At 60.2% G+C, this 55,964-nt stretch carries 53 protein-coding genes and 3 pseudogenes (1 of these 56 running past the window's edge); 22 read left to right on the top strand and 34 right to left on the bottom strand.

Translation table 11 applies throughout. The annotated features are described in order from the left end of the window. The 3 genes and pseudogenes from cybH to AWT75_RS11815 form a co-directional block, all read right to left on the bottom strand. On the bottom strand, window positions 1-575 hold the 5' portion of the coding sequence (gene cybH / locus AWT75_RS11825) for a Ni/Fe-hydrogenase, b-type cytochrome subunit (protein WP_045845125.1). 133 nt of this gene lie to the left of the window's left edge; only the first 575 of its 708 coding nucleotides appear in the window; it begins with the start codon at window positions 573-575; the stop codon falls past the left edge of the window. Window positions 576-770: 195 nt separating this feature from the next. Beyond that, window positions 771-2,561 (bottom strand): nickel-dependent hydrogenase large subunit, encoded by a 1,791-nt coding sequence (locus AWT75_RS11820; protein ID WP_062789272.1) that lies wholly within the window; start codon window positions 2,559-2,561, stop codon window positions 771-773. After that, window positions 2,561-3,660 (bottom strand): annotated as a pseudogene (locus tag AWT75_RS11815) (hydrogenase small subunit). The gene AWT75_RS11820 and the pseudogene AWT75_RS11815 overlap by 1 nt, the downstream one beginning before the upstream one ends. Window positions 3,661-3,679: 19 nt before the next feature. On the opposite strand from AWT75_RS11815, the gene AWT75_RS21295 reads away from it, so the two are divergent. From AWT75_RS21295 to AWT75_RS11805, 3 genes and pseudogenes are all read left to right on the top strand, one after another. After that, a complete protein-coding gene (locus tag AWT75_RS21295; protein WP_131359387.1) occupies window positions 3,680-3,997 on the top strand; it encodes a hypothetical protein in 318 nt (105 codons plus the stop codon). A gap of 28 nt (window positions 3,998-4,025) precedes the next feature. Continuing rightward, window positions 4,026-6,526, top strand: a pseudogene (locus tag AWT75_RS11810) (EAL domain-containing protein). 54 nt (window positions 6,527-6,580) lie between these two features. Next, window positions 6,581-7,435, top strand: a complete 855-nt coding sequence (locus tag AWT75_RS11805) for a helix-turn-helix transcriptional regulator (RefSeq protein ID WP_062789270.1) — start codon at window positions 6,581-6,583, stop codon at window positions 7,433-7,435. 1 nt (window position 7,436) lies between these two features. Here AWT75_RS11805 and AWT75_RS11800 read toward each other — a convergent pair whose 3' ends face one another. The 9 genes from AWT75_RS11800 to AWT75_RS23505 all read right to left on the bottom strand — a co-directional run bounded on the left by AWT75_RS11800 (window position 7,437) and on the right by AWT75_RS23505 (window position 12,546). Further along, on the bottom strand, window positions 7,437-8,018 hold the full coding sequence (locus AWT75_RS11800) for a LysE family translocator (protein ID WP_045845121.1): 582 nt from the start codon (window positions 8,016-8,018) through the stop codon (window positions 7,437-7,439). 157 nt (window positions 8,019-8,175) lie between these two features. After that, entirely contained in the window at window positions 8,176-8,958 is a 783-nt protein-coding gene (locus AWT75_RS11795) for a peptidylprolyl isomerase (RefSeq protein ID WP_045845120.1), read from the bottom strand. A gap of 32 nt (window positions 8,959-8,990) precedes the next feature. Further along, entirely contained in the window at window positions 8,991-9,779 is a 789-nt protein-coding gene (locus AWT75_RS11790; RefSeq protein WP_062789268.1) for a peptidylprolyl isomerase, read from the bottom strand. A 19-nt stretch (window positions 9,780-9,798) separates the two neighbouring features. Continuing rightward, window positions 9,799-10,065, bottom strand: coding sequence for a BolA family protein (locus tag AWT75_RS11785; protein ID WP_062789266.1), 267 nt, complete (start codon window positions 10,063-10,065; stop codon window positions 9,799-9,801). Next, window positions 10,062-10,364, bottom strand: coding sequence for a YciI family protein (locus AWT75_RS11780; protein WP_045845117.1), 303 nt, complete (start codon window positions 10,362-10,364; stop codon window positions 10,062-10,064). Before AWT75_RS11780 ends, AWT75_RS11785 begins: the two co-directional genes overlap by 4 nt. Continuing rightward, window positions 10,364-10,897 carry a septation protein A gene (locus AWT75_RS11775; protein WP_062789264.1) on the bottom strand — a complete coding sequence of 178 codons (534 nt, stop codon included), beginning with the start codon at window positions 10,895-10,897 and terminating at the stop codon, window positions 10,364-10,366. The genes AWT75_RS11780 and AWT75_RS11775 overlap by 1 nt, the downstream gene beginning before the upstream one ends. Window positions 10,898-10,965: 68 nt before the next feature. Then, window positions 10,966-11,907, bottom strand: a complete 942-nt coding sequence (locus tag AWT75_RS11770) for an SPFH domain-containing protein (protein WP_045845115.1) — start codon at window positions 11,905-11,907, stop codon at window positions 10,966-10,968. Between the two features lie 2 nt (window positions 11,908-11,909). Further along, a complete protein-coding gene (locus AWT75_RS11765) occupies window positions 11,910-12,350 on the bottom strand; it encodes an NfeD family protein (RefSeq protein ID WP_062789259.1) in 441 nt (146 codons plus the stop codon). A 67-nt stretch (window positions 12,351-12,417) separates the two neighbouring features. Continuing rightward, window positions 12,418-12,546 carry a hypothetical protein gene (locus AWT75_RS23505; protein WP_275575739.1) on the bottom strand — a complete coding sequence of 43 codons (129 nt, stop codon included), beginning with the start codon at window positions 12,544-12,546 and terminating at the stop codon, window positions 12,418-12,420. Window positions 12,547-12,641: 95 nt separating this feature from the next. Here AWT75_RS23505 and AWT75_RS11760 point away from each other — a divergent pair, with 95 nt between their 5' ends. Further along, entirely contained in the window at window positions 12,642-13,232 is a 591-nt protein-coding gene (locus AWT75_RS11760; protein ID WP_045845114.1) for an IMPACT family protein, read from the top strand. A gap of 89 nt (window positions 13,233-13,321) precedes the next feature. Beyond that, the gene (locus tag AWT75_RS11755) at window positions 13,322-14,251 is read left to right on the top strand and encodes a DHH family phosphoesterase (protein ID WP_062789257.1); all 930 of its coding nucleotides are present in this window, start codon (window positions 13,322-13,324) and stop codon (window positions 14,249-14,251) included. A 186-nt stretch (window positions 14,252-14,437) separates the two neighbouring features. On the opposite strand, the gene AWT75_RS11750 is transcribed toward AWT75_RS11755, so the two are convergent. After that, on the bottom strand, window positions 14,438-14,992 hold the full coding sequence (locus tag AWT75_RS11750) for an HAD family hydrolase (protein ID WP_239689563.1): 555 nt from the start codon (window positions 14,990-14,992) through the stop codon (window positions 14,438-14,440). A 103-nt stretch (window positions 14,993-15,095) separates the two neighbouring features. Here AWT75_RS11750 and AWT75_RS11745 point away from each other — a divergent pair, with 103 nt between their 5' ends. From AWT75_RS11745 to AWT75_RS11735, 3 genes are all read left to right on the top strand, one after another. Next, window positions 15,096-15,746: a ParA family protein gene (locus AWT75_RS11745; RefSeq protein ID WP_045845111.1), complete on the top strand. Its 651-nt coding sequence runs from the start codon at window positions 15,096-15,098 to the stop codon at window positions 15,744-15,746. A gap of 183 nt (window positions 15,747-15,929) precedes the next feature. Then, on the top strand, window positions 15,930-16,880 hold the full coding sequence (locus AWT75_RS11740; RefSeq protein ID WP_082696075.1) for a GMP reductase: 951 nt from the start codon (window positions 15,930-15,932) through the stop codon (window positions 16,878-16,880). 174 nt (window positions 16,881-17,054) lie between these two features. Then, window positions 17,055-18,662: a methyl-accepting chemotaxis protein gene (locus AWT75_RS11735; RefSeq protein WP_062789255.1), complete on the top strand. Its 1,608-nt coding sequence runs from the start codon at window positions 17,055-17,057 to the stop codon at window positions 18,660-18,662. 53 nt (window positions 18,663-18,715) lie between these two features. On the opposite strand, the gene AWT75_RS11730 is transcribed toward AWT75_RS11735, so the two are convergent. The 5 genes from AWT75_RS11730 to lptF all read right to left on the bottom strand — a co-directional run bounded on the left by AWT75_RS11730 (window position 18,716) and on the right by lptF (window position 24,017). Then, complete coding sequence (locus AWT75_RS11730) at window positions 18,716-19,171, bottom strand: MaoC family dehydratase (RefSeq protein WP_062789253.1); 456 nt, start codon at window positions 19,169-19,171, stop codon at window positions 18,716-18,718. Between the two features lie 91 nt (window positions 19,172-19,262). Next, window positions 19,263-19,625, bottom strand: coding sequence for an ACT domain-containing protein (locus AWT75_RS22880; RefSeq protein WP_239689562.1), 363 nt, complete (start codon window positions 19,623-19,625; stop codon window positions 19,263-19,265). Next, complete coding sequence (glnD, locus tag AWT75_RS11725) at window positions 19,622-21,832, bottom strand: [protein-PII] uridylyltransferase (RefSeq protein ID WP_239689561.1); 2,211 nt, start codon at window positions 21,830-21,832, stop codon at window positions 19,622-19,624. The genes AWT75_RS22880 and glnD overlap by 4 nt, the downstream gene beginning before the upstream one ends. Window position 21,833: 1 nt before the next feature. Continuing rightward, window positions 21,834-22,910, bottom strand: coding sequence for an LPS export ABC transporter permease LptG (gene lptG / locus AWT75_RS11720; protein ID WP_045845107.1), 1,077 nt, complete (start codon window positions 22,908-22,910; stop codon window positions 21,834-21,836). A gap of 6 nt (window positions 22,911-22,916) precedes the next feature. Next, on the bottom strand, window positions 22,917-24,017 hold the full coding sequence (gene lptF / locus AWT75_RS11715; RefSeq protein ID WP_062789251.1) for an LPS export ABC transporter permease LptF: 1,101 nt from the start codon (window positions 24,015-24,017) through the stop codon (window positions 22,917-22,919). A gap of 202 nt (window positions 24,018-24,219) precedes the next feature. Between lptF and AWT75_RS11710 the strand changes: the two genes are divergently transcribed. The 4 genes from AWT75_RS11710 to AWT75_RS11695 are packed head-to-tail and all read left to right on the top strand — an operon-like array spanning window position 24,220 to window position 29,207. Continuing rightward, window positions 24,220-25,785, top strand: coding sequence for a leucyl aminopeptidase (locus tag AWT75_RS11710; protein WP_045845105.1), 1,566 nt, complete (start codon window positions 24,220-24,222; stop codon window positions 25,783-25,785). Next, entirely contained in the window at window positions 25,772-26,194 is a 423-nt protein-coding gene (locus AWT75_RS11705; RefSeq protein ID WP_045845104.1) for a DNA polymerase III subunit chi, read from the top strand. Before AWT75_RS11710 ends, AWT75_RS11705 begins: the two co-directional genes overlap by 14 nt. A gap of 2 nt (window positions 26,195-26,196) precedes the next feature. Continuing rightward, window positions 26,197-28,656: a hypothetical protein gene (locus tag AWT75_RS11700; protein WP_062789250.1), complete on the top strand. Its 2,460-nt coding sequence runs from the start codon at window positions 26,197-26,199 to the stop codon at window positions 28,654-28,656. Further along, complete coding sequence (locus AWT75_RS11695) at window positions 28,656-29,207, top strand: cob(I)yrinic acid a,c-diamide adenosyltransferase (protein WP_062789249.1); 552 nt, start codon at window positions 28,656-28,658, stop codon at window positions 29,205-29,207. The genes AWT75_RS11700 and AWT75_RS11695 overlap by 1 nt, the downstream gene beginning before the upstream one ends. 273 nt (window positions 29,208-29,480) lie before the next feature. On the opposite strand, the gene AWT75_RS11690 is transcribed toward AWT75_RS11695, so the two are convergent. The 5 genes from AWT75_RS11690 to trxB all read right to left on the bottom strand — a co-directional run bounded on the left by AWT75_RS11690 (window position 29,481) and on the right by trxB (window position 33,897). Further along, on the bottom strand, window positions 29,481-30,314 hold the full coding sequence (locus AWT75_RS11690; RefSeq protein WP_062789248.1) for an alpha/beta hydrolase: 834 nt from the start codon (window positions 30,312-30,314) through the stop codon (window positions 29,481-29,483). A gap of 4 nt (window positions 30,315-30,318) precedes the next feature. Then, window positions 30,319-31,722 (bottom strand): PhoH family protein, encoded by a 1,404-nt coding sequence (locus AWT75_RS11685; RefSeq protein ID WP_062789247.1) that lies wholly within the window; start codon window positions 31,720-31,722, stop codon window positions 30,319-30,321. 50 nt (window positions 31,723-31,772) lie between these two features. Further along, window positions 31,773-32,225, bottom strand: a complete 453-nt coding sequence (locus AWT75_RS11680; protein ID WP_062789246.1) for a peroxiredoxin — start codon at window positions 32,223-32,225, stop codon at window positions 31,773-31,775. 82 nt (window positions 32,226-32,307) lie between these two features. After that, window positions 32,308-32,868, bottom strand: a complete 561-nt coding sequence (locus AWT75_RS11675; RefSeq protein ID WP_082696074.1) for a Smr/MutS family protein — start codon at window positions 32,866-32,868, stop codon at window positions 32,308-32,310. A 75-nt stretch (window positions 32,869-32,943) separates the two neighbouring features. Beyond that, window positions 32,944-33,897: a thioredoxin-disulfide reductase gene (trxB, locus tag AWT75_RS11670; RefSeq protein WP_062789245.1), complete on the bottom strand. Its 954-nt coding sequence runs from the start codon at window positions 33,895-33,897 to the stop codon at window positions 32,944-32,946. Window positions 33,898-34,015: 118 nt separating this feature from the next. Between trxB and AWT75_RS21290 the strand changes: the two genes are divergently transcribed. After that, window positions 34,016-34,207 carry a putative motility protein gene (locus tag AWT75_RS21290; protein WP_131359417.1) on the top strand — a complete coding sequence of 64 codons (192 nt, stop codon included), beginning with the start codon at window positions 34,016-34,018 and terminating at the stop codon, window positions 34,205-34,207. Window positions 34,208-34,297: 90 nt separating this feature from the next. Then, window positions 34,298-34,945: a tetratricopeptide repeat protein gene (locus tag AWT75_RS11665; protein WP_045845096.1), complete on the top strand. Its 648-nt coding sequence runs from the start codon at window positions 34,298-34,300 to the stop codon at window positions 34,943-34,945. A gap of 77 nt (window positions 34,946-35,022) precedes the next feature. On the opposite strand, the gene AWT75_RS11660 is transcribed toward AWT75_RS11665, so the two are convergent. The 6 genes from AWT75_RS11660 to glnE all read right to left on the bottom strand — a co-directional run bounded on the left by AWT75_RS11660 (window position 35,023) and on the right by glnE (window position 41,439). Then, window positions 35,023-35,619: a hypothetical protein gene (locus tag AWT75_RS11660; protein WP_062789244.1), complete on the bottom strand. Its 597-nt coding sequence runs from the start codon at window positions 35,617-35,619 to the stop codon at window positions 35,023-35,025. A gap of 95 nt (window positions 35,620-35,714) precedes the next feature. Further along, window positions 35,715-36,305 carry a TetR/AcrR family transcriptional regulator gene (locus tag AWT75_RS11655; protein WP_045845094.1) on the bottom strand — a complete coding sequence of 197 codons (591 nt, stop codon included), beginning with the start codon at window positions 36,303-36,305 and terminating at the stop codon, window positions 35,715-35,717. Window positions 36,306-36,313: 8 nt separating this feature from the next. Then, window positions 36,314-37,366, bottom strand: coding sequence for a lipopolysaccharide heptosyltransferase II (gene waaF, locus AWT75_RS11650; RefSeq protein WP_062789243.1), 1,053 nt, complete (start codon window positions 37,364-37,366; stop codon window positions 36,314-36,316). Between the two features lie 129 nt (window positions 37,367-37,495). Beyond that, entirely contained in the window at window positions 37,496-37,696 is a 201-nt protein-coding gene (locus AWT75_RS11645; protein WP_045845093.1) for a zinc-finger domain-containing protein, read from the bottom strand. Window positions 37,697-37,746: 50 nt separating this feature from the next. Further along, entirely contained in the window at window positions 37,747-38,670 is a 924-nt protein-coding gene (locus tag AWT75_RS11640) for a branched-chain amino acid transaminase (RefSeq protein WP_082696076.1), read from the bottom strand. An 87-nt stretch (window positions 38,671-38,757) separates the two neighbouring features. After that, window positions 38,758-41,439, bottom strand: a complete 2,682-nt coding sequence (gene glnE / locus AWT75_RS11635; RefSeq protein ID WP_062789242.1) for a bifunctional [glutamate--ammonia ligase]-adenylyl-L-tyrosine phosphorylase/[glutamate--ammonia-ligase] adenylyltransferase — start codon at window positions 41,437-41,439, stop codon at window positions 38,758-38,760. A 59-nt stretch (window positions 41,440-41,498) separates the two neighbouring features. Here glnE and AWT75_RS11630 point away from each other — a divergent pair, with 59 nt between their 5' ends. The 5 genes and pseudogenes from AWT75_RS11630 to AWT75_RS11610 all read left to right on the top strand — a co-directional run bounded on the left by AWT75_RS11630 (window position 41,499) and on the right by AWT75_RS11610 (window position 49,467). Further along, entirely contained in the window at window positions 41,499-45,392 is a 3,894-nt protein-coding gene (locus AWT75_RS11630) for a YhdP family protein (protein ID WP_062789241.1), read from the top strand. After that, a complete protein-coding gene (locus tag AWT75_RS11625) occupies window positions 45,389-46,195 on the top strand; it encodes a carbon-nitrogen hydrolase family protein (RefSeq protein WP_062789240.1) in 807 nt (268 codons plus the stop codon). Before AWT75_RS11630 ends, AWT75_RS11625 begins: the two co-directional genes overlap by 4 nt. Window positions 46,196-46,293: 98 nt before the next feature. Next, window positions 46,294-47,652, top strand: a pseudogene (tldD, locus tag AWT75_RS11620) (metalloprotease TldD); the annotation flags it as partial. 16 nt (window positions 47,653-47,668) lie between these two features. Continuing rightward, on the top strand, window positions 47,669-48,475 hold the full coding sequence (locus AWT75_RS11615; protein WP_062789239.1) for a substrate-binding periplasmic protein: 807 nt from the start codon (window positions 47,669-47,671) through the stop codon (window positions 48,473-48,475). Between the two features lie 83 nt (window positions 48,476-48,558). Then, window positions 48,559-49,467, top strand: a complete 909-nt coding sequence (locus tag AWT75_RS11610; protein WP_062789238.1) for a LysR family transcriptional regulator — start codon at window positions 48,559-48,561, stop codon at window positions 49,465-49,467. A gap of 6 nt (window positions 49,468-49,473) precedes the next feature. On the opposite strand, the gene AWT75_RS11605 is transcribed toward AWT75_RS11610, so the two are convergent. After that, entirely contained in the window at window positions 49,474-50,184 is a 711-nt protein-coding gene (locus tag AWT75_RS11605) for a hypothetical protein (protein ID WP_062789237.1), read from the bottom strand. A gap of 565 nt (window positions 50,185-50,749) precedes the next feature. Here AWT75_RS11605 and AWT75_RS11600 point away from each other — a divergent pair. Both AWT75_RS11600 and AWT75_RS11595 read left to right on the top strand, forming a co-directional pair. Continuing rightward, complete coding sequence (locus AWT75_RS11600; protein WP_045845086.1) at window positions 50,750-51,436, top strand: response regulator transcription factor; 687 nt, start codon at window positions 50,750-50,752, stop codon at window positions 51,434-51,436. A gap of 1 nt (window position 51,437) precedes the next feature. Next, a complete protein-coding gene (locus tag AWT75_RS11595) occupies window positions 51,438-52,781 on the top strand; it encodes an ATP-binding protein (protein WP_062789236.1) in 1,344 nt (447 codons plus the stop codon). A 19-nt stretch (window positions 52,782-52,800) separates the two neighbouring features. On the opposite strand, the gene AWT75_RS11590 is transcribed toward AWT75_RS11595, so the two are convergent. The 3 genes from AWT75_RS11590 to AWT75_RS11580 form a co-directional block, all read right to left on the bottom strand. After that, window positions 52,801-53,226 carry a BLUF domain-containing protein gene (locus AWT75_RS11590; RefSeq protein WP_045845084.1) on the bottom strand — a complete coding sequence of 142 codons (426 nt, stop codon included), beginning with the start codon at window positions 53,224-53,226 and terminating at the stop codon, window positions 52,801-52,803. Between the two features lies 1 nt (window position 53,227). Next, on the bottom strand, window positions 53,228-53,935 hold the full coding sequence (folE, locus tag AWT75_RS11585) for a GTP cyclohydrolase I (RefSeq protein ID WP_045845083.1): 708 nt from the start codon (window positions 53,933-53,935) through the stop codon (window positions 53,228-53,230). A 222-nt stretch (window positions 53,936-54,157) separates the two neighbouring features. Next, on the bottom strand, window positions 54,158-54,358 hold the full coding sequence (locus tag AWT75_RS11580) for a hypothetical protein (protein ID WP_045845315.1): 201 nt from the start codon (window positions 54,356-54,358) through the stop codon (window positions 54,158-54,160). Between the two features lie 177 nt (window positions 54,359-54,535). On the opposite strand from AWT75_RS11580, the gene AWT75_RS11575 reads away from it, so the two are divergent. Continuing rightward, window positions 54,536-55,726, top strand: coding sequence for a GGDEF domain-containing protein (locus AWT75_RS11575; RefSeq protein ID WP_062789235.1), 1,191 nt, complete (start codon window positions 54,536-54,538; stop codon window positions 55,724-55,726). 8 nt (window positions 55,727-55,734) lie between these two features. Here the strand turns inward: AWT75_RS11575 and msrB are convergent. Continuing rightward, on the bottom strand, window positions 55,735-55,964 hold a 230-nt coding region (gene msrB / locus AWT75_RS11570), incomplete at its 5' end, for a peptide-methionine (R)-S-oxide reductase MsrB (RefSeq protein ID WP_082696073.1).

Genomic DNA, 55,964 nt, shown 5'->3' with positions numbered 1-55,964 from the left:
CAGTTGTGTACGGTGAGGCTGTTGCCGCCAAAGGCGGAAATCACCCAGCCAAAGCCCTGGTAGGCCCAGCTCTTGGTGCCCAGGCCTTCGCCGTACAGCGCAAAGCCGGTAAAGCACATGAAGACGGCCACCCACAGGAAGCTGGCCATGGCGATCTGCCCTACCGGGTTGTGGCCGATGTATTTTTTCGGATAGCGCTCCAGAAACAGATACCAGCGCACTTCAAAGAAAAATTCCTTCCACCAGCCCTTGTCCCACACCGGCACCAGAATGATCTCGCGTGCATGGTGATTGCCCACCAGCGCCCAGTACAAGCGTCCGATCAGGCCGATGGCCAGAATGTAGCCGGCGGTGAAATGGGCAAAACGGATATAGCCCATGACAAAGTTGAAGGTGGCCTCACCGGGTACTGAAGGCAGGGGCTTGCCGATCAGGTAGCCGGTTACCGACAGGGTGATGATGCACAGCACGGTAATCCAGTGCCACAGGCGTACCGGTGCCTCGTAGACATAAACCGACGTGACCTTGCGGCCCAGGCCCTGCGGGGCGTTGCCGTCGAAGCCGTAGCTTTTCATGTTGAATCTCCTGTTTTCCCGCCGTACCGCCACGCTGCCGGCCATCCCGGGAGTGATGGGCACTCCGGCCAGCGTGGCGGACGATCAGGAAGTTCGCCAGCACCGCCTGCGGGGGGAGCGGGGCGGTGCCGACTGGTCAATCGTCGAGCCGTCTGCCGGGCAGGGGGTGCCACCGGGCGGACGGGCGCGACGAACTCAACGTACTTTCACACTCACCAGCTCGCCGCCGTCCTCGCCAATCACATGGGTGGAGCAGGCCAGGCAGGGGTCGAAGCTGTGCAGGGTGCGCAGGATTTCCAGCGGCTGATCCGGCACCGCCATCTTGGTGCCCATCAGCGAGGCTTCGTACGCGCCGATCTGGCCCTTGGCGTCACGCGGACCGGCATTCCAGGTGGTGGGTACCACGCACTGGTAGCTGTCGATGCGGGTGTCGGCAATTTTCAGCCAGTGGCCCAGCGCGCCGCGCGGTGCTTCGGTAAAGCCCACGCCCTTGGCGGCTGCCGGCCAGCTGGCCGGGTCCCACTTCTCTACGTTGGCAGTTGCCGTGTCGCCGTTCTTGATGTTGCTGATCAGGCGATCGAAGAAGTAGCGCATTTTGTTGGCGGCCCAGGACGACTCCAGCGCACGGGCGGCAGTACGGCCCAGGGTGGAGAACAAGGCTTCCTTGGGTGCGCCCAGTGCATGCAGCAGCTTGTCCACCGGTTCCTTGAACTCCGGCTTGTTCTGGTGATAGCCGATCAGGTAGCGTGCCAGCGGGCCCACTTCCATGGCGTGGCCCTTCCAGCGTGGCGACTTGATCCACGAGTACTTGGCCGATTCGTCCAGCTGCTCGATGCGGGTCTTGGTGCCCTTGTGCTTGGCACCCAGCTCGAATTTGGGCGCGGTAATGCCATCGAAGGGGTGCAGGCCCTTGCTGTCGTCGCCATAGCTGTACCAACTGTGGGTGACGAATTCCTGGATTTCATCCGGGGCGTACAGGTCGATCGGGTGGATTTCGTTGAACTTGCCGTTGATGATGGCGCCACGCGGCAGCAGCAGGCTGCTTTCGCTGTAGTCATTGGCATGGTCGGGGAAGTCGCCGTAGGACATCACGCTCTGGCTGGACAGGCCGCCACCAATGGCCGCCCAGTCCTTGTAGAAGCCGCCGATGGCGATGACGTCCGGAATGTACACCTGCTCGCAGAAGGTGATGGTGCGGTCGATGATCTGCGATACCAGGTTCAGCCGCTCCATATTGATGGCACCGACTGCACCCACGTCATCGATATTGATGGCGCAGGGCATGCCGCCCACCAGCCAGTTGGGGTGAGGGTTCTTGCCGCCAAAAATGGTGTGGATCTTGACGATTTCCTTCTGGAAATCCAGCGCTTCCAGATAGTGGGCCACGGCCATCAGGTTGGCTTCCGGCGGCAGTTTCATCGCCGGGTGACCCCAGTAGCCATTGCGGAAGGGGCCCAGCTGGCCGGATTCGACAAAGCGCTTCAGCCGCGATTGCAGGTCACGGAAATAACCGGGGCTGGACAGCGGCCAGTCGGAAATGCTCTGTGCCAGCTCGCTGGTTTTCTTCGGGTCGGCCTTGAGGGCGGACACCACGTCCACCCAGTCCAGCGCGTGCAGGTGGTAGAAGTGCACCAGGTGGTCGTGCACATACAGCGCCGCCTGCATGATGTTGCGGATCAGGTTGGCGTTTTCGGGAATCTTGATCTTCAGCGCGTCTTCCACGGCGCGCACCGAAGTCAGCGCGTGGGTGCCGGTGCATACACCGCAGATGCGCTCGACAAAGGCCCAGGCGTCACGCGGGTCACGGCCCTTGAGAATCACTTCCAGGCCGCGCCACATGGTGCCGGTGGAGACGGCATTGGTGATGATGTTGTTGCTGTCGATGTTCACTTCGCAGCGCAGATGGCCTTCGATACGGGTGACCGGGTCCACCACCACGCGGCGGCCGCTATTGTCCAGGGTAAAACCTTGGGTCTGGTAGGACATCAGACTTTCTCCTCGTTCTTGTCTTTATTCTGTGTGGCGGCCTGGTCCAGCGGCTGCAGGTCCTGCTTTTTCAGCATGGTGCTCTTGATGGCGCTGACCGCGGCATGGGCGGCAATGGCAGCCCCGGCGGTGCCGGCCACGGTAAAGCCGATCTTGTCGGCATTGGCTTCCACGCCGAACTGCGGAATGGAAGTGACGCGGTCGTAGAAGGAACCCTTGTCCCAGAAGCCTTCTTCCGAACAGCCAATGCAGCCGTGGCCGGACTGGATGGGGAAGGACACGCCGTCGTTCCAGCGCACGGTGGAACAGGCGTTATAGGTGGTGGGGCCTTTGCAGCCCATCTTGTACAGGCAGTAGCCCTTGCGCGCGCCTTCGTCGTCCCAGCTCTCGACAAACTGACCAGCGTCAAAGTGCGGGCGGCGATAGCATTTATCATGGATGCGCTGGCCGTAGAACATCTTCGGCCGGCCCTGGCGGTCCAGCTCCGGAATCTTGTCGAAGGTGACCATATAGGTGATGACGGCGGCATCACTTCCGGGATGGGCGGGCAGCCCGGCACCTTGATGACCGGCTTGTCCAGAATCACCTGATGCACCGGCGTGGCGCGGGTGGGGTTGGGCTTGGCGGCCTGCACGCAGCCCCAGCTGGCACAGGAACCCCAGGCGATCAGCGCCTTGGCATCGGCCGATACGCGCTTGAGTTTTTCCACAAAGGGTTCGCCACCGGGGAAGCAGTACATGCCGTCCTCATTGAGCGGCGGGTTGCCTTCCACGGCTACGATGTAATTGCCTTTGTGGTTCTTGATCAGGTCGTCAAGAATGGCCTCGGCCTGATGCCCGGCAGCCGCCATGATGGTGTCGTCGTAATCCAGCGAGATCAGCGACAGGATGGCGTCCTTGGCCAGCGGGTGGGCCGAGCGGATGAAGGACTCGGTACAGCAGGTGCATTCCAGGCCGTGCAGCCAGATCACCGGCACACGCGGTTTGGTTTCCAGTGCATAGGCAATGCGCGGGACAAAAGCCGAGCCCAGGCCCAGCGAGGTGGCGGTCAGGCTGCAGAACTTCAGGAAGCTGCGTCGGGTCACGCCCTGGCGACGCATGGCTTGATAGAAAGTCTCCATGTGGTTACGCTCCTCCATGCCATGCAAATGGCATTCGATGTGTTTTAATTGTTGTGCCGGATCTGCGTTGTTCGTGGTCTGTCCGGACAGGCTGGCGGTGTTGCAAGCTGTCAGTGGGTTTCAAATTCCGTGCCAGGCTTTGGGTTGTGACAAGTCTTTTAAAATCAGTGAATTGCTTTGGCGGCAAAGAAAAGTACTGCAAACTTTGTTTTCGGTTTTGCGGCAAAGTGGAAAATATCGTGCAGCTGACCGGCTGCAATTAAATAGCCAGATTCGTTTTATGGTGTTAAGTGAAAAATGTATAATGCCGCTGTAATGAACAGTAAATTGCTTACAGGTCTAGGATGATGTCTCCGCTGATGCAGCCCATAGAGCAGATTGCCTCCTCGGATATTCTCAGTTGCACGCCCGAGACGCCGGTGCATCAGGCCGCCGCCATGATGATGGAGAGCGGCTGCGGTTCCATCGTGGTGTTTGATGCGCCCGGTCATGCGTTGGGTATCTGGACCGAAACCGATGCCTTGTCGATCGATCTGACCGACCCGGTGGCACGTCGCCAGCCGATCAGCCAGGTAATGAGTACGCCGGTGGTGACCCTGTCACACCAGTTGAGCGTGCATGACGCGGTGGGGCGCTTTCGCAGCAACGGCATCCGCCATGCGCTGGTAGAGAAGCATGGCGACATTGTCGGCCTGGTTTCCCTCTCCGACGTAGTGCTGTGCCAGGGCACCGAGGCCTTTCTCGGCCTGAAGCGGCTGGATGGCATCCTGGCCCCGCCGGCAGCCATCCTGCAGGCCGATGACAGCCTGACAGCCGCCTTGAGCTGCATGCGCGAACAACAGCTGACCGCCATTGGCATACAGTTTCCCGATGGCAGCTACGGCATCCTCACCCAGCGGGATGTCGTCGGCCTGGTGGCCAGCGGTCAGACGGATGCCGACCTTGGGCACATTTGCACCCGGCCGGTGATTGGCGTGTCGGTCAGTACCAGCCTGTTGCAGGCCCGGCGTGTCATCCTGCAGCACCAGATCCGCCACCTGGCGGTTTTCGATGGTGATCAGCGTCTGGTTCACATTGTCGGTTTCCGCGAAATCATCCAGAGCATCGAGCACGAGTTCCTGCTGGAGCTGCATGGTGCACTGCGCGAGCGTGACGAAGCGCTGATCCAGTCGCGCCAGAGCCTGCTGCTGGCCGACAAGGTGTTTGAAGCCACCATGGAAGGCATTGTCATCACCGATGGCAACGGCATCATCCAGTCGGTCAACCCGGCCTTCACCCGTATTACCGGCTACAGCCGTGAGGAGGCCATCGGCAAAACCCCGGCCTTGCTCAAGTCCGGCAAGCAATCGCCGGAATTCTACGAATACCTGTGGCGCTGCCTGCGACACGATGGTGCCTGGCAGGGCGAGGTGGTGAACCGCCGCAAGAACGGCCTGTTGTACACCGAGCATCTGAGCATTACCGCCATACGTGACGAGCGCGGCGAATGCCTGCACTACGTGGCCGTATTTTCCGACATTACCCAGCGCAAGCAGGCCGAGGAACGCCTGCACTTCCTGGCCAATCATGATGCACTGACCGGCCTGCCCAACCGTACCCTGTTCATCGAAAAACTGCAGTCGGCGGTGGAGCAGGCGCGGCAGTTCGATCGCCGCTTTGCCTTGCTGTTCATCGACCTGGACCGCTTCAAGATGGTGAACGACACCCTGGGGCATCATGCCGGTGACGAGCTGCTGGTGCGCATTGCCAGCGAGCTGCAACGCATCGTGCCCAATCTGTCCACCGTGGCGCGCCTGTCCGGCGACGAATTCACCGTGCTGCTGGAGAACATCGTCACCGTGCAGCAGGTGGCCAGCCGGGCGCAGAGCATTCTGGATGCCATTTCCGCTGAGTCCACCGTGGCCGGGCAGGGCGTGTTCATTTCGGCCAGTATCGGCATCAGCATGTTCCCGGAAGACGGTGCCATGGCGGATGCCCTGCTGGTGAATGCCGACACCGCCATGTACCGTGCCAAGGAGCGTGGCAAGAACAATTTCCAGTTTTACACCGCCGACATGAATGCGCGGGCGATAGAGCGGCTGAAGATGGAATACAGCCTGCACCGCGCACTGGCGCAGGATGAACTGGAAGTGTGGTACCAGCCCAAGGTGGAACTGGCCTCGGGCCGCATCATCGGCGGCGAAGCCTTGCTGCGCTGGCAGCATCCGGACATGGGGCTGATCTCCCCGGCGCAGTTCATTCCCATTGCCGAGGAAAGCTCGCTCATCACCAGCATCGGCGAATGGGTACTGGACAACAGCTGTGCTTCCATCCGTCGCTGGCGTGACGCCGGTCTGTTGCAGGGGCGTATTGCAGTGAATGTATCCGGCCGGCAGCTGAAGTACTCCAGCATTGTCGACACGGTGGCTCAGGCGCTGGAACGCATGGCCTGCCCAGCAGCGCGCTGGAGCTGGAAATCACCGAAAGCGTGGCCATGGATGAAGACAGTGGCATGGTGGAGGTGTTGCACCGCCTGCAGGCGCTGGGCATTTACCTGTCGATTGACGATTTCGGCACCGGCTATTCCAGCCTGTCCTACCTCAAGCGACTACCGGTGCGCGGCCTGAAGATTGATCAGAGCTTCATCATGGACCTGCATCAGGACCGGGACGATGCCGCCATCACCCAGGCCATCATTTCCATTGCCCGCAGCCTGGGGCTGGATCTGGTGGCCGAAGGGGTGGAGCTGGATGAGCAGCGTCACTTCCTGGTAGAACAGGGCTGTGATTGCGGGCAGGGTTATCTGTTCAGCAAGCCGGTGCCTGCCGCTGTATTCGAAAGCCTGCTGCGCGCCCAACAGGGCTAGACATCGCCAGCTGCCGGGCTGGCATGCCGGCAGTGGCTGCGATATGCTGAGCGGATGCCTCGTTCGCCAGCCACGCCTTCTTCTGCCTCCAGCCAGTCACAGCCCTTGTTCTGGCGTGACCCGGCCTTGCCCTTCCTGGAAATCCGCACGGTACAGGACGGGCGGCAGGTGTGTTACGCCCGTCACTCGCACGAGCATTTTTCCATTGGTGCCATCACTGGCGGTGTCAGCACTTACCTGAGCCTGCAAGACCGCTATCAGGTGGCGCATGGCAGCGTGGTGCTGATGAATCCGGGTGAGGTGCATGCCTGTAATCCGATTGCCAATCAGGCATGGTCCTACCACATGCTGTATGTGGATACCGCCTGGCTGGCGCAACTGCAAGTCGAACTCGGGCTGAGTGCCAATCAGGATTTCCATTGTTTTTCCCCGCGCTTGAGCGAGGATGCACGCCTGTTTGGCGAACTGCAGCAACTGGTGGCTACTTGCCGGACCCCGGATATGGCCCTGCTTGGCAAGCAGGAGGCGGCCACAAGCTTCTTTGCGCAGTTGCACAGCCGCTTGCACACCGTGACGCCGGACAGCACCGAGCAGCACCGGCGCTTGCAACGGGTGGCTGAGTTCATTGACGACCAATACGCCAGTGACCTGCGGCTGGAAGACATCTGCGCCGCTTCCTCCCTTTCTGCTTCTTATCTGATTCGCGCCTTCCGCCAGCGCTATCACATGACGCCGCATGAATATCTGCTGGACCGGCGCATCCGGCGCGGCAAGACACTGCTGCGCAGTGGCCAGTCCATCGCCCAGGTCGCGCAGACCCTGGGCTTTGCCGACCAGGCCCACTTCCAGCGCACCTTCAAGCGGCTGGTGGCGGCCACGCCCGGTCAGTACTGCCGCAGCAGCGGCTGAATCACTCCAGTAGCAAGTAGAGCGCGCTGCCAGCCAGCAGCAGGGACAACAGGCGGTTGAACAGCCGCACATGCCTGGGTTCGCGCAAATACGGCTGCAAGCGCGCTCCCGCCCATGCCCAGCAGGCAATCGACCCATAGCAGATGACAAAATAAATGGCGGCAAAACGCCATACCAGCAGTGTGTCACCCTGGCTGGCAAATGCCCCCATGCCGGCCAGCGAAGCCAGCCAGGCCTTGGGATTCAGCCACTGCATCAGTGCGCCCTGGCGAAACGAAGGCCGCTGGCTGCTGGTGTGCAGTTCGCCATTATCCCGGGCCAGTTTCCAGGCCAGATACAGCAAAAACGCGACCCCGGCATACTGGATCAGCCGGGCAGCGGCAGGCAGTCCGTCCAGCAGTTCGGCAAGACCAAGGCCGGTCAGCAGGAACAGCACGGTAAAGCCGATGGTGGCACCGCTGACATGGCGCAGGCTGGGCAGGAAGCCATGGCTGACGCCACAGCCGAAAGCCACGATATTCACCGGACCGGGTGAGATGGAAGCGGCCAGCGCAAAGGCGGCCATGGAGAGCAGGACTTGCATGTCTATCCTCGACGGGTGGGAACAGTCTGAGAAGATAGAGCGCCAGTTGCGTCCGGTATTGAAGAAAATTGCCCACCGCATGGGGTAAGGACAACTGCGGCAGGCAAGAAAAAAAGGATGCCGGAGCATCCCTTTTTGTCTGCCAGAGGGCAGGGTGTTACTGCTGGATCTTGGCCTGGGCTTTCAGGTCGCCAACGAATTTCTCGATGCGGGCGCCCATGATGCGCTGGGTCAGCTGCGGACGGGCATCGTCCAGAGACGGCACGTTGCGTTCGGTGCGGACGTCGTCCAGCTTGATCACGTGCCAGCCAAACTGGGTTTTCACCGGCTTGGCAGTAACCTGGCCCTTGCTCAGCTTGGCCATGGCGTCAGAGAATTCCGGCACGAAAGTGCCAGCTTCCTGCCAACCCAGATCGCCACCGTTACCCTTGCTGCCCGGGTCCTTGGACTTTTCCTTGGCCAGTTGGTCGAAAGCCTTGCCCTTGCGCAGGGCTTCGATCACGGCCTTGGCTTCGGCTTCGCTGCCTACCAGAATGTGGCGGGCGTGGTATTGCTTGGTTTCCGGTACCGATGCAACCAGCTTGTCGTATTCGGCTTTCAGTTGTTCATCCGTTACCGGGTTGGCTTTCTGGAAATCGCGGATCACGCGGTTGGCCAGGGCCATGGCTTCCATGTTCTGCAGCTCGGCCTTGAATTCCGGAGTCTTGTCCAGGCCCTTCTTCACGGCTTCCTGACGCAGTACTTCGGCGGTGATCAGTTGATCCTTCACCATGTCCTTGGTCTTGTCGTCAGCAGCCTGGCCTTGGGAGGCCATCATCTGTACCACGGCGTCGATACGCGCCTGGGAGATCTCATTGCCATTCACGGACGGGCCGGCAGCGAGGACGGCAGTGGTGCTCAGGGCGGCCAGCAGGGCGCTTGCCAGCAAAGTCTTGCGCATATTGTATTTCCTGTTGTTACGACGGGGTGGTGTTACTGGATTTTCGCCTTGCTGCGCAAATCATCCACTGCCTTGGCAATGGCTTCTTCCTGCAGCTGACGCTCGATTTGCGGCTTTACTTCTGCCAGCGGCGGCAGTTTGGCATCACGGATGTCTTCTACCTTGAAGATGATCCAGCCTACGCGGGTCTGCATCGGCTTGCTGCTGAACTGACCCTTTTTCAGGTCTTTCAGGATGTCAGCCAGTTGCGGCTCCATGCGTGCGAGATTACCCCAGCCCATGTCACCGCCATTTTGCTTGGCTGCCGGGTCCAGTGAGCGGGTTTTGGCCAGCTCGTCAAACTTGGCACCCTTTTTCAGGCTGTCGATGATCTTCATCGCATCAGCTTCGCTGCCAACGGTAATCTGGCGGGCGTGGATGTCCTTGGTACCGGCAAACTTGCTTTGGGTCTGGTTGTAGCGTTCTTGCAGCTGGGCATCAGTGATCGGGATGTTCTTTACCAGGTCGGCAAACAGCGCTTCACGCAGCATGTCCTGACGCACTTCTTCCATGCGCTTGATAAAGGCCGGTTGCTGGTCCAGCTTGCGGTTCTGCGCTTCTTGCAGAATCACTTCACGGTTGATCAGGGTGTCCTTCACCTGCTGACGCAGGGCAGGGGAATCCTGCACATTGCCATTGCTGTTCTGTACGACAACGGCCACAGCGTTGTCCAGATCGGTCTTGTCGATGGACTTGCCATTGACGGTGGCAATGGATTCGGCCAGGGCCGGAACGCTGATGGTTGCGGCCAGCAGCAAGGCGGCGATGTGGTTCTTTTTCATTGACGGTTCTTCCTCGGAATCAAAGTTCTTCAGGTGTCAGTGCGCGGATGGCCAGCGCATGCACCCGGGTTTTCATCAAGTCGCCAAGTGTCGCGTAGACCAGGCGGTGACGGGCGACGCTGTTCAGACCGGCAAAGCGGGTGGAGACAATCAGGACATCGTAATGACCGCCGCCCGAACGTGCACCGGCATGGCCGGCATGTGCCGCGCTGTCGTCATGGATTTCCAGATGTTCCGGGGCCAGCTGCAGCAAGGCGGCCTGCAGCAGTGCGACGGTATCGCTCATGCCGGGAATACCTTGCGGAAGGGCTTCACCTCCACCGCGGCGTAAACGCCGGCGGCGACATAGGGGTCGGCATCGGCCCAGTTGCGGGCTTCTTCCAGGCTGGCAAATTCAGCCACGATCAGGCTGCCGGTAAAACCGGCGCTGCCCGGATCCACGCTGTCGATGGCCGGGCAGGGGCCGGCCAGTACCAGGCGGCCTTGTTCCTGCAAGGCGGACAGACGGGCCAGATGTTCCGGACGTGCAGCAAGACGCTTTTCCAGGGAGCCGGGGTGATCCTGGCCGCTGATGATATACAGCATTATTTCTTTTCCTCGATGTATTTGGACAGGAACAGGCTTTGCGCAATGACGAACACCACCATCAGGCCCAGACTGCCAAACAGTTTGAAGCTCAGCCAGATTTCGCGGCTGAAATTGAAAGCCACATACAGATTGAGTGCGCCCATGGAGGCAAAAAACACGGCCCAGGCATAGGCCAGCTTGCGCCAGATGGGCTGCGGCAACTGGATTTGCTCACCCATCAGCAGTTTCAGACCGTTCTTGCCCATGAAGTCACTCACCAGCAAGGCGATGGCCATCAGCCAGTACAGCACGGTGAATTTCCAGATGATGAACAGGTCGTTGTGGGAAATCACGGTAGCCGCACCCAGCACCACGCTGAGGACCAGGTTGATCCATTGCATGGCATCCACCTTGCGGTGCTTGAACCAGGTCCAGGCAAACAGCAGGGCGGTTGCTGCCACCAGAACCTTGGTGGCCAGGAACATGTCATGGGTAATCAGGTAACTGCCGAAGAACAGGGCTACCGGAAGGAAGTCGGATAAGAATTTCATGCGGCTGATTATGGGGGCAGCCTGCCTGTTATACAAGACAGGAGCAGGCTGCGAAAATGACATAAGTGTTAACGATTGCTTTGCTTGACCACGCTCAGCGCCGTGGCCACCAGGGCGCTGACATCGGCCACATTGGCCGGCAGGATGACGGTATTGTTCTGCTTGGCCAGCTGGGCAAAGGCGGCAACATACTGCTCTGCCACCTTGAGGTTAACTGCTTCGATACCGCCGTCCACCTTCACTGCCTCGGCGACGCGCCGCACTGCGTCTGCCGTGGCATCGGCCACCAGGCGCAGTGCTTCGGCTTCACCCTGTGCCTTGTTGATGGCAGCCTGCTTGTTGCCTTCCGAGTTATTGATGGTGGCCTGCATTTCGCCCTGGGACTTCTGGATGGCCGCTTCACGCGCACCGTTGGCCAGGTTGATCTGCTCCATCTTCACCCCTTCGGACTGGGCAATGCGGGCGCGTTTTTCCCGCTCGGCGGTAATCTGTGCCTGCATCGAATGCAGGATGTCCTGCGGCGGCACCAAGTCCTTGATTTCATAGCGCAGCACCTTCACCCCCCAGTTGATGGCGGCTTCATCCAGCGAGGCCACCACGATCTGGTTGATCTCATCACGCTCTTCGAATGTCTTGTCCAGCTCCATCTTGCCGATTACCGAGCGCAAGGTGGTTTGCGACAGCTGGGTGATGGCCAGCAGGTAGTCGCTGGTGCCGTAGGAAGCGCGTTGCGGGTCGGTTACCTGGAAATACAGGATGCCGTCCACCTTCAACTGGGTATTGTCGCGGGTGATGCAGATCTGGCTGGGGACATCCAGCGGTACTTCCTTCAGGCTGTGCTTGTAGGCCAGCCGGTCGATGAAGGGGATGAGGATGTTCAGCCCCGGTGTCAGGGTGGCGTGATAGCGGCCCAGCCGCTCCACGATATAGGCATGCTGTTGCGGCACCACCTTGACCGACTTGATGATGAAGATCACCACGGCAGCAAACAGGACAATGACGAATTCCATGATTATCGGCTTTCTTGTTGTGGGGTGGTAAGGAGCAGTACATTGCCGTCGCGCCCGGCGATGGCGGCGCTGTCACCCGGTGCCAGCGCGCTGGCATCCTGTGCACGGGCCTGCCATTCGGTACCGCGATAATGCACACGCAGGTTTTGCTTGTCGATCCGGCTGATTACGCGCACCAGCTGGCCGATGTCCGGATCGTCCGGGGCTGCCTTGCCTGGCAGCGCAGCAGGTGGCTGTCGTTTGCGCCAGCGGCTTACCGCCACCACACCGGCAATGCCGCCCAGGCTGGCCAGTGTCCAGCACAGTGCCTCACTGCCGCCCAGCAGGCTGGCAACGCCACCGGCGGCCAGCGCCACCGCGATGACCAGCAAGTAGAACGTGCCGGACATGAATTCGGCCATCAGCGCCAGCAATGCGCCGATCAGCCACAGGGTAGGAGTCAAGGTTAGCCTGCTTTCATGACGAAAGATTAGGCATTCTCATGCCGAAACGGGTCCAAGACAACTGCTTTCAGCGGTGGTCCGGGTCAGGGAGGGTAGAGCGCAAAGCGACAGCTTGCGCTGGATCAAGCCAGAACTTTTCCAGTGCCAGCCAGCAGGCTTCCAGCAGTAGGGTCAGGCAGATCAGTAGCAGGTTCATCGCATGACTCCCGGAGGGTTGAACGGTTAATGGCGCACGCTGGCGGGAAAGCACGCTACCATGCGCTAATGACTAAGACTTCAGGACAGGTATAAATGTTTCAACTGGCAGCCCCTGTTGCTGCAGAAATCGAAATCAAAAAAAGCCGCTTTCTTGCCTTTGTGTACCCGGTTTCCCGGCGTGAAGAAGCCATGCAGCATCTCGATGCACTGCGCGCCCGCTATCCCGATGCCCGTCATTACTGCGCAGTACTGCTGGTGGATGGCGACTCCATGCTGGATGACGATGGCGAGCCTTCCGGCACGGCGGCCCGTCCCATGTATAACGTACTGATGCACAAGCAATTGCATAATGTGCTGGCCGTGGTGGTGCGCTATTTTGGTGGCGTCAAGCTGGGTGCCGGTGGCCTGGTGCGGGCATATACCCAGGCCCTGAACGAAGCGCTGCTGCTGTCGCAAGCAGTGCCGGTGGTGGTGATGACGCAATGCCGCGCCCGTATTGCCTTTGCGGACGAGGCACGCTTTCGCCGGCATTGTGAAGCCTTGCAGATTGCCGTGCTGTCTGCCGACTATGGTGAACAGGTGGAACTGAGCCTCAGCCTGCCTCAAAACCAGTGCACCAGCCTGCAAATGCGCTTGCACGACCTGTTGGCCGGTGAGGTATATTTCATGACGCACGAAAATTAATCTCGCTGCCGGAGTGGCATCTGCATTTCCGGTGTAGCGGTCCATCACAGTATTCAGGCCGGCTTGTCTGGCCAAGCGGGGAGAATGACATGTCGCAGCAGCAATACCGTCTGGTGACACGCAGTGATTTTGACGGCCTGGTGTGTGCCGTGCTGTTGAATGAGCTGGGTATGGTGAATGACATCAAGTTTGTCCATCCCAAGGACATGCAGGATGGCAAGATTGAAATCACCGAGCGGGACATCACCACCAACCTGCCGTATGTGCCCGGTGCGTATCTGGCATTCGACCACCATTTTTCTGAAACCCTGCGCAACGAGCAGCATGCCAATCACATCATCGACCCGGCCGCGCCTTCCGCAGCCCGTGTGGTGTACGACCATTTTGGTGGCAAGCAGGCATTTCCGCGCATCAGTGACGAAATGATGGCTGCGGTGGACAAGGCCGACTCTGCCCAGTTCTCCCGCGAAGAAATCCTCAACCCCACCGGCTGGGTGCTGCTCAATTACCTGATGGATGCGCGAACCGGTCTTGGCCGCTTCCGTAATTTCACCGTCAGCAACTATCAGCTGATGATGGATTTGATCGGCTATTGCCGCGACCACAGCATCGAGGAGATCCTGGCCTTGCCGGATGTGAAGGAGCGGGTGGACCTGTACATGCAGTATCAGGACCAGGCGCGCGAACAGATCGCCCGTTGTGCCAAGGTGCATGGCAATCTGGTGCTGCTGAACCTGTTGCTGGAGGAAACCATTTACCCGGCCAACCGCTTCCTGGTGTATGCCATGTACCCGGAATGCAATATTTCCATCCACATGATGTGGGGCCTGAACAAGCAGAACATCGTGTTTGCCACCGGCAAATCCATCATCGACCGCAGCAGCCGTACCAATGTCGGCGCGCTGATGTTGCAATACGGCGGTGGTGGCCATGAAGCTGCCGGGACGTGCCAGGTCAGCGTGGATCAATACGAAGATATTCGCGACGAGCTGATTTCGCGCATTCGCGCACAGGGCTGATACGCCGGGCACGGTACAAGAAACAAGGCCGCCTCTCTGGCGGCCTTGTTTTTGCTGCGACTGGCTGCTGGCAGGGCTGGTCTTACAGTGTCTTTAGCAGTTCCAGCGCCTGGTGCAGGTCGTCACATACCGCCAGCGCTCCCGTGGTCTGGTGGGCTTGCGGTTTCACCATGTCCGGCACCAGGATTACCCGCATGCCGGCGGCAGTCCGGCTTGCATGCCGGTGAGCGAATCCTCCAGCACCACGCAATGCTGCGGTGCGATCTGCAGTCTGCTTGCCGCAGCCAGGTAGACATCGGGCGCCGGTTTGGTGTTGGCCACTTCATCGCCGGCGACAGTGTGGTGGAAATAAGGGCCAAGCCCGCTGCGACGCAGTTTCAGGTCACACATCTGGCGCTGGGTGGAGGTGGCCACGGCGCGCGGCAGCTCCCGGCTTTCCACCCAGTCCAGCACCTCGATGATGCCGCTCTTGAGCTTGAGCTCGCCATGGGTCAGCAGTTCGCGATAGTGATGACGGCAATGCTGGCTGAGTGTTTCTGCCAGCGTGCGGTCCTGAAAGTGCTGGGCCACATAGTCCAGGCTTTTGGTGACCGACAGGCCCACCATGCCCAGGATCACCGCTTCGGGAATCTCCACGCCCACCTCGTCAGCGGCGCGCAGCCAGGATTGGCCGCTGATGCTTTCGGTGTCGATCATCAGCCCGTCCATGTCGAACAGGATGGCTTGCATGCTTGGTTTCATTGGTTTGCTTTCCTCCGGCGTGTCAGCCTAATGCGGCAGGCGGCCGCCTGCAAGGGTAATGACTCTGGTATAGTGGTTCATCACCAAGCAATCGGGGGTCTGTGTGCAGTCTGTGCTGGTAGCGAATCCCAAGGGCGGGAGCGGCAAGTCCACTCTAGCCACCAACCTGGCTGGTTACTTTGCCAGTTCCGGCCGCAATGTCATGCTGGGCGACGTGGATCGCCAGCAATCTTCCTTGCGCTGGTTGCAGCAACGCGCTGACAGCCTGCCGCGCATTCAGGGCTGGGAAGTAGCAGCAGGCGCTCCGGCCAAGCCGCCCAAGGGCACCGAAGTGGTCATCCTGGACAGTGGTGCCGGTCTGCATGGCAAGAAAATGGCGGCGCTGGTGTCCCGGGTCGAACGCATCCTGATTCCGATTCAACCTTCCCCTTTCGATATGTGGGCCAGTGGCGAGTTTTTCGAACAATTGCTGGCGGAAAAAGCGGTACGCAAGAACAAGGTGTTCATGGCGGTGGTGGGCATGCGGGTGGACCCGCGCACCCGCTCGGCAAAAGAGCTGGAACGCTTTCTGGCCGAACATGATGTGCCGGTGCTCAGCTGGTTGCGAGACACCCAGTTATACGTTCAGGCGGCCGCATCGGGCATGACCTTGTTCGATCTGCCTGAGTCGCGTACCAGAAAAGACCGTGAAGCCTGGCAGCCCATCCTGAGCTGGCTGGGAGAGCAGGATGAATCCTGCTGGTTTGATAAATAAATCTTCGCATGAAGCATTTATCTCTTGACGTGAAGATATTGCCGGCGTAGAGTCAGCCGGTAATTGCGTGCGAGCCAACAGAACGGCGGCGCAGGAGAATCCGTAAGCGGGAGCCCATGTGGCTCCCGCTTTTTATTGGGGCCCCTGCATTTTTATCGTCTACAGCCTGAAGGGAATACTTGCATGATGAATACCGAACTGAACTATGGCGACGTGTACCTCGTCCCGAGAAAAACCATTGTCGACAGCCGCAAGGAATGCGATACCTCGGTTCAATTCGGGCCGCGCCGTTTTGACATGCCCATCTACCCCTCCAACATGAAATCGGTGGTGGACGAAGAAACCTGCGAGGCTTTTGCCCGGCTGGGCTGGTTCTACACCATGCACCGCTTCAATGTGGATGCCTGCCGTTTTACCGCGGCCATGCATGAGAAGGGCCTGTTTGCCTCCATCAGCGCCGGTGTCAACGAAGACACCCTGCAACAGCTGGCAGAACTGAAAGCCGCTGGCCTGACGCCGGAATACATCACCCTGGATGTGGCCAATGCCTGGTGCGTCAAGGCCGAGCGCATGATCAAGCATATCAAGGACACTTTCCCGGGCAGCTTCCTGATTGGCGGCAATATTGCCACGGCCGACGCCGCCCGTGACCTGGAAAGCTGGGGCTGCGATGCCATCAAGGCCGGCATTGCCGGTGGCCGGGTCTGCATCACCAAGAACAAGACCGGTTTTCACCGCCCGATGGTTTCCACCGTGCGTGACTGCGCAGCAGCGGTCAGCGTGCCGGTGATTGCTGATGGCGGCATTGTGGAGCATGGCGACATGGCCAAGGCCCTGGCCTGCGGTGCCAGCATGATCATGGCCGGTTCGCTGTTTGCCGGTTACGACGAATCGGCGGGTGAAATTGTCGAAATCAACGGCAAGCATTACAAGGAATACTTTGGCAGCGCCTCGCAGTTCAACAAGGGTGCCTATGTCAATGTGGAAGGCAAGAAGATTCTGGTGGAATACAAGGGCAGCATTGGCAAACTGCTGCGTGAACTGAAAGAGGATCTGCAATCGTCGGTCAGCTATGCCGGTGGCCGTGATCTGTCAGCCTTGCGTGATGTCCAGATGATTCAGGTTTATCGCTGAGAACCGGGAGAGAACATTCATTGCAACAGCCCGCATTTTGCGGGCTTTTTCATGTCCAAATGGATTGGTAAATAGTGGTGGCTTGCATATTCTGAAGAGTGGCTTTGTTGTTAGAATAGTGGGATTCAACTGAATCTTACAAATAATTAAAACTATCAAAAGAACGCTCATCAAATGAAGATCAATCTGCCGGTTACCACCAACGAACTGATGGTCGATCCTGTCAATCCCATCGTCACCAAGACCGATGTAAAAGGCAGCATCACCTACGCCAACCGGGCATTCATCGACATCAGTGGTTTTACCGAAGACGAGCTGCTGGGTAAAAACCACAATATCGTGCGCCACCCGGACATGCCGCCATCCGCATTTGCCGACCTGTGGGATACGGTAAAGGCAGGCAAGCCCTGGCGCGGCATTGTGAAAAACCGGGCCAAGAATGGCGATTTCTACTGGGTGGAGGCCTATGTCACACCCATCACCGAACATGGCCGTATCGTGGGATACATGTCGGTGCGCTCGCGCCCGAACCGGCAGGATGTCGACGCCGCAGCCGCCCTGTATCGTCAGGTACAGGACAAGAAGGCTACTCTGCCGTCCACGCTACAACGCTATGCGCGCCAGCCGGATGTCTTCAAGCTGGCACCGGTGTTCTCGCTGGTCGGTTTGTTGCTGGCCATTGTGTCCTTTTTCCTGCCGGACTCCATCAGTGCCATCCGCGAAATGACGGGCATTGCCGGATGCCTGCTGGCCTTCGGCGCAGGGGTATGGGCCTGGGTACGCTTGCGCGCGGTGCTGGGCGTGCTGGATCAACGTTTTCAGGATTTGCAGGAAGGCCGGCTGGATCATGCGGTCGAGGCCCGTGAAGGCGGCCTGGCAGGCAAGGTGCTCTCTTCAATGGAGGCGCTGCGCATTCACTATCGTGCCACCATTGCCGATGTGATGCGCGCCAGTCAATACACCAAACAGCAGGCGCACGGTTTGCTGGATGACATGCACGCGCTGGCTTCGCGCTCGGTGGAGCAGCGCGAAGGGCTGAACCAGATCAGTCACAATATGGAATCGCTCAGCGTGGCCATTCAGGACGTGGTGAGGCTGGCCGAGCATAACCAGCAGGATTCACAGCATACCCAGCGCGTGGCACGCGAGGGACGGCAGACCATGGATGCCGCCACCACAGCTGCTGAGCGGGCTGTTTCGGTGGTATCGCAGTCACGCACTGCCATGGTGGAACTGGACGAGGCGATGACACGGATTCGCAGCATGACGGCGCTTATCCGTGAAATTGCCGATCAGACCAATCTGCTGGCACTGAATGCAGCCATCGAAGCAGCCCGTGCCGGTGAAATGGGCCGTGGTTTTGCCGTGGTGGCCGATGAAGTACGCAAGCTGGCGGAACGCACCACCAATACCACCGATTCGATTGGCGGCATTGTCGAGGAAATCGGCAAGATCACCCATAGCGCGGTCAGCAGCATGGATGCCACGGTGGAGGAGGTGGGCGAGGTGAACGGCCAGATCCGCCTGTCATCCGGCAATCTGCAGGGCCTGATTGAAGCAGCCGAGCAATCCAGCCGTCAGGCAGCGCAACTGGCGCAGGAAATGGGCAGCAAGTCCGACTCCATCAATGTGATGGCCGCTGCACTGGAGCAGTTGAATGCCTTGTCGGAACAAGACCTCAATACCACCCATTCCATTGGTGAAAGTGCCAGTCATCTGGCGGAAACTTCGGTCGATCTGGCGCAACTGACCGATAACTTCAGCAAGTGGCACAAGCGCTAAGTATGTGATGTGCGTTACAAAAGCCTGCCGCCGTGTGTCGGGGCAGGCTTTTTTCATGCTTGTTCAGTCGGGCGGCGGGCAACCCAGATGGAGGTTTCCAGCTGCATGGCAATCTCGTCATGCTGGTTCAGCGTGGTCCAGCGCAATTGCACCACGCCGAATCCCGGTTTGCTGCCAGAGGCTTTTTGCGCCAGCACTTCGATGGTTGCGCGCAAGGTGTCACCCGCACGGGTGGGCTGTGGCCAGCGCATGTCCTTGATCCCCATGCCGATCAAGCCATTGGCCACGTTTTTCAGCTCGCTGGCGGTAATCAGGCGCATGGTAAGGCTGCTGGTATGCCAGCCGGAGGCAGCCAGTCCGTCAAACACACTGGTTTTGGCGGCTTCCGGGTCGGTATGAAACGGCTGCGGGTCGAACTGGCGGGCAAAACTGATGATTTCGTCCTGGGTCAGCGTATGGCTGGCGGTTTCGAACCGGCGGCCCGGTGTCAGGTCTTCGAAGTAGAGCATGATGTGACGTTAACGTAAGTTGATGTCCCAGCATACGTGCTTGTTCCCTGACGGTCAAAAACAGTTACCGGGCCGGGTGGCTGCTGCCAACTCAGATGCGCAAGGCGGCAATCAGCTCGCTTTCCAGTGCCAGTACCGTCTTGTCGTCTTTCAGGCCGGGTCCGCTCACCAGGAAGGAGTCTTCCGCACGGCTGCCCAGAGTCATGATCTTGGCGGACTGCACGCTCAGCCGGTAATCTGCCAGCACCTTGGCAATGCGTGCCAGCAGTCCGGGACGGTCGCCAGCCACGATGGACAGCACGTAGAAGTTGTCCTTGTCGTCCGGGCGAATCAGCACCTGCGGCGCAATCGGGAAGTGCTTCAGGTGACGGCTGATGCGACCGTTGGCCGGTGGCGGCGGCGGTGTTTCCAGCCGCAGGCATTCGGCCAGTTCGAATTCGATAAAGTTGATCATGTCGCGGTAATCCCCGTCGTGATGCTCGGGGATGAAGACATGGAAGGTATCCAGCGCGTAGCCGTGACGCGTGGTGTACACCTTGGCATCGGCAATGCTGTAGTTGGTGCGGCCGAAAAATGCGCAGGTGCGGGCAAACAGTTCCGGCTTGTCCGGGGTGTAGACCAGTACCTGGATGCCTTCGTGATCGTCCGACAGACGGGCGCGCACCATCGGCGTTTCAATATTGACGAAACGGTTGAGGATACGTGCATGCCAGGCAATTTCCTTGGCCTCGTGGCGCAGGAAGTACACCATGTCCAGCTGCGACCACAGCTTTTGCTCCACCCCGGCCGAACCGCATAAAGCCGCAGCAGGCTGAGCGCCTGGGTCTTGCGTTCTTCCAGTTCCGAGTTCAGGTCCACCTCGCCGCCACGCAGCAGCACGCGCAGGGTGGCGTTGTACAGGTCTTCCAGCAGCTTGGCCTTCCAGGCATTCCACACCTTGGGGCTGGTGCCGCGGATATCGGCTACCGACAGCAGGTATAGCGCCGCCAGGCGGCGCGGGGTTTGTGTCAGTTCGGCAAAACGCTGGATCACGTCCGGGTCGTAAATGTCCTGCTTCTGCGCAATGCTGGACATGGTCAGGTGCTGGCCTACCAGCCACACCACCAGCTCGGTGTCTTCGGCGGATAGTTCGTGCTGCTCGCAGAACTCGCGAGCATCCACCATGCCCAGCGTGGAGTGGTCTCCGCCACGCCCCTTGGCAATGTCATGAAACAGGCCGGCGACGTACAGCACTTCCGGTCGTTCGAAATCGTTGATCAGCCGCGACAGGAAGGGGTATTCGTGATTGAAGGCGCTGATGGCAAAGCGGCGCAGATTGCGCACCACCATCAGGATGTGTTCGTCCACGGTATACACGTGAAACAGGTCATGCTGCATCTGGCCGACAATGCGGCCAAAGCCCGGCAGATAACGCCCCAGCACGCCGTACAGATTCATGCGGCGCAGGCAGCGGGTGAGGCCGGGTTCGCGCAGCATCTGCATGAACAGGCGGCGGTTTTCCGGGTTCTTGCGGAAACGGTCGTTGATGTGGCTGCGGGCATGCCACAGGGCACGCAGCATGCGTGGCGCAAAACCGGTGAGTTCCGGGTTGCGTTGCAGCATGAAAAAAGCCTCCAGAATGGCAGAAGGCTCTTTTTCAAATACATCGGGCCGGCGGATGCCCAGCATGCCGTTGACCGAATAAAAGCGTTCGTTCAGGTTCTGCGTGATGCGCGGTACTTGCGAATAGAGGCGGGCACGCAGATTGGGCAGCAGAATGCCATTGAGCTGGCTGACGGTTTTGGCAGCACGGAAATACAGCTGCATCACTTGCTCGCTGGCGCGCTTGGCCGGGGTGTCCTGCAGGCCGAAGGCCAGGCCCATGCTTTGCTGCAGATCGAAAATCAGCCGGTCTTCGCGGCGTCGCGCCAGGATGTGAAGGTCGATGCGCAGGCGTTGCAACTGGCGGTCGCTGTGGTGAATCAGCCGTGCTTCAGCCTGGGTCAGAATGCCGCGCTGTACCAGATCGCTCCAGTTTTCCCCCAGACCAATGGCCTTGCTGATCCACAAGATGGTGTGCAGGTCGCGCAGGCCGCCCGGACTTTCCTTGATATTGGGTTCCAGGTTGTTGGTCACGCCAAAGTGGCGGTTGTGGCGCTGCTGCTGTTCCAGCGTCTTGCCTTCGAAGAAGGCAAGCGGGTCGCGCTGGCAGTCCAGGCGCTGAATCAGCTGCTGATAGGGCGTGGCAGCCCCGGCAATCAGCCGGTTTTCCAGCAAATTGGTTTCAATGGTGATGTCAGCGGCCGCCTCTTGCAGGCATTCCTCCGCCGTGCGCACGCTGTGCCCCACTTCCAGTCCGATGTCCCACATGTGGCCGATCAGCGCTGCCACCTGCTCGGGCAGTTCTGCCGGGCTGACGGCGGGCAGCAATACCAGCACATCGATATCGGAACTGGGAAACAGCTGGCCACGGCCATATCCGCCGACGGCAATCATGCTGGCCTGTTCTCCCAGCCCGGCATGCTGCCACAACTGTTGCAGCACGCGGTCCACCAGCTGGCTGTGCTGGCTCAGGTAGCGTTGCGGATCGCGATGGGACCGGTACTGCTCCAGCAGGGCAGTCCGTTCCTGGGCCAGTTGCTTGCGCAGTGCCTGGGTCAGCTCGGCGGAGAGAGGTTCCATGTCAGCGTCTTTCCTGCTTCAGGATGATGGCGATGCCGGCAAACAGAAACAGCAAGGTGGGCACCGTGGCGGAAATCACCGGGTTCCAGCTGTACAGCAAGCCCAGATGCCCGAACAGGCGGTTGATGAAATGGAAACCCACGCCCAGACAAATGCCGGAAAACAGTCGCACACCCAGCTGGCCATGGCGACGTTGCTGCGGGGTGAAGGCCAGTGCCACCAGAGCCATCGAGACACAGGCCAGCGGGTAGAACAGCTTGCTCCACAGCGCAATATCATAACGCTGGGTTTGCTGCTTGTTGGCGCTCAGGTGTTCGATGTACTTGATCAGGTTGAGTGCCGACATCTGTTCCGGCACCACCAGCAGCACGTTCAGGATGTCCGGTTCGATGATGGACGCCCATTGCGCCAGGGCCACGGTCTTGCTTTCCACATGGTCCGGGAACAGACGGGTTTCCACCACATTGCTCAACTGCCATACATGGGCGTTGCGCTGGTAGCTGCCGCGCTCGGCATAGCGGGTGGTCACCAGCTGGTAGTTGTCGTCATAGGTATAAATGCGCACGCCAAGCAAGGTGGTGTCCGGCAGCATTTCGTGCACATTGATGAAGTTGTTGTTGTCTTTCACCCAGATGCCGGAGCGGAATTCCTGCGCCACCATCGAACGCATGGCCGACAGTTTCATGCGTTCGGCCTGCTGCAGCGCATAGGGACTGATGAACTCGCCCAGCGCGGTGGTGAGAACGGCAAAGCCCAGCCCGAACAGCAGCAGCGTGCGGGCAATCTGGCCCAGGGTGATGCCACAGGTGCGGATGACGGTGTATTCACTGGAGCTGGCCAGTTGCGTCATGGCCACCATGCCGCCAATCAGCACCGCCAGCGGCATCAGTTCGTAGGCGTGGCCAGGCGCTTGCAGTGCGATATAGCCCAGCATCTTGCCGATGGAGTAATTGCCATGGTTCAGGTCGGGCACTTCGTGAATGATGTCGAAGAAGCCATACAGACCCAGCAAGGCTGCCAGGGTAAACAGCGTGGACTGGGTCAGTGCGCTGATGATGTAGCGATAAATCAGTTTCATCTGGCTTCAGGGCTTGTTCAGGAAGTATTTCAGGGTCTGACGCACGGTATTGGCCGGACGGTCGCGATATTTGAGCAACAGCACGGCCAGGATCAGCACGATCACGTGAACGATCAGGATGCTGGCCATGCCCACCTTGCCCTGGGTAATCCAGTTACGTACCAGCGTCAGGCTGTTCTGGTACAGGAAGAATGCCAGCAAGGCCACCACCAGATTGTAGGCATGGCCGCTGCGCGGGTTGTAATAAGAGAGCGGAATGGCCAGCAAGGCCAGCACCAGACAGCTCAGCGGCATGGACAGGCGCCATACCAGTTCCGAGCGCAAGGCCGGGTCGCTGCTGCCGATCAGGCTGCTGGTACTTTGCGCCTGACGGTTGTTGGGCGGGGCGGCCAGCTTCTGGTTGGTGCCAATCAACACGCTGTAACGCTGGAAACTGCCCACCTCGTAGTCGGACTTGCCCGGTTCACCCACGTAGCGGCGGCCGTCTTCCAGTACCAGTACGCGTTCGTTGTCTTCATTCACCGAAATGTAGCCGCGCTTGGCAAAAATGCTGGACACTTTGCCCTCGCTCAAGTCCTGCATGAAGATGCGCGTGGCTGCGCCATGGTCGCCGCCATAGCTTTCAATGAAATACACCTTGCTACCGGAGCCGGTTTCCTTGAACACGCCCGGCGCGATGGCGCTGATTTCTTCCCGGCGCTTGAGGATTTCCGCATACACCTGGCTGCGCTCTTCCGCCCAGGGCGCGATGAACAGCGACACAATGCCCACCAGCAAGGCCAGCGGGATGGTAAAACGCATCACCGGCCACACCCAGTCACGCAAGGACAGGCCGGATGACAGCCAGACGGCCATTTCATGGTCGCGCCAGATACGGGTCATCACCACCAGTACGGTGACGAAAACGGTAAGGATCATCAGCAGGGGGAACAGACCCAGTGCCCAGAAGCCGATCAGCGCAGTGACGGCTTCGTTGGCGATTTGCCCCTCGGCCGCACGGCCAAGCAGGTTGATGGCCTGGGTCGAGAGAATGATGGCCAGCAGGACGACAAATACGCCCAGGGCGGTAAAAGTCAATTCTCGGGTCAGGCTTTTACGAAAAACCATTTATCAGTGCCTTTTTGACTTTTTATGACTAGCGTAGTGATAATTTGATTTGATAACTCTGAAACGCCGGTTTCGGCAAATTTCGGGATGGACGCAGCTTCTGTCTTTGCCTGCTACAGGCAGGGCCTTTAGGTAAGCCAGACATCGCTGGCAGCCTGCAGGAAGTGGAGCAACTGACACTCGCATTTCATGGGAGTACAAGATGGAATTTAACATAAAAAGCGGCAGCCCGGAAAAGCAGCGCGTTGCCTGCGTGATCGTGGGCGTCTATGAATCGCGCAAGCTCACCTTTGCTGCCGACTTGCTTGATCGCATCTCCAACGGTTTCATCAGCGACGTCATTCGTCGCGGTGACATGGAAGGCAAGCTGGGCAGCACGCTGATCCTGCATTCCGTGCCGCATACCCTGTGCGACCGTGTGATGCTGGTGGGTCTGGGCAAGGAACGCGACTTCCGCGCCAAGGAATACCGCGAGGCCGTGCGCAGCTCGGTGCGCAGCCTGACGCAGACTTCCGCCACCGAAGCGGTAAGCTACCTCACCGAACTGACCGTGAAAAAACACGATGTCGAATGGATGATCGAGCAAGCCACCGTGGTGACGCTGGACGTGCTCTATCGCTTCGACCGCTTCAAGAGCAAGCAGGACGACAGCGCCCGCGAGCCGCGCAAGCTCACGCTGGCCGTGCCGCGCCGCAGCGACCTGGCTGATGGCGAAAAAGGCCTGCTGCGCGGCCTGGCCATTGGCAATGGCATGAAACTGGCCAAGGACCTGGGCAACCTGCCGCCCAATGTCTGCACGCCTGCTTACCTGGCAGAAGAAGCCGAGCGCATTGCCGCAGAATTCGGCACCCAGGTGGAAATCTACGGCCAAAGCCAGCTGGAAGAGCTGGGCCTGCATTCCTTCCTGTCGGTTGCCCGTGGCAGCGTGGTGGAGCCCAAGCTCATCGTGCTGCAATACCAGGGTGCCAAGGACAAGAACGACCGCCCGCTGGCGCTGGTGGGCAAGGGCATCACCTTTGACTCCGGCGGTATCTCGCTCAAGCCCGGTGAAGGCATGGACGAGATGAAATACGATATGTGCGGCGCAGCCTCGGTGCTGGGTGCCTTCCGCGCGGCAGTGGAAATGAAGCTGCCGATCAATCTGGTGACGATTGTTCCGGCTTGCGAAAACATGCCGGCCGGCAATGCCGTCAAGCCCGGTGACATCATCACCAGCCTGTCCGGCCAGACCATCGAAGTGCTCAATACCGACGCAGAAGGCCGCCTGATCCTGTGTGATGCGCTGACCTTTGCCGAGCGCTTCAATCCGCAAACCGTGATTGACGTTGCCACCCTGACCGGTGCCTGCGTGATTGCGCTGGGCCATATCGCCACCGGCCTGTACAGCAATCAGGACAGCCTGGCGCGTGAACTGCTGGCGGCTGGCGAGGAAGTAGCCGACCGTGCCTGGCACATGCCCTTGTGGGATGAATACCAGGAACAGCTCAAGAGCCCGTTTGCCGACATGGCCAATATCGGCGGGCGTCCGGGTGGCAGCATCACCGCCGCCTGCTTCCTGTCGCGTTTTGCCAAGGCTTATGACTGGGCACATCTGGATATCGCCGGCACTGCGTGGAAGAGTGGCAAGGACAAGGGCGCAACCGGTCGCCCGGTACCCTTGCTGGTACAGTTCCTGCAAGACCGTGCCGACATCGCCCTCGGTAATGTCGTGCGCCGTGGCCGCCCGCGTCGTGAATCGCCTGAAATCGTAGAAGATGACGCGGATTGATTTCTATACCAATGTGGCCCAGCCGCAGGAATTTGCCTGCAAGCTGGCCGCAACGGTATTCCGCAAGCGAGAGCGCCTGCTGGTCTGGCTGGAAGACGAGCGGGCGCTGGATACCTTCAGTAACCGGCTTTGGTGCATGGGTGATACCCAGTTCATCGCCCATTGCCGGATGGATTCTCCCGAAGCGGCCGAAACGCCGATCTGGCTGACCGCCAGTCTGCCGGCCGGTTTGCAGCACCCGGTATTGTTGAACCTGGGGCCGGAATTGCCGGTCGAGCCAGCGCAGTTTTCCCGTATCCTGGAAATCGTCGGTACCGATGAGCAGGCGCTGGCCACTGCGCGCCACCGCTTCAAGTCCTATCGCGCTCGCGGTTACGCCATTCAACATCATGACATGAGCCACAAGTGACCATGAACCAGTCGCCAACGCCTGATCTGCCCTCCTGGGACGAGCTGGACCTGCCCGTGCTGGACGAAGTGGTGGATGAAACCGCCATTCCCGTCCTGGCGGACGAAGTGCTGGATGTGCCGGATTTTGACTTTTCCAGCGAATTGGATGCCGCACACAGTGCCCTGTCTGCTCCGGCAGAAGGCGTGGCAGAACTGGATATTCCCGAGCTGACACTGGAAGACCTGGAGGTGGCAGCGCCGCCGGTCAGTGACAGCCCGGCGCTGGATCTGTCCGGCCTGCCTTCGCTGGACCTGAGCGAAGCGGCGGACGAGCTGGATCTGGGCCAGGTATTGCAGGGCAGCGACCCGCTGTCCCTGGCAGCCCCGCCTACGGCGCAAAACTTACCCAGGCCCGAAGCACCCTTGATGGCGGTGGATGGCTTCGAGTTTGTGCTGGATGAGGCGGTGCCGGAATCACCTGCCGACAAGCCCGCCCCGCTGAATGCGACTGCGTCCGCACCGCCAGCAGTTGCGACTATGCCGACAGCCATGCACGCACCTGAGGCTGTGGTGGTTCAGCCGCTGCCGGTGGTGGAGGACGAACTGGAGATTCCGGCGCTGACTGATGCGCTGGATGAGAGTCTGCCTGTCCAGCCAGTAGCCACACCAACTCCATCCGCCGTGAGTGCACCTGAGGCAGTGTCTGTTCAAGCTCTGCCCGAGGTAGAGGAAGAGCTACAGATTCCCGATCTGTCGGACGAACTGGATATCGACTGGAACAGCATGGCGGAACAAGCGGCCCCGGTTGTGGCCGCTCCGCCTGACTTTGCCACTGCACCCGGCGAGCCAGTAGCCCCAGCAGAAGCAGCACCGCATGTGCAGGTGGTTGATGCGCAGCCGCCGGTGCAGCCTGATCAGGCTCCAATCCTGCCAGCCGGGCTGTCCATTTCCCTGGATAGCCTGCCCGCTGGTGTGCTGGGCGGGGGTATCGGGCGGCTGGAAGAGGAAACCCCTTCAGCCAGTGAGTTGCTGGCCCGTGCGCAGGCGCTGGTGGATGCCACACCCGCATCGCTGGATGAAGTATTGCGCGCAGCTGAGCAAACCCTGGCACAGCAGGATGCCCTGAACCAGTACCCGCAGACCGAAGCAGTGCGTGAGCAGAAGTCATTTACATCGCTGAGCGAAGCGGAGTTGATGGAAGCCATGGCGACCCTGCCCACCATGCAGCCCGCTACGCTGATCGACCAGGATTGGCCAGGGCTGGGTGATGATTCCATGGCCCACGATGTCAGTGCTGGTTTGCAAGACGATAACGATATTCAGGCCGCATCTGCCTTGCTGCAGGATGCCGGTCTGGATGACCTGGTGCCGGTAGCCGCAGCGGTTCAATCGTCCGAATTGACAGCGCAGCACCTGCCGCTGCTGGATGAAGAGGAAAGCTGGCCTGGGCTGGGTGATGTTGATCGCGACAGTGAAACCGAGTTGCTGCCAGACGAACCTGAAGTTGTCGTGCAGGCAGTGCCTGAGCATGATGCAGAGTCAGGACAGGATGCGCCGGTATTGCTGACGCAGGACCTGCCCGTGCTGGATGAGGAGGAAAGCTGGCCGGGTTTGGGTGATGTCGATCGCGAGAATGAAACCGAGCTTAGCTTGCCGAATGAGGCTGATGCCTTGCAGCCTGTCGCAGCCGGCGCGGCAGTGACGTCATCGCCAGTATTGCCGGTGCTGGACGAGGAGGCTGACTTGCCGTCTGCGGCGGCCAGCCACGTGCCCTCTGTCAACGCAATGGAAGTTGCGCCGCCAGCCACAGGTATCAGCACCCCGGTACAAGGCCTGTTTGCCGAGTCGCCCTTTGCCAGCGAACGCGAAGCCGCGCCACAAGCAGCCAGTGCCGAGACATTGCCCGCCACTGAAGTGCCGGAGGTCGAGCTGGAACTGCCGGTGCTGACGGATGCCGAACCGGCTGATCCATCCGTGGCCGAGCCACTTGCTCATGTCACGGCTCCTTTGCTGGACAATAGCCCGGAGCCAATGCCGCCAGCCTCGCTGGAAACGCTGACCGGGGCCAGTTTTGCTGCTGCCATGCCACAGACGGAAGTCGCAGCCAGCACGGCAGCACCGGAAGCCGGCAAGTCGGTGGAGGTACTGAGTGTCGCCGCGGTGACCACCGCAGCGGCAGCGGCGGCCCTGATGAACCCGGCAGCCCGCAAGGAAGAGACCGTGGCCGTGGTGGACGAGCGTGCCCTGGTGGATGCCATGTATGAAAAACTGCTGCCACGCATGAAGGTGGAGCTGTCGCTGTGGCTGCAGGATGCGCTGGAATTGCAGGCCAAGAACATGCTGTCCGGGGTGATGCAGCAATTGAAGGAAGACTACGACATGTTGTTTGGTGAAACATTGAAGGAAAGCCTGCGCCAGGCCATTCTGGCCCTCGAGCGCGAGCAGCAGGGCCACCATGGCCCGAACAAGGAGCAGGACTGATGGGGCATCGGCTTTCACGTATTGTCACCCGTACCGGGGATGATGGCAGCACCGGCCTTGGTGATGGCAGCCGCGTGGCCAAGGACAGCTTGCGGGTGCAGGCGCTGGGCGATGTGGATGAACTGAATTCGGTACTGGGGGTATTGCTGGCCGAAAGCCTGCCAGCCGATGTGGTGGACCGTCTGTCGACGGTGCAGCATGATCTGTTTGATCTGGGTTCCGAACTGGCGGTGCCGGGTTATGCCGCGCTCAAGCCAGAGCATGTGGCCGCGCTGGAAGAATGGGTGGCACAGATGAATGCGGATCTGCCCATGCTCAAGGAATTCATCCTGCCCGGTGGTTCGCGACCGGCAGGTCTTGCGCATCAGGCCCGTTCCGTCTGCCGACGCGCCGAGCGCGCCGTGGTGGCGGCGGCAAGGGAAGGGGAGATTTCACAGTCGGCACGTCAGTACCTCAACCGCCTGTCCGATGCCCTGTTCATTCTGGCGCGGCACCTCAACAAGGCGCTGGGCCAGCCCGACGTGCTGTGGCAGCCCAAAAGACACGGTTGATCATCAACACTGACAGGTATCGCCCATTGAGTAAGCCGCTGGACTCCAGCGGCTTTATATTTTTTACAACCCCCTCTCGCTTTCTGAAAGGAACGCGAGGCTCCCTTCTTTGACCAGCAGGGCAAGGGCGGGGGGATAGGGAATGGAAGGGAAGGCTGCGGAATCAATCAGTGAGTCGAAAGGCCCGGCTGTGCCGGGTCCAGCGCAATCGCACCAGATCACTTTGTCTACAGCCTGAAGCCGCTGGATTCCAGCGGCTTTTTTGCTTCCCGATCAGGCAGCAACGTGGCTGTCTGCGCTGGCAAGCACTTCGGCCGGCAAGTCCTCCAGCCATTGTTGCAAACGCTCTGCCGTGCGTTCCCAGCGGGTATCTAGCATCATCATGTGCCCCATGTGTGGCAGGATTTCCGCGTTCACATCCAGCCGTTCGGCGGTGGCCACCACATCCTGCGGCGAAATCAGCATGTCCTCGGCTGCTCCCAGCACCAGCGCGGGTAATGGCGGGATGGCCGCTATCCCGAGGGGGTTGACCAGGGTCATGTCCATCACCGCCCGCTGGCTTTCCAGTTGACAGCGTTGTACCAGCAGGTCGGTGGTGCTGTCCGGTGCGTCGGCAGAGAGCAGCAGGTCGCGCAATTCGCTTTGGGCCGGGTTGTAGCTGCCTTGCTGATACAGGTTCAGGTTCAGCAGCAAACCGGGTGCCTGGGTCAAAAGACGCAGGCTGGAGCTGGCCAGCCCGGTAGGCGGGACCGATGCCAGAAAAGCGGCAGCCGGCAGGCGATGACGGATCAGGTATTGCTGCAGCACGAAGCCGCCCATTGAATGCCCGATCACGATGGGCGTACGCTTGATGCGTTTGATGGCGGAAGCAAGGTTGCGCACATAGTCATCTATGCTGATGGCGGCCAGATACTGCCGCCCGTCGCTGTCGCCATGGCCTTCCAGGCTGAGCGCCCAGCAGTCATAACCCAGGCGGGCAAACCAGGGCAGGAAGGTTTCCTGCCAGCACCATGCGGCACAGAATGCGCCGTGGACAAACAAAAGGGGCGGCGCCTGGCGCGCCGTCCCTGTTGCTGCCTCATGAATCAGTTCGAGGCGTGGTTGCATTGAATCAGAGTACCTCTCCGGCATGGTCTGCCAGTCGTGAACGTTCCCCGCGTTGCAGGGTGATATGGCCGGAATGTTCCCAACCCTTGAAGCGGTCCACCACATAGGTGAGGCCGGAACTGCCTTCAGTCAGGTAGGGCGTGTCGATTTGCGAAATATTACCCAGGCAGACTACCTTGGTTCCCGGACCTGCACGAGTGATCAGTGTCTTCATCTGCTTGGGCGTCAGGTTTTGCGCTTCGTCGATGATCAGGTATTTGTTGAGGAAGGTACGGCCACGCATGAAGTTGAGCGACTTCACCTTGATGCGCGAGCGCACCAGGTCGCGGGTGGCGGCACGGCCCCAGTCGCCGCCGTCGTCGTCGCTCTTGTTCAGCACGTCCAGGTTGTCTTCCAGCGCGCCCATCCACGGCGCCATTTTTTCCTCTTCCGTGCCCGGCAAAAAGCCGATGTCTTCACCTACCGGCACGGTGACGCGGGTCATGATGATTTCCGAGTACAGCTTTTGTTCCAGCGTCATGGCAAGGCCGGCAGCGAGGGTGAGCAGGGTTTTGCCGGTACCGGCCTGACCCAGCAGGGTGATGAAGTCCACCTCGGGGTCCATCAGCAGGTTCAGCGCGAAGTTCTGTTCCCGGTTGCGCGCGGTAATGCCCCACACATTGTTTTTGTGGTGGCTGTAGTCCTTCAGGGTCTGGATGACGGCAGTCTTGCCTTCCACCTTCACCACGCGCGCCTGCAAAGGCTGCGGGCCTTCCTGCCACAGCATCTGGTTGATCAGCAGATTGGGAACATCCTGCCCCTTGACCTGGTAAAAGCTGCGGCCTTGTTCCTGCCAGGACTTCATGTCCTTGCCATTGCGCTCCCAGAATGTTTCGTCGATTTCACGGGTGCCGGTATATAGCAGGTCGGAATCCTGCAGCACCTTGTCGTTGAAGTAGTCTTCGGCATCCAGGCCCAGCGCGCGGGCCTTGATGCGCATGTTGATGTCCTTGGAGACCAGGATGACCGAGCGCTCGGGATAGAGCTCCTTGAGGGCCATCACGATGCCGAGGATCTGGTTATCAGCCTTGCCCACGGGCAGTGAGGCGGGCAGTACGCTGTGAATGGCCTGGGTTTGCAGGATCAGCTTGCCGGTGGCGGCATCACGACTGGCATTTTTCAGCGTGATGCCGGCTTCGATCTTGTTTTCACATCCGCTGACAATATCGTCCAGAAAGCGGCTGGTCTGGCGGGCATTGCGCGCCACTTCCGACATGCCGCTCTTGTGGGCGTCCAGCTCCTCCAGCGTGATGATGGGAATGAAAACATCATGCTCTTCGAAGCGGTACAAACTGGTAGGGTCGTGCAGCAATACATTGGTGTCCAGAACGAACAGCTTGGTGGTTTTGCTTTTCTTACGGCTTACCATGATGGACCCCTTGGCGATGCAGAGCCCGGTCGGCAGACCGGGGCACTGCGTTAGAGAGTGTTTACAAAGGCAAGAACTTCAGCAGCATGACCGGGCACTTTCACTTTGCGCCATTCGCGCACGATCACGCCAGCGGCATCGATCACGAAGGTGCTGCGCTCGATGCCTCTTACCTGTTTGCCGTACATGTTTTTCATTTTGATGACGTCAAACAGGGTACAAACGGTTTCTTCCGCATCGGACAGCAATTCAAACGGCAATTCCAGCTTGGCCTTGAAGTTTTCATGCGATTTGATGCTGTCACGCGAGATGCCGACAATGCTGACGCCGGCAGCGGCAAACTGGGCGTGCAGGTCACGGAAATCCATTGTTTCGTTGGTGCAGCCCGGGGTGTTGTCCTTGGGGTAGAAGTAGATCACCAGCGGCTTGGGCGCAGCGGAAAGAGAAAAGGTGGTGCCGGCGGTGCCGGGCAGGGTGAAGTCGGGGCAGGGTGTGCCTGACATGCAAGACTCCTGACGGTGGTGGTGGGTGGGAATACAACCGCCTTGCTTTGAGCTTAGCGGAAATTTCTGACTGTTGTCATCCTTATTCTGAACCGCTTTCCGGCTGATGACCACGTCGTATCAGCACCAGCAGCGCACCTTCCCCACCCATGGTTTCATTGGCCTGGCAGAAAGCCAGTACTTCCGGATGGTGACTCAGCCAGGTGCGCACCAGCTTTTTCAGTACCGGCTGGCCATTGGAGCCAAAGCCCTTGCCGTGGATGATGCGCAAGCAGGGTCCGCGGTGTCGCGCACGGTGCAGGAACAGGGCCAGAGCATCCTGCGCCTGATAACGGTCCATGCCGTGCAGATCCAGCTGGCAGGCAATCGGCCAGTGGCCATTGCGCAAACGCTTGAGCGTCTGGCTGGGCATGCCGGGGCGGGAGAACTGCACCAGGCTGTCTTGCGGCTCGAACAGGCCTGTCATGTGGCGCAACATGTCCATTTCGGCCTGGTGTGACAGGGCATGCTGACCGTGGCGATGACGCGGGTGAGGGCTGGGTTTCTTGTGCTGAGGGATATGACGCGGCTGGCATTTCAGCGGTTTGACATCGCTGAACAGCTGCTTGAAGTCAGGTTCGGGTGGCGGAGCAGGGACAGACACCGGCGCGCAGGGGTGTCACGCAGACGCCCCTGCCGGCGGAGTTCCTTCAATGTATCCTTGAAGGCCTTCAAGATATTACTTCAGGCTGTCCAGATAGCGTTCTGCATCCAGTGCTGCCTGGCAACCGGAGGCTGCGCTGGTCACGGCTTGACGGTAGATGTGGTCCTGCACGTCACCGGCGGCAAACACGCCATCCACGCTGGTCAGGGTGGCATTGCCTTCGCGGCCGCCACGGGTGATCAGGTAGCCGGTGGCATCCATTTCCAGCTGTCCCTTGAAAATGTCGGTATTGGGCTGGTGACCGATGGCGATGAACACACCCATCAGCTTGATGTCTTCGGTGCTGCCGTCATTGAATTTCAGGCGGGCACCGGTAACGCCGCTGTCGTCGCCCAGTACTTCATCCAGGTTGGCATTCAGCTTCAGGGTGATCTTGCCTTCGGCCACGCGCGACATCAGCTTGTCGATCATGATCTTTTCGGCACGGAAGCTGTCGCGACGGTGAATCAGCGTGACATGCTTGGCGATATTGGCCAGGTACAGTGCCTCTTCCACGGCGGTATTGCCGCCACCAACCACGGCAACATCCTGATTGCGATAGAAGAAGCCATCGCAAGTGGCGCAGGCGGACACGCCCTTGCCGGCAAAAGCCTGCTCGGACGGCAGACCCAGGTATTTGGCAGACGCACCGGTGGCAATGATGAGCGCGTCGCAGGTGTATTCACCTGCGTCACCAACCAGGCGGATCGGCTTTTCATTCAGGTGAGTGGTGTGGATATGATCGAAGATCATTTCGGTGCCAAAGCGTTCGGCATGTTGCTGGAAACGCTGCATCAGTTCCGGGCCCATCACGCCGCTGGCATCGGCAGGCCAGTTGTCCACTTCGGTGGTGGTCATCAGTTGGCCACCTTGTGCCAGGCCGGTAATCAGCACCGGTTTGAGGTTGGCACGTGCTGCGTAAACGGCGGCGGTGTAGCCAGCAGGACCGGAACCAAGGATCAGGAGGGGGCTGTGACGGGTGTTGCTCATCGTGTTGTTCCTGTTTTAGGTCGTTGAACAGTCATTTTAGCAGCTTTGCCATGACAGAATGGCGCATGCGGTCTAAACTGGACTTGTTAAATCGTGTAATGAGTGCGGAGGTGGGGGCATGGACGGAATAAGTCAAGTAAGCGGACAGAATGTTTCATCGGCCACTCAGGTGTTCGCCCTGAAAAAATCACTGCAGGCCGAAGGCCAGTCGGTACTGTCGCTGGTGCAGGGTGCCAGCGATACCGGCACGCAAATCAGCCAGGCATCGAATCCGGCCCATCTGGGACAAAGCATTGATGTACGGGCCTGAGCAGGCCTGATTGGAAAAGCGGCGCATGCCGCTTTTTTTACGCCTGTAAGAAATGCACTGTCGTCACGACCAATCAGCAGGAGGTGGCATATGAATCCCGGAAAAAGTTATTCCCTGCTGCTGTGCGTGTTGCTCTTGCCTGTCATTGCGGTCGCTGGGACGCCGCCGCCATTGCCCGGATGGTCCAGTTATCAGTCCGGAGACTATGCCGCTGCTTTTGCCATGTTCAAGGCGGGAGCCGAGCGAGGCGACAGGGTGGCGCAATATGATCTGGCCATGCTGTACTGGCGTGGTGAGGGCGTGCCGCGCAATCGCGAGCTGGCCTTGAAGTGGTTGCAAAAGGCGGTGGACGCGCAGCTGTCTTCAGCCCAGTTTGTGCTGGGCCAGGTATATGAAAGTGGCGATGGCTTGCCGCGTGACCTGCAACAGGCGACGCGCCTGTTTGAGGCGGCAGCCAGGCAGGGGCACCGGGATGCGCAGGTGAGCGTGGCCACGCAGTATTACCTTGGCCGAGGGGCGCCACAGGACTATGGCCGTGCAGCGCGCTGGTATCGGGCGGCGGCAGAGCAGGGCGATGTAGGGGCGCAGTATTTGCTGGCCAGCCAGTACGAGCATGGACTGGGGCTGAAGGAAGACTGGCGAGAGGCCGTGCGCTGGTATGCGCTTGCCGGACAGCAGGGAGATCAGGCGGGTTTGCTGAAAGCCAGGGCACTGGCCGCAGAGCATGGTGTCAGATAGCCGAACCGAAATTAAAAAAGAGTACAAGGGAACAGACCCTTGTACTCTTTTTTGTATCAATCTGAATGGCGGACAGTTCAGGCCTGTTCGCTGACCCGGCGGCTGCTGGCCTGAGTAGAGCTCTCCAGCAGGGACTGGTTGCTCTGATACTGCGCGACGGCAATCTGGCCGCTGTTCTTCTGGTTTTCCAGCGTCTGCTGTGCCTGATTGCGAACCGGAGCGGACTGGCTGCTCGCAGTGGCATTGCTGTCGTTACTGCTGCGCTCGCCGTTGCGATTGCTGCTGGCCGTGGTTTGGCGGCTGCGGTTGCTGACGGCTGCTGCCGAGGTGCTGCTGGCGGTACTGTCCGATTCACTGCTGGCTCGGCTGGCATTCACGGTACGCGTGCTGTCAGTGCTGACGCTGGTGGCCTGGCTGGATGTCAGCTGGCTTGCCAGCGCCTGTTCGATCTGGAAGCGGTTCTGGCTTTGCCGGGAAGGTGTGCTGACGACCGCTTGCTGGCTGCTGCCGCTGGCTTGCAGCTGTTGCGTAGTGCTTTCGTTACGGGTGGATGCCGAACTGCTGCTGTCTTCCGTGGCCTGGCTGGTGCTGGCTGCGCGACTGTTGCGGCTCTGCTGCAACAGGCTGGCCGTGGTGCTGGCACTGCTGCTTTGCAGGCGAGAGATGCTGTCCATGGCGCAACTCCTGTTGAATGGGCTAACTCTGTGATTTTAGAACAAATTGTCCAGGGTTTGCTGATAAATCACCAGGCCGGGCCTGAAGTGTGTGATTACTTCAACAGTACCAATGCCAGCATGCGTTCCGCCAGTGCATCCACACTCAGTTCGCCCTCGGACTTGTACCACTGCACCGACCAGTGCAGGCTGCCCAGCAGGGTGCGGCGCAGCAGGCGGGTATCCTGCTTGACCAACCCGGCTGCAGCGGCTTCGTCCAGTACTTCTTGCCATAGTGCCTCGTAGCGGTCGCGCAGCACGATCAGGCCGGGTTTTGCCGCGGCAGAGACACTGCGCCATTCGTACAGCATCACTTCCAGGGCAGCCTGGTTATCACCCAGCAGCGAATTCAGATGAACATGAAACAGGGCGGACAGCTTGTCGCGCGGGCTGCGGGCGCGGGCAATGGCTTCGCTCAGTTGCTCGGTGGTGGCGGTGATGCCCAGCGCCATGACGGCCACCAGGATTTCTTCCTTGGTACGGAAGTGATAAAACAGGCTGCCCGATTGCAGGCCCACCGCATTGCCCAGGTCGCGCACGGTAGTGCGTTCGTAGCCCTGGTCGCGAAACAGTTTGGCAGCAGCCCGCACCAGTTCCATGCGGCGGCTGTTTTCCTCGGGCTGATTGTTCTTGTCTTGTGCGCTCATGGTTCAGCCTATGTACTACGGGTCAGTTGAATGGTGGTCTTGCCCAGTTCGGGCAGAAAACGTTGTGCAGCCTGCCATGCCAGGTCCGGGCCCAGTTGTTCCAGACAGTTGGTGTGCTGGTAGGGACACTTGCGTTCGAAGCAGGGGCTGCAGTCCAGATTGAGGCTGACTACCGCTGCCTGATCCGACAGCGGGGGAGTGAAGTCCGGGCTGGAGGAGCCGTACAGCGCAACCAGCGGTTTGCCAAGGGCGGCCGCTACGTGCATCAGGCCGGAGTCGTTGCAGACGGCAAGCCGGGTCAGGCCCATCAGGTCGATGGCTTCCTCCAGCCCGGTGCTGCCGCACAGATTGGTGGCTGTGCCCTCGGCCAGGCGGGCGATGTCATCGCCGATTTCCTTGTCCTTGCCCGAGCCGAACAGCCAGACGGCAAAGCCGGCAGCGGCAAAACGCTTGGCCAGTTCGGCAAAATGGCGGGCCGGCCAGCGTTTGGCCGGGCCGTATTCTGCACCCGGGCAGAAAGCGACAATCGGGCGGCTGGTGTCCAGTTGCAGGCGACGGGCAGTTTCCAGCTGGCTTTGCGGATTGGTGACCAGTGCCGGATGGTCGATGGGGCGAGGCAAGGAGGTGTTGCGCTCCTCGGCCAGCGCGCAGAAGCGCTCCACCATCATGGGCAGTTCCTGCTCGTCCAGTTCGCGGGTGTCGTTGAGTATCCAGTAGCGTGATTCGCCAATAAAGCCGGTGCGTAGCGGTATGCCGGCAAAGAAGGGAATCAGGGCCGATTTGATCGAGTTGGGCAGTACGATGGCCTGATCGAAGCCTTCGGCCTTGAGCTTGCGGGCGGTTTCCCAGCGTTCGCGCAAGCGCAGTGCACCGTGGCCGAAAGGGTTGAGGTGTGCTTTGGCTACTTCCGGCATGCGTGCTAGCAGGGGAAGAGTCCAGGCCGGGGCAAATACATGCAGTTCCAGGCCAGGGTGGCGCTGGTGCAGCCGCTGGTAAAGAGGCTGGGCCATGACGCTGTCGCCAACCCACGAGGGGCCGATGACCAGTATTTTTTTCTTCATGAAGGGTTCCGCTTCCAAATCAGCGCAGCCTGGGGCTGGGTGCAGCAAGCTGGCGTTGATTTGGTGAGCGGGCAAGCGAAAAAGGTGCGGAAGCCCGCACCTTTCGCATGCCGTCGGCCAGGCCTGGGCTTAGTGGTGGTGTCCGACCGGGCCAACCAGCTTGTACTGGGTACCACAGTAGGGGCACAGTGCTTCACCGGTTTTGTGTACCGGCAGGAAAACGCGCGGGTGGGAATTCCATGCCACCATGTCCGGCATCGGGCAGTGCAGGGGCAGGTCCTTCGCGGTGACTTCGATGACGCGACGGGTATTTTCTTTGAGTTCAGCCATTGTCTTTCCTTGTCAGGCCGGCAGCGCCGGCCCTTGCTGCTTGGGTGTGTTTACTTGACGTAGGTCAGCCAGTGTTCGTGTTCGGCATCCAGACCCTTCACGATATTGAAGTACTTTTGCTGGATGGCTGCGGTGATCGGGCCGCGCATGCCTTCGCCGATGGCACGGCGATCCAGTTCGCGGATCGGGGTGACTTCGGCGGCAGTACCGGTGAAGAAGGCTTCGTCGGCGCTGTAGACTTCGTCGCGGGTGATGCGCTTTTCAATGATTTCCAGGCCTTGCTCCTGGGCAATCTGCACCACGGTGTCGCGGGTGATGCCTTCCAGTGCGGAGGTGAGGTCCGGGGTGTAGAGCTTGCCCTTGCGCACGATGAAGATGTTCTCGCCCGAGCCTTCTGCCACGAAACCGTCCACGTCCAGCAGCAGGGCTTCGTCATAGCCGTCTGCCGTGGCCTCGTTGTTGGCGAGGATGGAGTTCATGTAGTTGCCGTTGGCCTTGGCCTTGCACATGGTGATGTTGACATGATGACGGGTGAAGGAGGATGTCTTCACGCGGATGCCTTTTTCCAGGCCTTCTTCACCCAGGTAGGCACCCCACGGCCATGCAGCCACGATGACTTGCACATCGTCTTTTTTCGGTGCCACGCCCAGTTTGCCCGAGCCGTAGAAGGCCATCGGGCGGAAGTAGCAGGAGGACAGCTTGTTGGCTTTCACCACGTCCAGATGGGCCTGGTTGATCTCGTCCTTGCTGAAGGGCAGGTTCATGCCCAGGATCTTGGCGGAGCGGAACAGGCGGTCGGTGTGATCCTGCAGGCGGAAAATGGCCGGGCCCTTGGGGGTTTCGTAAGCGCGCACGCCTTCAAACACGCCCATGCCGTAATGCAGGGTGTGGGTCAGTACGTGGGTGGTGGCATCGCGCCAGTCAACCAGTTTGCCGTCATACCAGATGAATCCGTCACGATCTGCCATCGACATCTTGGAGCTCTCCGTCATTGTGTTTTGTTAGCAGGCGATTATACCGCCAGTGTTGCCGTTGTGAACCGTCACCGGTGAAAAACCCGGTCAGGTCAGGCTGTCTGCGCCAAAAACCTGTAGCCACAGCGCCTGGGTTTGCTGGTAGTGCTGGCGCAGTGTGTCGTTGACTTCCACCTTGCTGCTTTCGTTCAGTCGTGCCGCATGCTGCAGTTTGCGGTAGTAGCGGTAGGCGCTGCGGCCCTGTTCGGCCAGCGTGTGACTCACCAGCCCGGCCTCGGCTGCCACCGCCAGCAGGGCAATATTGCCGGTATTGCCGGTGAATGCCGGCAGCTGGCGGGCATGGGCCAGAATCAGGTATTGCACGATGAATTCGATGTCGATGATGCCGCCGCGCGCATGTTTGACGTCGTGCTCGTGTGGCGGGTGGCTTTCCAGCATGCGCTGGCGCATGCCAAGCACTTCGCTACGCAGGGTGTCGTGGTCTCGCTGCAGGGTGAGTACATCGTGACGTATCGTTTCAAAACCGTTGCCGATGGTGCTGTCGCCGGCGACGTAACGGGCGCGGGTCAGTGCCTGGTGCTCCCATACCCAGGCTTGTTTTTCCTGATAGTTGCGGAAGGCCTGCAGCGAGCTGACCAGGAGGCCGCTGGCGCCATTGGGGCGCAGGCGCAGGTCGATGTCGTACAAGATGCCGGCACTGGTGGCGCTGGTCAGCCAGGTGGACATCTTGCGTGCCAGGCGCGAGTAAAGCTCGGTGGCGTCCGGGTGTTCGTCGTCGTAGAGGAAGATGATGTCCAGATCCGAGGCGTAGCCCAGCTCCTTGCCACCCAGCTTGCCGTAACCAATGATGGCAAAGCACGGTGTATCGGTATGGCGGCTGGGAATGTCGCGCCAGGCGTGGCGCAGCGTGGCATCCAGCACGGTGTCGGCCAACATGGACAGCTGGTCGGACAGGGCTTCCACCGTCCACATGCCGGCAATGTCCTGTGCCACCAGGCGGAAAGCCTGGGCGTGCTGGAAGTGACGCAGGGTATCCATCTTGGCTTCGATGTCGCCGTCGGATTGCTGCATTTGCTGCTCCAGCTGGGCAGCGAGCGTAGGCCAGTCGGGCGTCGCGTACAGCACGCGGGCATCCAGCAGTTCGTCCAGCAAGATGGGGTGGCGCGTCAGGTAGGTGGATACCCAGGCGCTGGCCGAGCACAAGGTGGCGAGCCGTTGCAGGGTTTGCGGGTATTCGGTGAGCAGGGCCAGGTAGGACGCGCGTCGACTGATGGCTTCCATCAGCCCGATGATGCGCGACAGGGTGGCTGACGGATTGGGAAAGTGGGTGGATACCTCGATCAGGGGCGGCATCAGTGCATCGAATTTTTTGCGGCCCGCCAGCGGAATCTGCTGGTAACGCTGGCTTTGTGCCAGTGCACGCAACTGCCCGGTGACACCGGGCACATCGTCAAACCCCAGGGTGGTGAGCTGGGGGGAGGGGTCTTGTTCGCCAATGTCATTCCACAGGCAGGACAGCGGATGGTCCGGCGCGGTTTCGGTGGGCAGGATGAAAACCTGCTCGAAGTGACGCGTCACCTTGCGCCGTTCGGTGTTGAGCGCGTCCAGGAAGGCGGGCCAGTTCTGATAGCCCATGCTGTGGGCAATCTTGATCTGGTTTTCTTCGCTGGCGGGCAGGGTTTGGGTCTGCTGGTCGTCCAGGTATTGCAGGCGATGTTCCAGATTACGCAGGAAGGCATAGGCTTCTTGCAGCTCGGCCACGGCGGCCGGTTCCAGCAGGCGCAATTCGGCCAGCCGGTCCAGCGTGGCGCGGGTGCTGCGCAGTTGCAGGGTTTTGTCGCGGCCACCGCGAATCAGCTGGAACACCTGGGCGATGAATTCCACCTCGCGGATGCCGCCCGGCCCCAGCTTGATGTTGTCGGCCATGTCGCGCCGGGCTACTTCGCGGCGGATCTGGGCGTGCAGCTCGCGCATGGCACCGTAGGCGTTGTAATCCAGATACTTGCGATAGACAAAGGGACGCACCATGTCAGCGAGGCCGGCCACATCGCCGGTCAGTGCCTTGGCCTTGATCCAGGCGTAGCGTTCCCATTCCCGGCCCTGGGTGAGCAGGTAGTTTTCCAGCGCCGGGAAGCTCATCACCAGCGGGCCGGAATCGCCATACGGGCGCAGCCGCATGTCGACGCGGAATACCTGGCCGTCCAGAGTGACATCGTTGATCAGGCTGATGATGCGCTTGCCGACCTGACTGAAGTATTCGTGATTGCTGATCTTGCGCGGGCCACTGGTTTCGCCGCCTTCGGGGTAGATGAAGATCAGGTCGATGTCGGACGATACATTCAGCTCGCCACCACCCAGCTTGCCCATGCCGATGACGATGAGTTGCTGGACTTCCCCGCTGTCCTCGCCAATGGGCTGGCCGTATTGCGGCAAGGCGCGACAGGCTGAAGCCAGTGACTGCTGAACGGCAAATTCGGCCAGTTGGCTGATGGTGCTGACCACTTCGTCGAGGCTGGCCAGCCCGTTATGGTCCCGGGTGATCAGCCGGGCCATCACCGCCTGGCGCAGCCGTCGCAGGGCGGCGCTCATGTCTTCCGGGCTGTCCAGTGTGTCCCACGGTGCAAAGCCTGCCATTTCGGCAGCATCAAACGGATGCAGCAGGCGTGCTTGCAATAACGCCAGTTGCTCTGGCCGTGCCGTCAGCAGACGGTCCAGATAAAGTGAAAAGGCACGGCTCTGGGCAATGGCATGCTCCGGGTTTGCTGGCATAATGGCGCTGCACTCGCTGGTTGGTCCTGATAACACTTCATTGTATCGGTTTAGCTCATTTGGAAAAGCCCCTGTATCTGCTTGCCAGAATCCACGTCATCCGCTTGCTGCGCAGAGTCCTGCGCATCGCCGGCCTGTTGCTGGTGCTGGCAATCCTGATGATCGGCAGCGCATTTTCCGTGTTCAACTGGTGGTTTCTGCCCCGGCTGGAGCAGTTTCGCCCGCAGCTGGAACACAGCCTGTCCGAAGCCAGCGGGCGGCAGGTCAGCATTGCCGCCCTGTCCGGACAGTGGCTATGGCAGGACATGGCTCCGCAGCTGCAACTGGGCGGGCTGCGCATTGCCAACCCGGTGAGCGGCGATGCGCTGACCTTGCAACAGGTGACGGTGCTGCCTTCCTGGTTGTCGCTATTGTCCTGGCAACCACTGTTTTCCAGCATTGTGATCCAGGGGCCCAGTGTGGCGCTGGTGCGCAATGTCGATGGTCACATCCTGCTCAACGGTTTTGACTTGTCGGCCAGTCCGGCGCGGCCGGAAGCTGCCGGGAGCAAGCCCTCCGCCAACTGGCTGTTGCGCCAGCGCCGTATTGAAATCAGCCAGGCGCATATCAGTTGGGAAGACAAAATGTTCGGCCTGCCACGGCTGGACTTGCAAGGCGGCCAGCTGGTCCTGGGCAAGACCTTGCTGGGCCACCGCCTGACGCTTTCCGGTCGGCCGGTGGTGACGCTGGGCAAAGGCTTTGACATGGAACTGACCTGGCGTGGCAATGATTTCAGCCAGTGGCGCGACTGGTCGGGTAATGCGCGGGTGCGGCTCAATGGCGCGCAGGCCGGCATGTTGTCGCGCTATATGGAAAAAGTCGGTCTGGTGAATCGTGGCGAGGGCAGTGGCACGCTGGAGGCTGATTTTTCCGACGGCCATATCAACAGCTTGCAGGCCGATGTCAGCATTCACAATGCCGCCTATACCCCGCGGGATGCCCACACCCTGGTTCTGCCTGTGATCAGCGGCAAGTTGCAGCTGGAACGCTCGGCCAAGGGGGCGTATGTCATCAATGCATCCAATCTGACCCTGGCCAGCTCCAGCGGGCTGGCTTTCGACAATTCCAGTATTCGTGGCGACTGGTTGCCGGGCGAGCAAGGGCATGGCCAGTTGACGCTGGATAATGTCAATGTGGCCCATCTGACGCCGTTCATCCGTGCGCTGGGCGGGGATGGCAATTCGCTGTTCTCCCGCTTTGCACCCAGCGGCCAGCTGAAAAACCTGTCGCTAGGCTGGACCGGGCCGCTGCAGTCGCCGCGTCAATATACGGTGGCCACCCGTTTTGATTCCCTGGCCTGGCAGGCCTTTGCCTCGGTACCGGGTATCAGCGGTGTCAGTGGCTCACTGCGTTTTGGCGAGCAGGGCGGCAGCCTGCAACTGGATAGCCGTCATGCCACGCTGAATTATCCGGTGGTGTTTCCGCAGCTGCTGAATTTTGACCGGCTCAATGCCCGCGTGGACTGGAAAAACCAGGGCAAGCAAACCGATGTCGATTTTCAGGATGTCAGTTTTGCCAATGCCGACCTGACGGGGCGGTTTGGCGGCCATTATCACCACGGTGAAAGCGGCCCCGGCGTGGTGGACTTCACCGCCAGTGTGGATCAGGTGGCGGCTGAACGGGTGCCGGCCTATCTGCCGCATGCGGTGGGAGAGGATACCCTGCGCTGGTTGAAGCAGGCCTTGCTGGGCGGTACCGCCCGTGATGTGCGCATGATTCTGAAAGGCGATCTGGCCGACTTCCCCTTTGCCGGTGGCAAGGGCGGGCAGTTCAGCGTGGATGCCAAGGTGGAGCAGGGCAAGCTGCTGTATGAAAAAGGCTGGCCCACCATCGACAACATTCAGGCCGATCTGGGTTTCCATAACGAAAAAATGCTGATTGCCGCCCGTTCCGCCAGCACGCTGGGTGTGCCTTTGTCTGCCGTTCAGGTTGGCATAGACAACCTGGGTGCCACCCAGCCGGTGCTGACGGTGCAAGGGCGGGCGCAAGGGCAGCTGGCCAGCATGTTGAAGTTCACTACTGCCAGTCCGGTGGACGGCTGGCTGGATGGCTTTACCGGCAATCTGCAAGCTGGCGGCAATGCCGCGCTCAATCTCAAGCTGGGTATTCCTCTCTCGGGTCATGAAACGCCCAAGGTGCGTGGCGACATCCTGCTGTCCGGCAATCAGCTGGGTTTCCGGACGCTGCCGATTCCGCCGCTGTCGCAGGCGCAAGGCACGCTGACCTTTACCGAACATGGAGTGGAATCCAGTGGTGTGGCATTCAAGGCGCTGGGCGGAGCCTTTGTATTGAAGGCAGCCAGTACAGCGGCCGGACGCATGAATTTTGATATCCGTGGCGAGGCCGACAGCAAGCAGGCGCTGGACCGCTATCTGCCGGTGCTGGCCCCTTACGTCAGTGGTCATGCGCCGTTCGGCATCCAGTTTGCGGTGCAAAAAGGGTTGGAGAACCTGACGGTGCAGTCCGGCTTGCAGGGCGTCAACATTCTGGCCCCGGCTCCGGCTGGCAAGCAGGCGGCGGACGTGCTGCCGCTGTCATTGCGGGTGACGCCTGGCAAGACGGCGCAGCAGCCGGTACGGCTGGACCTGGATGTCGGCACCGTGGCCAGCGGCAGCCTGTTGCTGGATGAGCACGGCAATCTGAAAACCGGGGTAATTGCCTCCGGTCGCCCGGTGGGCAAGCAACCGGATGAAGGCTTGTTATTGCGTCTGGCTGCGCCGAAGGTGGATTTGCCCGCCTGGGTGGATGCCATTGCCGGGCCTTCCGGTTTGCATGGCAATGCGGCAACTGCGGGCAAGTCCTTGCAGATTGACCTGCCTTTGCAGATTGATCTGGAAACAGCGCAGCTGGACAGCTGGGCTGGCAGTCTGCACAAGGTGACGGCCAGCCTTGGCAACCGGCGGATTCGCCACGGCTGGTCGCTGGATGTGCGGGCGCATGAAATGAGTGGCAATATTGAATACTTGCCGGAAGGAAACGGCCTGCTGCGCGCCAATCTGGCTTATGCGCTGCTCAATCCGCCGGAAAAAGGCAGTGCGGCGGATGGAGACAACACGATGTCGGACAAGGGCGACTGGCCGGCACTGGATATCCATGTGGGCGATCTGGTGTACCAGAACCGCTCGGTGGGCAAGCTGGATGTGCGGGCGCGTCGCGAAGGGCGTGACTGGTTGCTCAATCCCTTGCGGCTGGATGCGGCCGAAGGCAGTTTGCAGGGCAGTGTCCGGGTGCGGCGCAGCGAGGATGGCAAGGAAGTGGATGCCCGTTACCGGGTAGACAGTACCGATGTAGGCAAACTGCTGGCCCGTGTGGGCTTGCAGGACACTTTCCGCAAGGGCGAGGGTACGCTGGCGGGCAATATGCGCTGGCCGGGCGGCTTGTTCGATCTCAGTGTCAAACAGCTGTCCGGGGACATGACCCTGTCTTTGAAGAACGGCCGCTTTGCCAAGGTGGACCCGGGTGCAGCCCGTCTGCTCGGGGTGTTGAGCCTGCAGTCGCTTACCCGGCGGGTGAAGCTGGATTTCACTGATGTGTTCAGTGACGGCTTTGCCTTTGACTCCATTACCGGCGATGCCCGTATCAGCAAGGGTGTATTCGTTTCTGATAATGTGCACCTGAAAGGGCCAGCAGCGGATGTCTTCCTCAGCGGGCAGGTGAACCTGGCCAGCGAAACCCAGGATGTCCACATCAAGGTACAGCCCCATCTGGCCGAGAGCGTGGCGCTGGCTGCGGGTGCAGCACTGCTCAACCCCGTGGTGGGTGTGGCAGCACTGGCGGCACAGAAAGTATTCCAAGATCCGGTCGGCAAGATTTTGTCGGTCGAGTACGACCTGACCGGTTCCTTTGCCAACCCCAAGGTGGAGAAACGGGCAGTGGAACCTTTGAGAAACAGCAAGCGGATCATCACGCCATGAAACAGAAATTTATAGCAGCTGCCGTGCAGATGGTGTCCGGTACCGATGTGGCAGCCAATCTGGCCCGTGCCGCAGCGCTGGTGGCCAAGGCCGCTGCCGCCGGAGCGGCTTTTGTGGTGCTGCCGGAATATTTTTGCCTGATGGGCAGAAAAGATGGCGACAAGGTAGCCATCTGCGAGGAAATGGGCAGTGGCCCCTTGCAGACGGCCCTGGCCGCGATGGCGCGTGACAACAGGGTGTGGCTGGCAGCCGGTACCATTCCGCTGCAGAGCCCCGAAGCAGGCAAGGTATTCAACACCACGCTGGTGTTCGACCCCGATGGCGTGGTGCAGGCCCGCTACGACAAGATCCATCTGTTTGGCTATACCGGTAATGGCGAGCGCTATTGCGAGTCGGACAGCATTGTTGCCGGACAGGAGCCGGTAAAGGTGGATATCGGGCTGGCAGAAGTTGCCTGCGGCATTTGTTACGATTTGCGCTTTCCCGAGCTTTTCCGCAAGCTTGCGCCGTTTGACGTGATGATACTGCCCGCCGCCTTCACGGCCACCACCGGCGAAGCCCACTGGGAGGTGCTGATGCGAGCCCGCGCCATTGAAAACCAGTGCTTCGTGATTGCCTCCGGCCAGGGGGGGACCCACGAGAATGGCCGCAAGACCCATGGCCAATCCATGATTATCGATCCCTGGGGGCGCATTCTGGCGCAACAGGCCAGCGGCGAAGGTGTCGTGCTGGCCGAACTCGACCCCGCATTGCTGCAATCGGTGCGTAGCGGCCTGCCCGCGCTGGCGCACCGCGTGCTTTGACAGAAAGACCCACCATGCAAGACGCTTTCACCATTGCCGATCAACTGCTGCTCTCGCCTTTTGGCGTGGATGAGTCCGTGATCGAAAAAACCTTCTCCCGCATGCGCCAGCATGCCGTGGATTACGCCGACCTCTATTTCCAGTACACCCGCAGCGAGGGCTGGAGCCTGGAGGAGGGCATTGTCAAATCCGGCAGTTTCAGCATCGATCAGGGTGTGGGCGTGCGGGCGGTGGCAGGCGACAAGACAGCCTTTGCCTATTCCGATGATATCGGAGTGGATGCCATTACCCGCGCCGCTGATGCGGTCCGTGCCATCGGTCTGGCCGGTGGGGATGGCAGTGCCGGCCGCCAGTCGCCGCAGCGCGCGCGTGACCTTTATCCGGCCATCGACCCGTGTTACAGCCTGGAAGCTGCAGCCAAGGTGGCCTTGCTGGAAAAGGTGGAAAAACTGGCCCGTGCCATGGATCCGCGCGTGTTGCAGGTGATGGCCGGCGTTGCCTCTGAATACGATGTGGTGTACGTGGCCCGCCATGACGGCGTGCGTGCTGCCGATGTGCGTCCGCTGGTGCGGCTGTCGGTGCATGTGATCGTGGAACACAACGGCCGGCGCGAGCAGGGTTCTGGCGGCGGCGGTGGCCGTTTCGACCTGACCCGCTTTGACGATGCACTGGTGGAACAATATGTGCGTCAGGCGGTGGATCAGGCCCTGATCAATCTGGAGGCACGTCCGGCACCTGCCGGGCAAATGACCGTGGTGCTGGGCTCCGGCTGGCCTGGCGTGTTGCTGCATGAAGCCATTGGCCATGGCCTTGAGGGCGACTTCAACCGCAAGGGTACCTCGGCATTCTCCGGCAAACTGGGTCAGCGTGTGGCTGCTCCGGGCGTGACCGTGGTGGATGACGGCACGCTGGATGGCCGTCGCGGTTCGCTGGCCATTGACGACGAAGGCAACCAGACCAACCGTACCGTGCTGATCGAGGACGGTATCCTCAAGGGCTATATGCAGGACGCCATGAATGCCCGGCTGATGCAGGTGGCTCCCACCGGCAATGGCCGGCGCGAGTCCTATGCGCATATCCCGATGCCGCGCATGACCAACACCTACATGCTGGGTGGCCAGCATGACCCGGCAGAGATCATCGCCTCGGTGAAGGACGGCCTGTATGCCGCCAATTTTGGTGGTGGTCAGGTGGACATCACCAGCGGCAAGTTCGTGTTTTCCGCTTCGGAAGCCTGGCGTATCGAAAACGGCAAGCTCACCTATCCGGTCAAGGGCGCTACGCTGATCGGTAACGGGCCGGATGTGCTGGGCCATGTTTCCATGATCGGTAACGACATGGCGCTGGATCAGGGTGTGGGCGTCTGCGGCAAGGAAGGTCAGAGCGTGCCGGTGGGCGTGGGGCAGCCCACCTTGCGCATCGATGGCGGCCTGACCGTGGGCGGAACGGCGGGCTGAGCGGAATTTTTCTGTCATGAGGCACAGTAAGGCCGTACAGGCCTGCGTTTGCCTGTTGCTGCTGCTGACTGGCTTGTGCGCCAGCGGCGTTGCCCTGGGCCAGGATTTTGTCGTCGCCGTCGAGGAGTCTGACAACCATCCCTTTGAGTATGTGCAGGGGGATGGCAAGGCCCATGGTGGCTTTCATCTGGAAGAAATCGACCAGGTGGCCACACGGCTGGGCTGGCATGTGATTTACAAGCCCATGCCCTGGCAACGCGCCTTGCGCAGCTTGGAGCTGGGGCAGGTGGATGCGCTGAGTTATCTGGCCCGCACGGCGGAGCGTGAACGCTACGCGGTGTTCCTGCCGGCAGCCATCCAGCACCGGCAATATGCCGGCCTGTTTGTCCGTCGCAACCAGCAGCAGCGCTTTCCCGACAGCCATGACCCCTGCCGTTATGCCGGGTTTCGCATGGCCGCGGCCAGCAATTATTTCTATGGGCAGACCGTGCAGGATGCCATGCAGAAGTGCTGGAAGATCGACATGAATGCCAGCTCCAAGGAAGAAGTGTTTTCCAAGCTGCTGGCCGGGCGTATCGACATTGCCGTGGCTTATGGTACTTCACTGCAGTCGCTGGAATTGGCCATGCCTGGCTTGTCCTCCCAGGTGGTGGCCCTGCGTCAGCCGCACTGGCTGATCGGGGATTTCTATCTTGGTTTTTCCCGCAAGGCCATGCCGACCGGGCGGATAGACGCTTATGTGGATGCGCTGCGCCGTTTCCGCCAGAGTGCTGCTTACCAGCAGCTGGTGCAGAAATACAATATGAAATCCTTTCTGCCCTGAACCTGCTTCAGGCTGTCCGGGCCGTTGCCGGGCGGGCAGCCCGCTGCGTGCGGTGTTTGATTCTGAATTTTTCCGGGGGATGCATGGTCAGGCTGGAGGATGTGCAGATTCTGCTGCAAACCGCGCAGCTGGGCAGCCTGTCTGCCGCTGCGCGCGCGCTGGATATCAGCCCGGCGGTGGCCAGTGCAGCACTCAAGCGTCTGGAGCAAGAGCTGGGCTGTCGTCTGTTGGTGCGCTCCACCCGCAGCCTGCGGCTGACTGCTGACGGAGAGCGTTATCTGGCACATGCCACGGTGGCGCTGGAAGCCTTGCAGGCGGGTGCCCAGGCATTGGCTGCCGGCAGGGAGGCGCTGCAAGGGCTGCTCAGCCTGTCCATGCCTTCCGATATTGGCCGGCAACGGCTACGCCCGTGGCTGGATGAGTTTCTGGCCGAGCACCCCGCCGTACGCTTGCAACTGCATATCAGTGACCGGCTGGCCGATTTGTACCGCATGCCGGTGGATCTGGCCTTGCGCTATGGCGTACCTGAAGATTCCAGCCTGGTGGCGCTGCCCTTGCTGCCGGATAACCGTCGCGTGCTGTGTGCTGCACCGGACTACCTGGCCCGTCATGGCCATCCGCTCAAACCCGAAGACCTGTCCGCGCATGCCTGCCTGCGTTTCGTGCTGGGTGATGCCTTGCACGAGCGCTGGCGCTTTGGCCATCAGGGGGAGTGGGTCAGTGTGCCGGTGGATGGACGGTTCAAGAGCGACGACGGGGAGATCGTGCGTCGTTGGGCACTGGCCGGGCTTGGTATTGCCTACAAGTCCAGGCTGGATGTGATGGACGATCTGCGGGCAGGCACCTTGCAGGCCTTGCTGCCGGAATACCAGACCGAGCGGGCCCCCCTCTATCTGGTATGCCCGCACCGGATGATGCTGTCGCCGCTGGTGGTGCGCCTGCGCGAATTCCTGCAGCAGCGCCTGCAACACCATGTTGCGGCGCTGCCGTAAGGCCGCTTAGCCCTGGGTGCTGATCAGGCTGCCTACAGAAGATGCATACTGGTTGGTCTGGCTGTTTTGCAGGTTTTGCAGCAGTGCACTGAGGAAGGATTGCAGATTGGCCGAAGTGCTGCCGCCGGAGGTGCTGGAGTCACTGGCGCTGGTACTGCTGCTGCCCTGCACGCTGGAGAGCAGATTGTTGAAGTCGTTCTGCAGGGTGCTCAAGGTGCCGGAATTGCTGGACGTGCCACTGGATAGCTGCTGAATCAGGCTTTGCAACTGGCTTTCCGCATTGCCATAAGTGGAAGTGCTGGCCGTGCTGCTGTCACTGCTGCTATCGCTATTGCTGCTGGACTTCAACGCGGCAAACAGGTCGTGCATGAAAGTGTGCATGGCCTGTCTGGGGTTTTGCGTGCTGCCCGTGCTGCTGACGCTGTCGTCGTCCCCATCGTCATCCGGCGGTGGCGGCGGAGGGGCTTGCAGGCTGGCAAGTGCGCTATTGCTGTTGCCATTCGTGTTGCTGCTGCTGGCACTGCTGCTGGTCGGCGCTTGCAGGGTGATGCCCAGTTGGCTCAATGCCTGCTCCACGCTTTGCATGAAGGCGTCGTTACCGCTGCCACGGTGTTTGCCATGGTGACGGGTTTCGCCGGTGCCGGAGGTACTGCCGGAGGACTGGCTGCTGGTGAGCCCGTAAATGGAAGTGCTGCTGCTGATGCCCGAGATGCTCATGATGATGGCTCCTGATCCGAGTGCGTGAGCGGTGCGCTGTCGCCAGTCATGCCCAATAGCTGCAGGCGGGCGCGATGCCGGGTATCAGGCAAGTTCCAGGCCAGTAAATAACGGTAAAGACGTAAATAAATGTTAGGAAATGTTAGCGAATGTGGGGGCGTGCGGAAAAGCGTCGGCATTCTGCTAAGGTTGCGCCTGATTGCGTTGTTTCCCTGGAAGTGGTGGCGGAAATAATTGCCGCCACAGCCTGGGCAGCGTGCTGCAGATGTGTCCTGAATCCATGGCTTACAGTGACTTGCCGGCGTTTTTGTCCGGCAGGCAGGCAATTTCTGCCGCTGCAAAGGGTGGTAGCCGCCGCAGATGAGAGAGGGACCCGGGCAGGGCAAGCAAGCGGCTACCGTCATGCATGATGCGCGCTTGTACTGTTAATAACGGTTAGCCCGGCGTAAAGCGCCATCAAGCGGTGTAAATGGCGGTAAAACTTCACCCGCGCCGTGTCGTGATGTGGATCATGTCTGCCGAAAGCCTCCGGGAGAGGGGGGCGACAGAATAATCAGGATGGAAAATGCGAATACTGCTGGTGGATGACGATATTGAGTTGGCCGACATGCTGGGTAGCTATCTGGAGCGTGAGGCGTGTGAGGTGCACAAGGTGAGCGATGGCACCAGTGCCGTGGTGCAGGCGCTGTCAGGGCAGTTTGACCTGATGGTGCTGGACGTGATGATGCCCGGCATCAGCGGCGTGGAGGTGCTGCGCCGGGTGCGCGAGCACAGCATGCTGCCCATCCTGATGCTCACCGCCCGTGGCGACGATACCGACCGGGTGCTGGGTCTGGAATTGGGCGCGGATGACTATGTTCCCAAGCCCTGCACGCCACGCGAACTGCTGGCCCGCATACGTGCCATCCTGCGCCGCATCGGCAATCAGGCACAGCCTGCGCACGAAATAGACATGCTGCGTGAAGGCCCCCTCACCATGTGGCCGGGCGAGCGCCGGGCGCAATGGGGTGACACCGTGCTGGAACTCACTAGCACCGAATACAGCTTGCTGGAGCTGCTGGTGCGCAATGCAGGCCAGCCGGTCGGCAAGGATATCCTGTCCAAGCAGGCCTTGGGACGGCCGCTGGCACGCTTCGACCGCAGTGTCGACGTGCACATGAGCAGCATTCGCCAGAAGCTGGCGCGGGTTGCGCCGGGCCGTATCTGCATCCAGACCGTGGTCCGCCGCGGTTACCAGTTCATCAAGGCCTGAGATGGGACGCTTGTTCTGGAAGTTGTTCCTCATACTATGGCTGGCGCAAATCTGCACCGTGGTCGGCGTGGGGGCGGTTTTCTGGTTCAAGCACCGCAGCGAAACGGCGGCGGCCATTGAACAGCATCACCCGATGGACGGGACGGTGCTGGACATGGCCGCGGCCTTGCTGCGTCATGAAGGCCCTGCCGGCTTGCGCCAGCAGCTGGAGGGCATGAAATCGCGTGGCCGTGATTATCTGTACATTCTGGATGATCAGGGGCATGAATTGTTGGGGCGCGCCGCGCCTGGGCCGGAACTGTTCAATCACCGTCCGGCAAGGGAAGTCAGCCTGGCCGATGGCACGCACTACCGGCTGGTGCTGTTGCCACCGGGACCGCCGCCTGAAGGACGTCCCGGTCAGCCACCTGGCATGCCGGGACGTCCACCGGAAGAGCCTGGTCCAGTGCCATTGGTACCGATTTTCGCAGCCTTGCTGGCCAGTTTGCTGTTTGGTGCCATTCTGGCGCGTTATCTGTCCAAGCCGATTCACCTGATGAGTGAAGCGTTCCAGTCGGTGGCCAAGGGCGAGATGGATGTCAATCTGGCTGGCAAGATGGGGGGGCGGCGTGACGAGCTGGCCGATCTGGGCCGTGATTTTGACAGTCTGGCCAAGCGGCTCAAGCAGCTGATCATCGGTCAGCGTCGCCTGTTTCATGATGTTTCGCACGAATTGCGCTCGCCGCTGGCCAGGCTGAATGCTGCCATTGATCTGGCGCGCCAGCAGCCGGATCAGCTGGAAACATGGCTGGGGCGCATCGAGCGCGAATCCGGCCGCATGGATACCCTGGTGGGAGAGGTGCTGGCATTGGCCAGGCTGGATGCCGAGGGCGCGCAGCATCCGCCGGAACGGTTGCCGCTCGACTTTGTGCTGGAAGAATTGATTCCGGATGCCGAGTTCGAGGCGCAGGCCAACGATTGCAGCATCGTACTGCTGCAATGTGATATGGCCGAGGTGATGATGCAGCCGGAATTGCTGTCCCGTGCGCTGGAGAATGTCATCCGCAACGCCATTCACCATACGCGCAAGGGTAGTGCGGTGTCGCTGGCGGTGAGACGCACAGAAAACGAGGTCAGCATCGAGGTGAGTGACTGTGGCCCTGGTGTGCCGGAGCACGAACTGGAAACCATCTTCGAGCCTTTTTTCCGCAGCGAGCAAAACAGCCAGCCGGGAGGCTACGGCCTGGGCCTGGCCATGGCGCAACGTATCGTGCACACCCATCAGGGCAGGATTCGCGCCAGTAATCTGCCGCAGGGCGGGCTGTGTGTCAGCATCACCCTGCCGCTGGCAGTAGCGGACTGCTAGGTCCGCTACCTGTTGCGGATCAGCCTTTGGAGCGCAGTCCGCCGGAGTTGCCCAGTTCGCTGAGCAAACGGCTGGTGGTCTGGCCGCTGAGGCGGAAGGGGTCCAGCACCGGGCTGGATGAATGCCGCAGCAGCAAGGCGGCATTTTTCTTGTCCAGCGGTGCCTGAGCCATCGACCAGCAGGCAAATTCGCGCTGGTCGATTTCTTCGTAGGTCAGCAGCGTGACATCGTGATGCCGGTTGTCGCGGCAAATCTGCTGGTACAGGGCGTTCACTTCGGCACGCCCGCCTTCCAGTGCCTGTACGAACACACCGTCCCCATAACACAGCACACCGGTAATGCCGCGTTCGGTATTGTGCTGGTGTGCAGCATCCAGAATCTGTCGTACCAGTTCACTGGTGATGGGGGTGGCACTGCGGCTGGCATAAATCAGGCGAACGAGCATGTCAGTTTCCTCTGTGCATCAGCGACAGGAATTCCCGGCGCAGATTGGCGTCGCGCAGGAAGGAGCCGCGCATCACGCTGTTGGTCATCTTGGAGTTGTTGTCCTTCACGCCACGCCAGTGCATGCAGAAGTGATCCGCTTCCATGACAATGGCCAGGCCATCCGGTTGCAGCTTGTCCATCAGCAGGTCGGCAATCTGCATCACTGCTTCTTCCTGGATTTGCGGGCGGGTCATCACCCAGTCAATCAGGCGGGCGTATTTGGACAGGCCGATCAGATTGGAGTGTTCGTTCGGCATCACCCCCACCCATACCCGGCCCATGATGGGGCACAGGTGATGCGAGCAGGCACTGCGCACGGTGATGGGGCCGACAATCATCAGCTCGTTGAGCTGTTCGATATTCGGGAATTCGGTATTGGGCGGGCTGGCCACATAGCGACCGCGAAACACTTCACGCACGAACATCTTGGCCACGCGACGGGCGGTGTCCTGCGTGTTGTGGTCGTTTACCGTGTCAATCACCAGGCTTTCCAGCACGCCCTGCATTTTCTCTGCCACTTCCTGTTGCAGCAGGTCCAGCTCATCGTCCTTGATGAAGTCGGCAATATTGTCGTTGGCGTGAAAGCGCACGCCGGCATTCTGCAAACGATAGCGTATGCGGGAAGAAACGCTGTCTGGGGTGTTGGCGTTGGAATCCGTTTTGCTCATGGTGGCTTTGGCCTTTATCTTAGATGGCTGGCACGGTCCCGGTACCGACTGTGGTCGTAGGATGGGCCCGGCACCAGCCGCTGTTAATCCCTGATGTATGTGGCAAACGGCGCAGGTTTGCTGCCGGTGATCTTCCTTGGTCATGCATGGTAATGCGCAGCAAGGGCAGGGAAAAGGAAAACCGGAATCAGCATAGTCAAATGGAGACGTAGCCGTCACCTTTCAAGGCTTGCTGGCGGTTTTCTGTTGCCGGTACAGGCAGGGCTGGCCGGAAGCCTCCAGCACATCCTGGCAGGGCTGGCGCTTGCTCTTGATCTTCAGTGCGCGGCAGGCGTAAGGAAAGCGGACATCATGGCTGATATGGTAGTGCTGGCAATCCAGGCAATGGACGCGTTTGCTTGCTGAATCTGCTGTCGGGGGCATGGCATGGCCTGCACGTGGCATGTGTTGTACGGATTGTGCCCGCATGCCGTCTGAATGTGAATATTTGTTTTAAATGCTGCTGTCAGCTGTCATTTTTGGTATAAAGCTGGATTGTATCCTGCTTCGGCGGCGTCCCGTGCCACCAGGGCGGCAGATGTTGGCACACTAATCCATTTGATGACTATCGACCCCACACTGGTGCTGGCACCGATCTTCCTGACCACCGAATTGCTGAGCATGGCGCTGTGCATGGCGTTTGCTTCGCTGCGGCGTAGCGGCCTGCCCGGGGTCTGGCAGTGGCTGGTGGCCAATTGTGCGGTTGTCATCTATCTGCCTTTGCTTGGCTTGCGCGGCATGGTGCCGGACAGCATTTCCATTGTAGTGGCCAATGGCGTTCAGGCCTTGTCCCTGGCCATGTACTATGCCGGCTGCGCCTCTTTCCTGGGTCGGCCGCCGCGCTGGCGCCTGTTGCTTGGCGGGGCGATTCTGCAAGTGCTGGGCGTGACTTACTGGCGCTATGTCGATAACAGCCTGCCCATGCGGGTGATGGCCATTTCCATTTATGCCGCGCTGGTGTGTCTGGCAACGGCATGGTTGATGGTGTCGCATTATCGCGGTCACCGCAGCAGTGTCCATTATCGTTTGCTCACTGGCCTGTCCTGCCTGCTGGCGGTGACGCAGGTCGTGCGTGCCATCTATTTTTACCAACTGCATCCGGTGCCTACCAGCATCATGCTGGCCAGTGGCTGGAACATCATCCTGCTGTGCCTGGGAGCCGCCATCATGCCGGCCCTGTCCATGGCGGCGGTGCTGATGCTGCATGAGTCGCTGCAAACGCAAGCCGAAGATGCGGCCAATCGTGATTTCATGACCGGTGCGCTGTCACGCAAGCATCTGTTTGCCACCGGTCAGCAATTGATCCTCCAAGCGGCGGCTAACCGCCGGCCACTGGTGTTGCTGCTGATCGACCTGGACCACTTCAAGAGCATCAATGACACCTTTGGCCATGCTGCTGGTGACGAAGTACTGTGTGCTTTTGCCGAGATGGTGCGTGGTCACTTGCGCAGCCATGATGCACTGGGACGGCTGGGGGGGGAGGAGTTTGCCGTCCTGCTGCCGGATACCCCAATTGAAGCTGCCTGGCTGGTGGCAGAGCGGCTGCGTCTGCATGCCCAGCAGCGGCCGGTGAGCAGCCGGTTTGGTGAGTGTCGCTACAGCATCAGTATCGGTGTGGCTGCCTGGCAGGGTGGCGAGAGCTTCGATCAGCTATGCCGCCGGGCCGACCAGGCGCTTTATCAAGCCAAAAACACCGGCCGCAACCGGGTGCAAATCAGCCAGAGCGCTGTTTCAAACACGGCCCTGGCCTGACTTGGCTATCAATCGGCAGGCTTGAAGCTCAGGCAGACCGAGTTGATGCAGTAACGTTCACCGGTGGGTTCCGGTCCGTCCGGGAAGACATGGCCCAGGTGGGCGTCGCAGCTGGCGCAACGTACTTCCACCCGGATCATGCCGTGCGAGGTGTCGCGCAGGCGCTTGATGCGCTCGCCGGCAGCTTCTGCCCAGAAACTGGGCCAGCCGCAGCCTGCATCAAACTTGGTATCCGAGT

The organism is Aquitalea pelogenes (assembly GCF_001515305.1).
GTDB classification, from domain to species: Bacteria; Pseudomonadota; Gammaproteobacteria; order Burkholderiales; family Chromobacteriaceae; genus Aquitalea; species Aquitalea pelogenes.
The sequence above is the reverse complement of the archived record's forward strand: the minus strand, read 5'-3'. Positions and strand labels throughout refer to the sequence as shown.

What these genes read in the sequence shown, in the direction of transcription:
- AWT75_RS11820 (WP_062789272.1), bottom strand. Translation starts at nt 2,561, where the DNA reads ATGTCCTACCAGACCCAAGGTTTTACCCTGGACAATAGCGGCCGCCGC.
- AWT75_RS21295 (WP_131359387.1), top strand. Translation starts at nt 3,680, where the DNA reads ATGTGGTTACGCTCCTCCATGCCATGCAAATGGCATTCGATGTGTTTT.
- AWT75_RS11805 (WP_062789270.1), top strand. Translation starts at nt 6,581, where the DNA reads ATGCCTCGTTCGCCAGCCACGCCTTCTTCTGCCTCCAGCCAGTCACAG.
- AWT75_RS11800 (WP_045845121.1), bottom strand. Translation starts at nt 8,018, where the DNA reads ATGCAAGTCCTGCTCTCCATGGCCGCCTTTGCGCTGGCCGCTTCCATC.
- AWT75_RS11795 (WP_045845120.1), bottom strand. Translation starts at nt 8,958, where the DNA reads ATGCGCAAGACTTTGCTGGCAAGCGCCCTGCTGGCCGCCCTGAGCACC.
- AWT75_RS11790 (WP_062789268.1), bottom strand. Translation starts at nt 9,779, where the DNA reads ATGAAAAAGAACCACATCGCCGCCTTGCTGCTGGCCGCAACCATCAGC.
- AWT75_RS11785 (WP_062789266.1), bottom strand. Translation starts at nt 10,065, where the DNA reads ATGAGCGATACCGTCGCACTGCTGCAGGCCGCCTTGCTGCAGCTGGCC.
- AWT75_RS11780 (WP_045845117.1), bottom strand. Translation starts at nt 10,364, where the DNA reads ATGCTGTATATCATCAGCGGCCAGGATCACCCCGGCTCCCTGGAAAAG.
- AWT75_RS11775 (WP_062789264.1), bottom strand. Translation starts at nt 10,897, where the DNA reads ATGAAATTCTTATCCGACTTCCTTCCGGTAGCCCTGTTCTTCGGCAGT.
- AWT75_RS11770 (WP_045845115.1), bottom strand. Translation starts at nt 11,907, where the DNA reads ATGGAATTCGTCATTGTCCTGTTTGCTGCCGTGGTGATCTTCATCATC.
- AWT75_RS23505 (WP_275575739.1), bottom strand. Translation starts at nt 12,546, where the DNA reads ATGAACCTGCTACTGATCTGCCTGACCCTACTGCTGGAAGCCTGCTGG.
- AWT75_RS11760 (WP_045845114.1), top strand. Translation starts at nt 12,642, where the DNA reads ATGTTTCAACTGGCAGCCCCTGTTGCTGCAGAAATCGAAATCAAAAAA.
- AWT75_RS11755 (WP_062789257.1), top strand. Translation starts at nt 13,322, where the DNA reads ATGTCGCAGCAGCAATACCGTCTGGTGACACGCAGTGATTTTGACGGC.
- AWT75_RS11750 (WP_239689563.1), bottom strand. Translation starts at nt 14,992, where the DNA reads ATGAAACCAAGCATGCAAGCCATCCTGTTCGACATGGACGGGCTGATG.
- AWT75_RS11740 (WP_082696075.1), top strand. Translation starts at nt 15,930, where the DNA reads ATGATGAATACCGAACTGAACTATGGCGACGTGTACCTCGTCCCGAGA.
- AWT75_RS11735 (WP_062789255.1), top strand. Translation starts at nt 17,055, where the DNA reads ATGAAGATCAATCTGCCGGTTACCACCAACGAACTGATGGTCGATCCT.
- AWT75_RS11730 (WP_062789253.1), bottom strand. Translation starts at nt 19,171, where the DNA reads ATGCTCTACTTCGAAGACCTGACACCGGGCCGCCGGTTCGAAACCGCC.
- AWT75_RS22880 (WP_239689562.1), bottom strand. Translation starts at nt 19,625, where the DNA reads ATGATCAACTTTATCGAATTCGAACTGGCCGAATGCCTGCGGCTGGAA.
- glnD (WP_239689561.1), bottom strand. Translation starts at nt 21,832, where the DNA reads ATGGAACCTCTCTCCGCCGAGCTGACCCAGGCACTGCGCAAGCAACTG.
- lptG (WP_045845107.1), bottom strand. Translation starts at nt 22,910, where the DNA reads ATGAAACTGATTTATCGCTACATCATCAGCGCACTGACCCAGTCCACG.
- lptF (WP_062789251.1), bottom strand. Translation starts at nt 24,017, where the DNA reads ATGGTTTTTCGTAAAAGCCTGACCCGAGAATTGACTTTTACCGCCCTG.
- AWT75_RS11710 (WP_045845105.1), top strand. Translation starts at nt 24,220, where the DNA reads ATGGAATTTAACATAAAAAGCGGCAGCCCGGAAAAGCAGCGCGTTGCC.
- AWT75_RS11705 (WP_045845104.1), top strand. Translation starts at nt 25,772, where the DNA reads ATGACGCGGATTGATTTCTATACCAATGTGGCCCAGCCGCAGGAATTT.
- AWT75_RS11700 (WP_062789250.1), top strand. Translation starts at nt 26,197, where the DNA reads ATGAACCAGTCGCCAACGCCTGATCTGCCCTCCTGGGACGAGCTGGAC.
- AWT75_RS11695 (WP_062789249.1), top strand. Translation starts at nt 28,656, where the DNA reads ATGGGGCATCGGCTTTCACGTATTGTCACCCGTACCGGGGATGATGGC.
- AWT75_RS11690 (WP_062789248.1), bottom strand. Translation starts at nt 30,314, where the DNA reads ATGCAACCACGCCTCGAACTGATTCATGAGGCAGCAACAGGGACGGCG.
- AWT75_RS11685 (WP_062789247.1), bottom strand. Translation starts at nt 31,722, where the DNA reads ATGGTAAGCCGTAAGAAAAGCAAAACCACCAAGCTGTTCGTTCTGGAC.
- AWT75_RS11680 (WP_062789246.1), bottom strand. Translation starts at nt 32,225, where the DNA reads ATGTCAGGCACACCCTGCCCCGACTTCACCCTGCCCGGCACCGCCGGC.
- trxB (WP_062789245.1), bottom strand. Translation starts at nt 33,897, where the DNA reads ATGAGCAACACCCGTCACAGCCCCCTCCTGATCCTTGGTTCCGGTCCT.
- AWT75_RS21290 (WP_131359417.1), top strand. Translation starts at nt 34,016, where the DNA reads ATGGACGGAATAAGTCAAGTAAGCGGACAGAATGTTTCATCGGCCACT.
- AWT75_RS11665 (WP_045845096.1), top strand. Translation starts at nt 34,298, where the DNA reads ATGAATCCCGGAAAAAGTTATTCCCTGCTGCTGTGCGTGTTGCTCTTG.
- AWT75_RS11660 (WP_062789244.1), bottom strand. Translation starts at nt 35,619, where the DNA reads ATGGACAGCATCTCTCGCCTGCAAAGCAGCAGTGCCAGCACCACGGCC.
- AWT75_RS11655 (WP_045845094.1), bottom strand. Translation starts at nt 36,305, where the DNA reads ATGAGCGCACAAGACAAGAACAATCAGCCCGAGGAAAACAGCCGCCGC.
- waaF (WP_062789243.1), bottom strand. Translation starts at nt 37,366, where the DNA reads ATGAAGAAAAAAATACTGGTCATCGGCCCCTCGTGGGTTGGCGACAGC.
- AWT75_RS11645 (WP_045845093.1), bottom strand. Translation starts at nt 37,696, where the DNA reads ATGGCTGAACTCAAAGAAAATACCCGTCGCGTCATCGAAGTCACCGCG.
- AWT75_RS11640 (WP_082696076.1), bottom strand. Translation starts at nt 38,670, where the DNA reads ATGTCGATGGCAGATCGTGACGGATTCATCTGGTATGACGGCAAACTG.
- glnE (WP_062789242.1), bottom strand. Translation starts at nt 41,439, where the DNA reads ATGCCAGCAAACCCGGAGCATGCCATTGCCCAGAGCCGTGCCTTTTCA.
- AWT75_RS11625 (WP_062789240.1), top strand. Translation starts at nt 45,389, where the DNA reads ATGAAACAGAAATTTATAGCAGCTGCCGTGCAGATGGTGTCCGGTACC.
- AWT75_RS11615 (WP_062789239.1), top strand. Translation starts at nt 47,669, where the DNA reads ATGAGGCACAGTAAGGCCGTACAGGCCTGCGTTTGCCTGTTGCTGCTG.
- AWT75_RS11610 (WP_062789238.1), top strand. Translation starts at nt 48,559, where the DNA reads ATGGTCAGGCTGGAGGATGTGCAGATTCTGCTGCAAACCGCGCAGCTG.
- AWT75_RS11605 (WP_062789237.1), bottom strand. Translation starts at nt 50,184, where the DNA reads ATGAGCATCTCGGGCATCAGCAGCAGCACTTCCATTTACGGGCTCACC.
- AWT75_RS11600 (WP_045845086.1), top strand. Translation starts at nt 50,750, where the DNA reads ATGCGAATACTGCTGGTGGATGACGATATTGAGTTGGCCGACATGCTG.
- AWT75_RS11595 (WP_062789236.1), top strand. Translation starts at nt 51,438, where the DNA reads ATGGGACGCTTGTTCTGGAAGTTGTTCCTCATACTATGGCTGGCGCAA.
- AWT75_RS11590 (WP_045845084.1), bottom strand. Translation starts at nt 53,226, where the DNA reads ATGCTCGTTCGCCTGATTTATGCCAGCCGCAGTGCCACCCCCATCACC.
- folE (WP_045845083.1), bottom strand. Translation starts at nt 53,935, where the DNA reads ATGAGCAAAACGGATTCCAACGCCAACACCCCAGACAGCGTTTCTTCC.
- AWT75_RS11580 (WP_045845315.1), bottom strand. Translation starts at nt 54,358, where the DNA reads ATGCCCCCGACAGCAGATTCAGCAAGCAAACGCGTCCATTGCCTGGAT.
- AWT75_RS11575 (WP_062789235.1), top strand. Translation starts at nt 54,536, where the DNA reads ATGACTATCGACCCCACACTGGTGCTGGCACCGATCTTCCTGACCACC.